The 43,731-nt window shown below is 39.9% G+C and carries 35 protein-coding genes, 2 tRNA genes, 1 other RNA gene and 1 pseudogene; 15 read left to right on the forward strand and 24 right to left on the reverse strand.

Annotated features, from left to right (window positions below; genetic code table 11):
- Positions 1-2: 2 nt before the first annotated feature.
- Positions 3-377: a transposase gene (locus H6A34_RS05345; protein WP_205103964.1), complete on the reverse strand. Its 375-nt coding sequence runs from the start codon at positions 375-377 to the stop codon at positions 3-5.
- A gap of 465 nt (positions 378-842) precedes the next feature.
- Here H6A34_RS05345 and H6A34_RS05350 point away from each other — a divergent pair, with 465 nt between their 5' ends.
- Together H6A34_RS05350 and H6A34_RS05355 are read left to right on the forward strand one after the other, a co-directional pair.
- The gene (locus H6A34_RS05350; protein ID WP_239480774.1) at positions 843-2,837 is read left to right on the forward strand and encodes a DUF5686 family protein; all 1,995 of its coding nucleotides are present in this window, start codon (positions 843-845) and stop codon (positions 2,835-2,837) included.
- A gap of 27 nt (positions 2,838-2,864) precedes the next feature.
- On the forward strand, positions 2,865-6,164 hold the full coding sequence (locus H6A34_RS05355) for a UvrD-helicase domain-containing protein (protein WP_205103968.1): 3,300 nt from the start codon (positions 2,865-2,867) through the stop codon (positions 6,162-6,164).
- Between the two features lie 149 nt (positions 6,165-6,313).
- On the opposite strand, the gene H6A34_RS05360 is transcribed toward H6A34_RS05355, so the two are convergent.
- From H6A34_RS05360 to H6A34_RS05390, 7 genes are all read right to left on the reverse strand, one after another.
- Complete coding sequence (locus tag H6A34_RS05360; protein ID WP_205103970.1) at positions 6,314-6,502, reverse strand: hypothetical protein; 189 nt, start codon at positions 6,500-6,502, stop codon at positions 6,314-6,316.
- A 33-nt stretch (positions 6,503-6,535) separates the two neighbouring features.
- Positions 6,536-7,543, reverse strand: a complete 1,008-nt coding sequence (locus H6A34_RS05365; RefSeq protein WP_205103972.1) for a DUF4296 domain-containing protein — start codon at positions 7,541-7,543, stop codon at positions 6,536-6,538.
- Positions 7,540-8,172 carry a lipoprotein signal peptidase gene (locus H6A34_RS05370; RefSeq protein WP_205103974.1) on the reverse strand — a complete coding sequence of 211 codons (633 nt, stop codon included), beginning with the start codon at positions 8,170-8,172 and terminating at the stop codon, positions 7,540-7,542. The genes H6A34_RS05365 and H6A34_RS05370 overlap by 4 nt, the downstream gene beginning before the upstream one ends.
- Positions 8,173-8,553: a TraR/DksA family transcriptional regulator gene (locus H6A34_RS05375; RefSeq protein ID WP_021947307.1), complete on the reverse strand. Its 381-nt coding sequence runs from the start codon at positions 8,551-8,553 to the stop codon at positions 8,173-8,175.
- Between the two features lie 29 nt (positions 8,554-8,582).
- Positions 8,583-12,014, reverse strand: coding sequence for an isoleucine--tRNA ligase (ileS, locus tag H6A34_RS05380; RefSeq protein WP_205103976.1), 3,432 nt, complete (start codon positions 12,012-12,014; stop codon positions 8,583-8,585).
- Between the two features lie 283 nt (positions 12,015-12,297).
- On the reverse strand, positions 12,298-13,920 hold the full coding sequence (locus tag H6A34_RS05385; RefSeq protein WP_021947309.1) for an OmpP1/FadL family transporter: 1,623 nt from the start codon (positions 13,918-13,920) through the stop codon (positions 12,298-12,300).
- Between the two features lie 39 nt (positions 13,921-13,959).
- The gene (locus H6A34_RS05390; protein WP_205103978.1) at positions 13,960-14,589 is read right to left on the reverse strand and encodes a hypothetical protein; all 630 of its coding nucleotides are present in this window, start codon (positions 14,587-14,589) and stop codon (positions 13,960-13,962) included.
- A gap of 386 nt (positions 14,590-14,975) precedes the next feature.
- Between H6A34_RS05390 and prmA the strand changes: the two genes are divergently transcribed.
- Positions 14,976-15,857, forward strand: coding sequence for a 50S ribosomal protein L11 methyltransferase (gene prmA / locus H6A34_RS05395; RefSeq protein ID WP_205103979.1), 882 nt, complete (start codon positions 14,976-14,978; stop codon positions 15,855-15,857).
- 1 nt (position 15,858) lies between these two features.
- Here prmA and H6A34_RS05400 read toward each other — a convergent pair whose 3' ends face one another.
- Both H6A34_RS05400 and H6A34_RS05405 read right to left on the reverse strand, forming a co-directional pair.
- Positions 15,859-16,755: a glycoside hydrolase family 25 protein gene (locus H6A34_RS05400; protein WP_239480775.1), complete on the reverse strand. Its 897-nt coding sequence runs from the start codon at positions 16,753-16,755 to the stop codon at positions 15,859-15,861.
- A gap of 42 nt (positions 16,756-16,797) precedes the next feature.
- Positions 16,798-18,438: a diphosphate--fructose-6-phosphate 1-phosphotransferase gene (locus H6A34_RS05405; RefSeq protein WP_205103980.1), complete on the reverse strand. Its 1,641-nt coding sequence runs from the start codon at positions 18,436-18,438 to the stop codon at positions 16,798-16,800.
- 240 nt (positions 18,439-18,678) lie between these two features.
- Between H6A34_RS05405 and H6A34_RS05410 the strand changes: the two genes are divergently transcribed.
- The 3 genes from H6A34_RS05410 to H6A34_RS05420 are packed head-to-tail and all read left to right on the forward strand — an operon-like array spanning position 18,679 to position 22,157.
- Positions 18,679-18,945: a hypothetical protein gene (locus tag H6A34_RS05410; protein WP_021947314.1), complete on the forward strand. Its 267-nt coding sequence runs from the start codon at positions 18,679-18,681 to the stop codon at positions 18,943-18,945.
- Between the two features lie 18 nt (positions 18,946-18,963).
- Positions 18,964-19,515, forward strand: coding sequence for a 1-acyl-sn-glycerol-3-phosphate acyltransferase (locus H6A34_RS05415; protein WP_205103981.1), 552 nt, complete (start codon positions 18,964-18,966; stop codon positions 19,513-19,515).
- Positions 19,516-19,517: 2 nt separating this feature from the next.
- Positions 19,518-22,157, forward strand: a complete 2,640-nt coding sequence (locus H6A34_RS05420) for a golvesin C-terminal-like domain-containing protein (protein ID WP_205103982.1) — start codon at positions 19,518-19,520, stop codon at positions 22,155-22,157.
- A 127-nt stretch (positions 22,158-22,284) separates the two neighbouring features.
- Here the strand turns inward: H6A34_RS05420 and H6A34_RS05425 are convergent, their stop codons facing one another.
- Genes H6A34_RS05425 through H6A34_RS05445 form a run of 5 tightly spaced genes read right to left on the reverse strand, consistent with a single transcriptional unit; the run spans position 22,285 to position 29,310 of the window.
- A complete protein-coding gene (locus tag H6A34_RS05425) occupies positions 22,285-23,598 on the reverse strand; it encodes an aminotransferase class I/II-fold pyridoxal phosphate-dependent enzyme (RefSeq protein ID WP_021947317.1) in 1,314 nt (437 codons plus the stop codon).
- A gap of 43 nt (positions 23,599-23,641) precedes the next feature.
- Entirely contained in the window at positions 23,642-24,211 is a 570-nt protein-coding gene (locus H6A34_RS05430; RefSeq protein ID WP_205103983.1) for an indolepyruvate oxidoreductase subunit beta, read from the reverse strand.
- Positions 24,208-25,821 carry a thiamine pyrophosphate-dependent enzyme gene (locus tag H6A34_RS05435; RefSeq protein WP_205103984.1) on the reverse strand — a complete coding sequence of 538 codons (1,614 nt, stop codon included), beginning with the start codon at positions 25,819-25,821 and terminating at the stop codon, positions 24,208-24,210. The genes H6A34_RS05430 and H6A34_RS05435 overlap by 4 nt, the downstream gene beginning before the upstream one ends.
- 33 nt (positions 25,822-25,854) lie before the next feature.
- A complete protein-coding gene (locus tag H6A34_RS05440) occupies positions 25,855-27,078 on the reverse strand; it encodes a DUF4861 domain-containing protein (RefSeq protein ID WP_021947320.1) in 1,224 nt (407 codons plus the stop codon).
- 27 nt (positions 27,079-27,105) lie between these two features.
- Positions 27,106-29,310 (reverse strand): S9 family peptidase, encoded by a 2,205-nt coding sequence (locus H6A34_RS05445; RefSeq protein ID WP_205103986.1) that lies wholly within the window; start codon positions 29,308-29,310, stop codon positions 27,106-27,108.
- A gap of 97 nt (positions 29,311-29,407) precedes the next feature.
- Between H6A34_RS05445 and mnmL the strand changes: the two genes are divergently transcribed.
- Positions 29,408-30,352: a tRNA modification radical SAM protein MnmL/YtqA gene (mnmL, locus tag H6A34_RS05450; protein ID WP_205103988.1), complete on the forward strand. Its 945-nt coding sequence runs from the start codon at positions 29,408-29,410 to the stop codon at positions 30,350-30,352.
- A 7-nt stretch (positions 30,353-30,359) separates the two neighbouring features.
- Here mnmL and H6A34_RS05455 read toward each other — a convergent pair whose 3' ends face one another.
- A complete protein-coding gene (locus H6A34_RS05455; RefSeq protein WP_205103989.1) occupies positions 30,360-30,692 on the reverse strand; it encodes a cupin domain-containing protein in 333 nt (110 codons plus the stop codon).
- Between the two features lie 66 nt (positions 30,693-30,758).
- Complete coding sequence (locus tag H6A34_RS05460; RefSeq protein WP_205103991.1) at positions 30,759-31,148, reverse strand: YkvA family protein; 390 nt, start codon at positions 31,146-31,148, stop codon at positions 30,759-30,761.
- Positions 31,149-31,349: 201 nt separating this feature from the next.
- Here H6A34_RS05460 and H6A34_RS05465 point away from each other — a divergent pair, with 201 nt between their 5' ends.
- Positions 31,350-31,751, forward strand: coding sequence for a hypothetical protein (locus tag H6A34_RS05465; protein ID WP_021947325.1), 402 nt, complete (start codon positions 31,350-31,352; stop codon positions 31,749-31,751).
- A gap of 57 nt (positions 31,752-31,808) precedes the next feature.
- Here the strand turns inward: H6A34_RS05465 and H6A34_RS05470 are convergent, their stop codons facing one another.
- From H6A34_RS05470 to yihA, 6 genes are all read right to left on the reverse strand, one after another.
- Positions 31,809-33,137 (reverse strand): YihY/virulence factor BrkB family protein, encoded by a 1,329-nt coding sequence (locus H6A34_RS05470; protein WP_205103993.1) that lies wholly within the window; start codon positions 33,135-33,137, stop codon positions 31,809-31,811.
- 43 nt (positions 33,138-33,180) lie between these two features.
- An RNA gene (gene rnpB / locus H6A34_RS05475) (RNase P RNA component class A) lies at positions 33,181-33,566 on the reverse strand.
- Between the two features lie 87 nt (positions 33,567-33,653).
- Positions 33,654-33,728, reverse strand: a tRNA-Arg gene (locus H6A34_RS05480).
- Positions 33,729-33,878: 150 nt separating this feature from the next.
- Positions 33,879-35,885 carry a transcription termination factor Rho gene (rho, locus tag H6A34_RS05485; protein ID WP_205103994.1) on the reverse strand — a complete coding sequence of 669 codons (2,007 nt, stop codon included), beginning with the start codon at positions 35,883-35,885 and terminating at the stop codon, positions 33,879-33,881.
- Between the two features lie 155 nt (positions 35,886-36,040).
- Positions 36,041-37,828, reverse strand: coding sequence for a ribosomal protection-like ABC-F family protein (gene abc-f / locus H6A34_RS05490; RefSeq protein ID WP_205103996.1), 1,788 nt, complete (start codon positions 37,826-37,828; stop codon positions 36,041-36,043).
- A 4-nt stretch (positions 37,829-37,832) separates the two neighbouring features.
- Positions 37,833-38,444 carry a ribosome biogenesis GTP-binding protein YihA/YsxC gene (gene yihA, locus H6A34_RS05495; protein ID WP_205103998.1) on the reverse strand — a complete coding sequence of 204 codons (612 nt, stop codon included), beginning with the start codon at positions 38,442-38,444 and terminating at the stop codon, positions 37,833-37,835.
- 617 nt (positions 38,445-39,061) lie between these two features.
- Between yihA and recR the strand changes: the two genes are divergently transcribed.
- The 6 genes from recR to H6A34_RS05525 all read left to right on the forward strand — a co-directional run bounded on the left by recR (position 39,062) and on the right by H6A34_RS05525 (position 42,706).
- The gene (gene recR, locus H6A34_RS05500) at positions 39,062-39,676 is read left to right on the forward strand and encodes a recombination mediator RecR (protein WP_205103999.1); all 615 of its coding nucleotides are present in this window, start codon (positions 39,062-39,064) and stop codon (positions 39,674-39,676) included.
- Between the two features lie 46 nt (positions 39,677-39,722).
- Positions 39,723-40,151 carry a hypothetical protein gene (locus tag H6A34_RS05505; RefSeq protein WP_205104000.1) on the forward strand — a complete coding sequence of 143 codons (429 nt, stop codon included), beginning with the start codon at positions 39,723-39,725 and terminating at the stop codon, positions 40,149-40,151.
- On the forward strand, positions 40,148-41,344 hold the full coding sequence (locus H6A34_RS05510) for a glycosyltransferase family 2 protein (RefSeq protein ID WP_205104001.1): 1,197 nt from the start codon (positions 40,148-40,150) through the stop codon (positions 41,342-41,344). Before H6A34_RS05505 ends, H6A34_RS05510 begins: the two co-directional genes overlap by 4 nt.
- Positions 41,344-41,859: a GNAT family N-acetyltransferase gene (locus H6A34_RS05515; protein WP_021947333.1), complete on the forward strand. Its 516-nt coding sequence runs from the start codon at positions 41,344-41,346 to the stop codon at positions 41,857-41,859. The genes H6A34_RS05510 and H6A34_RS05515 overlap by 1 nt, the downstream gene beginning before the upstream one ends.
- A gap of 73 nt (positions 41,860-41,932) precedes the next feature.
- Positions 41,933-42,007 (forward strand) — tRNA-Asp (locus tag H6A34_RS05520).
- 165 nt (positions 42,008-42,172) lie between these two features.
- Positions 42,173-42,706, forward strand: coding sequence for a hypothetical protein (locus H6A34_RS05525; protein ID WP_205104002.1), 534 nt, complete (start codon positions 42,173-42,175; stop codon positions 42,704-42,706).
- A 150-nt stretch (positions 42,707-42,856) separates the two neighbouring features.
- On the opposite strand, the gene H6A34_RS05530 is transcribed toward H6A34_RS05525, so the two are convergent.
- Positions 42,857-43,144, reverse strand: coding sequence for a hypothetical protein (locus tag H6A34_RS05530; protein ID WP_205104003.1), 288 nt, complete (start codon positions 43,142-43,144; stop codon positions 42,857-42,859).
- Positions 43,145-43,276: 132 nt separating this feature from the next.
- On the opposite strand from H6A34_RS05530, the pseudogene H6A34_RS05535 reads away from it, so the two are divergent.
- Positions 43,277-43,731 (forward strand): annotated as a pseudogene (locus H6A34_RS05535) (transposase); the annotation flags it as partial.

Here is a 43,731-nt window from a genome sequence, read left to right on the forward strand (position 1 = left end):
CGTCACTGCTTGGCCCCATGTTTTTTTCTTATGGATATTTCATACTCACGCTCGGCGATGTCTATCATCACGTCGCGCGCCTCCGTCTCCAAACGCGAGTACGCAAGCGCCTTCTCCAACTCGCGCACGCGCTTGCGCAGGGCCGCGTTCTCATCCCTGTATTCCTCCTTGCTGCGTCTTGCCATGTCGTCGTATTCTTCTTCCGACGGCAAAGATAAGGTTTTCTCCCCATACTTTGACAGCCATGACGACAATAACGTCGGATTACACAGGCCATACTTCCTCGCACACTTGCGCTTGCTCATGCCTGACGAGTAATAGTCACGAAGGACGCTCAATTTGAACTCCTCGCTGTACTTTGTTGGACTCTTTCGCATTGTTTTACACATTTTTTATTGTTCATAAATGTGTCAACTTTTGCCAGGACAAGACATTTATGAGCTTTATTTATGTGCGTTTTACCATTACTATTTAATAAAATACGGCCAAAATAAGGCCATACCATACACTATTGAACGAAAAATAATGTTCAAAGATTGAGTCTTAGGAGCCTATATTCATCTGTTTCATAAGTTTTATTATACATTTTTCATTTGACAAATTGCAATGTTTTATGCCTTTTTCATTACATTAATTATTTATTATTGCCCCTGACATTCATATTACATTTAAAAAACTTCGCCCTCCATCCTACTTATTCAAAGCTGCAAAACATATGTACCTGCGCTACCATATAGTTAACTTATCTTATACAAAATAATCAAGGCATTCAGTTGGGTTTGGAAAATTACTTGTATATTTGCATTGTGAATTGTCGCGTCAAAATAATATTTGCATGTGCAATGTTGATATGGCTGCATGCCTCCAGAACATTCGCCAAGATTGAATCAGACTCACTGATTCTGCAACGTGTCTTGACCTACAAAGAAAGTTTGCCTGCCAAGTTGGACGGAATCCATACAAATATATATATAAGGTACTATTTCAAAACCGAAAAACGTAATTTTACCCTCATGGCCATACCGTCAATGTATGCCATATCACGCGGTAACAGGGAGTACGCAGGTGAATCATACAGTACTATTTACATAAAAGACAATGTCGTAAAAGAATCGACCAGACAACTAAATACAGGAACAATCCCCAGATACAAAAATACGATGACAACAATGTTGAAGTATCTGTTGCCCGATATCTATAATGTAACAATATTAGACAACCAGATTTTATCCCCTTTCAACAAGCACAATTTAAATCTATACAGGTACGACATCACCCTCCTTACGAATAACCGTGCCGAGATTGTTTTCCGTCCCAAACGGTATAATACACAGCTAATAAGCGGATCAGCTATTGTTGACAGAGTATCAGGACGTGTAATAAAAATCGGTTTCAACGGCGAATATGACATGGTAAACTTCCATGTAAATGCAGAAATGGGCAAATACGGCCTTCGCTCATTATTGCCGAAAACCTGTGACATTGACGCAACATTCCATTTTATCGGCAATAAGATAAAGGCTTCGTACCATTCCGTTTATGACAATCCAATATTTTTACCTGATTCCATCGTCAATTCACACGACAGCAAACTGATGGCCGAAGTAAGGCCCACACCTTTGCCGGAGAGCATCAAGCAAGTTTACCAAAAGAATGATTCAATCAAGGCCAAGACTGATACTGTAAAAGTAAAAAAAGAGGAAAGTAAATGGAAAAAGATTTTGTGGAATTCATTTGGCGACTATGTAATTAACCGGACAAAAGGCAATTTTGGAACAAAGGATCAGGGTGCGTTCAGGATTTCACCAATACTTAATCCTCTCTACCTTAGTTATAGTGGCCGTCGTGGTGTAACTTATAAGCTAAAATTAAATGGCAGTTACAAATTTTCGTTGAATAGGGACATTTCGATAGAGTTTAAAGCTGGCTACTCATTCAAGCAAAATCAATTCTACTTCAACATCCCGATAAGATTTAATTTTAATAAAAGGCGTAATGGCTATATTGGACTGGACATTGGCAACGGTAACCGGATAACAAATTCAAGTATTGTTGATCAAATCAAGCACGAGTCTCTCGATTCGATAGATTGGGATAAATTGGAGCTTGACTATTTCAAGGATTTCTACGTGAAATTCATGGTAAATTATGATTTGTCCAACAAATGGAGTGTAAAACCTGGCATGATTTACCACCGGCGTTCTGCCGTAAATGAAGCGGGATTTGTTGCAGCAAACCGCCCGACAACTTATTATTCATTCGCTCCGTCATTGGAAATACAATTCCGCCCTAGTGGATGGAGCGGTCCGATTATCACTGCCGATTATGAGCGTGGCGTACGTATTGGTAGCGCAGACATGGATTACGAACGTTTTGAGTTTGACGTCTCATGGAAAAAGAATTTCTATTCACTGAGAAGTATGTCATTAAGGTTGGGCAGCGGATTCTACACCTCAAAAAGCAGAAATTCATACTTCCTTGACTATACAAATTTCAGGGACGAGAACATCCCCGGCGGTTGGAATGATGATTGGACAGGAGAATTCCAGCTGCTTAACAGCAACTGGTACAACGTGTCTGAATATTATGTCCGTACCAACGCAACATACGAATCCCCTCTCATGGTTTTTTCACGTATCCCATATATCGGGAGACTGATGGAAATGGAACGTATATACATAAATGTCTTGTTTGTTGACCATCTTCACCCTTATGTCGAGTACGGATATGGATTTACGAACAGATTTTTTTCCATGGGATTCTTTATGGCAACACGTAACAAGGATTTTGACGGAGTCGGTTTCCGTTTTGGGTTTGAACTGTTCAGGGACTGGTAAATTAATGAAAAACAATTATTTTATAGAATGAAACCATTAACAGTATATAAGGCAAGTGCCGGTAGCGGAAAAACATTCACGTTGGCAGTTGAGTATATAAAACTGCTGATTGACAATCCCCTTTGCTTCAAGAATATTCTTGCAGTAACGTTCACCAATAAAGCGACTGAAGAAATGAAGTTGCGAATCCTTAGTCAGCTATACGGCATATGGAAAATGTTGCCAGACTCACGTGTTTACATGAAAGCTGTATGTGAAGGCTTATCCATTGACGAAAGAAAGGCAAGTAAACAGGCTGGATTAGCTTTAAATTATTTGATACATAATTATCACTACTTTAGGGTAGAAACAATTGATTCGTTTTTTCAATCAATACTGCGTAATTTAGCAAGGGAACTTGACTTAACGGCAAATCTGAAAATCGGATTAAACGACATACAGGTTGAGGAAGAAGCAGTTGATCAACTGATAGAATCATTGGATTCAACAAGTATCATGCTGGAGTGGCTAATAAGCTATATCTTTTCAAACATCAGCGAAAATAAAAGCTGGAATGTTATTGGACAGGTCAAGAATTTCGGTAGAACAATTTTCCGCGACTTCTATAAAACAATAGGTGAAGAACTTAGTGCTACCATTTCACAAAATGACTTTTTCAAAAACTACACGGATTGTCTTAAAACCATACAAACCAATGCAAAAAAACGCATGGCCGAATACACCGTAACATTTGAACGTGAAACGTCCAATGCAGGCCTTACACCGCTTTCATATGCAAAGAAGGGCAATGGGATCAGCAGCTATTTTAATAAACTTAGAAGTAATGATTTCAGCGATTCTCGATGCATTAACACCGTTTTTAGAAATTGTTATGACAATGCCGAGAGCTGGACCAGCAAAACCAGCCCCGACAGAGACGTAATAGTATCTTTAGTGAACGATAAGCTTCTGAATTTATTACATGAAGCGGAGAACGAGCGGAAAAAGCAATGGAAATTGTATTCAACAGCCGGTTGCACGCTAAGACATTTGGATAAACTACGTTTATTGAACCGAATCGAGAATAAAGTAAGGCAGCTTAATGGCGAAGCAAACAGATTTCTATTAAGTGACACACAATTCTTGCTACATACTCTAATCAAAGATAATGACTCACCTTTCATTTTTGAAAAAGCAGGATGCAGCCTTGAACATATAATGATTGATGAATTTCAAGATACAAGCTCAATACAATGGCAGAATTTCAAGGTCTTGTTAAATGAGTGCATGAGTCATTATGGGGACGGAAAAAATGACAACCTTGAAGGAAAGAACCTTACACATAATCTTATTGTTGGTGACGTTAAGCAAAGCATCTACCGTTGGCGTTCGGGAGATTGGCGGTTATTGAACGGTATTGAGTCACAATTTGACAGGCCTGAAAGTAAAGTTGACATTAAGAATCTACAGGTCAATTATCGTTCTGAGCGTAATATTATTAAATTCAATAACATATTTTTCACATTGGCCGCTAAATACGAGTACAATAAAGAATGCGAAATAAATGACGAAAGTACATCAAATGAATTGTTAACCGCATATTCGGACGTGTGTCAACATGCAAATTCTGACAAAAAGGCTGAAGGCATGGTGAAAATCAAATTGTTGACAGACGACGAATATGAAGGTAATATGCTTGCCTTGATTGACGAGACAATTGAAAAATTGTTATCGGCAGGCATATCCGCAAATAATATTGCCATACTAATAAGATATAACCGGCATATTCCCATAATTGCCGATTACCTCATGGAAAAACATCCAGATTTGAAAATAGTAAGCGATGAAGCGTTCAGGCTTGATGCCTCATTAGCCGTGAACACAATTATTCAGGCGCTATCTTTAATTTTGCATCCTGATGATATATTGTCGAAAGCCAATCTTGCAGTAACATACCAAAAGAAAATATTGGGAACAGAAATCAGTATAAGTGATATTCTTTCAGAGATAAAAAGAGGTAACAAAGGCATTGATTATTTATTGCCGGCAACATTCACCGAGTGTATTGCGGAACTCGCAAAGATGCCACTTTTTGAAATAGTAGAATATATATATTCTTCGTTTCAGCTATCCAAACTTAATAACCAAAGTGCCTATATTTGCGCATTTTATGATCAAATATCAGAATTTATAACTGGAAATTCTGGTAATATAGCCAAATTCATGGAAGAATGGAACGACTCAATATGCAATAAAACGATACAAAGTGATGAGATTAACGGAATAAGGATTATTAGCATTCATAAAAGCAAAGGGCTTGAATTTGACAATGTAATAATACCATTTTGCGACTGGGCTCTTGAAAACCGTGACACAACGCTATGGTGTAAACCCGATGAGTATCCATTTAATTTACTGCCAATAGTCCCTGTTGACTATAGTAAAAAGTTATTGGAAACCATTTATTCAAAAGATTATAAAAACGAACACATACAGAACAAAGTCGATAATCTTAATTTGCTCTACGTGGCTTTCACAAGGGCAAGTAAGAATCTCTTTATATATGGCCGTAAGAACGGCACACGTGGTGGACTTGGTTGCCGCTCCGAAATTATTTCCGAATGCATTGATAGTTTAGCTGAAAGCTTGGAAGGTGCCGTAGTTGATGGAAAAGAAAATAAAGATTCATCATCATCTGAACCTGTCACATTTACTTATGGCACACTTTGCGCTTCAATGAAAACGGTTAAAGAAAGTGTTTCCGAAAACGTCTTTTTAACTCGAATACAACAACAAAGAATCGAAATAAAGACGTCAGATGTTCCTGTTAAATTCAGGCAAAGTAATAAAAGTCTCGATTTCATCGCAAATAATGAAGACAATAAAGACGATGACAATTATATCAAAACCGGAAATATACTGCATAAATTATTTTCAACAATCCGTACGACTGATGATATAGCAAACGCTTTAAAACAATTGGAATATGAAGGCATACTTTATGATGACCATATAACGGCAGAGAAAATGTCGGATTTGTTAAACAAAAGACTTTCCGATAAAAAAATTTCAGATTGGTTTGACCGTCGTTGGAATGTCTTTAATGAGTGCAGTATTCTTTCATATGACAATGCTACTGGCAAGGTTTGTGAACGACGTCCTGACAGAGTAATTACCGATGGGAATGAAACAAAAGTGATTGATTTTAAGTTCGGTAAACCACGAGATGAATATAAACAACAGGTTCAACAATATATACACTTACTTGAAAGCATGGGATATAATAATGTTAAAGGTTATCTGTGGTATGTTTATTCAAATGAAATAGATGAAGTCAATGCGTGTTAACCCTAATTCCACATATAAGTAAAATATGAAATATGGCCTTTTAAATTATAAAAGAGCACCTATCAGAACATAAAACATGGCCTTTTATAATCTAAAAGGCCATGTTTTATATATCGCATAATAATGAAATTTGGCGCGCAATGAAAATATCAGCGCTTAATAACCATTTTATTGTTTTTACGAATAATCTCTATCGTTCCTCCTACCCATTCTGTAAAAGGCTGTTCTTCTGTAAATGTTCGGAAATCAATAATTTCATCATCTTTAATGGTAACAATACATTGCAAATATTGCACACCATCCATTATAACCCTATTTACACCATATTGATGAATCATAAAAAACATTTGTTATAATCGAACACATACAAATTATCTTTTACGAATTTCCTCTCCAGCAGATACTGGTTGTATTTTTGACATTTTCAACGGCTTGCCGACATTAGTTGCAGGCATCAACCGATGTTTCACAGGCTGGACATCTTTTGGTTCAGACGGAGTAACTTTTTCTGCAGGAATGGATTTCACCTTATTGCTTGAAGTATCAATCCGTAGCTGGTTGGAAGTTGCTGGCGCTTGCACATTTGTTGCATTTCCTTTATTACGCAGCCTGACTAAACGGATGTTGTTGACAAACATTAATTTAAGATTATTTCCTCCCTCTGGTTCGCGCCTGAGAGTCCGATTGTCAAGATATATAAAACCTTTAATTGATTTTATTCCTAACATTGCACCATCAGACACCGTAACACTGTAGTTTGAATTCGAAGACATACGCACTGTACTGCTTGCCACACTGTCATTCTTAAATTGCACAGCCAACAACGCAATCGCATTCTTGCCTCCTTCTTTATATACAAAATCGCAATTAAAACTGAATATCAGTTTGTCACCTTTTTGGTAAGTGCTGTCTGCGGTAATGTCGAAAGTCATGACATTGTACGGTGCTTTCGGCAAAAACATTGCCGAAGGTACCCCGCGCCATAAATTTGATGTATCCCGAACTGACTTCATGTCCCCAAATTGTCGAATATCATTGGCTGATGCTCCTAATGCCATTGCATCATCCTCAAATCTTTTCGAAAGGTTTTCATATATTTTATGGAGTCGGTCAGCATGTCGCATATAATAAACCAACGAGCTGTCAAACTCTGCTTGTGTTATTCCGTATTTACGTAATACGGCCTGTCGATATAGAACAACGTCATATGACTCATTATCCGCGTTATCACCATTACCGGCCATGGCATCAGCCAAATGATAATCATATAATACATCTTCAAATTCATCAGGTTGAAGATACTCATCCGGCACTTGTGGCTTACATGAAAAGCACAAGGCCAACAGCATTATAAATGGGATAAAACGCGAAATTCTCATTTCCTTTTAAATGAAATTTGCGACAATTCCTTACGGCAAAATAACAGAATCAATATGACTCCAACACTTACACATGAATCGGCGAAATTGAATACAGGACTAAAAAAGACGAATTCATCGCCTCCGACAAATGGGATCCACTCCGGCCACGTTGTCACGATTAACGGGAAATAGAACATATCCACTACTTTTCCCATAAGGAACGGAGCATATCCATGACCAAATGGAACAAAATAGGATACATAATAAGGTGAAGATGCATTGAAAATCAAGCCATAAAACATACAGTCAATCAAGTTGCCTATTGCACCTGCAAAAACAAGTGCGAGACAAACAACCCACAAGGTCCTTGCGTTATGCTTGATCTGCCTGAACAAATACCATCCAACAACGCTTATTGCAAAGATACGAAAAAGGCTGAGAACCAGTTTGTTCACTATCGTCATGCCGAATGCCATCCCATTGTTCTCGATAAAACTGATATAAAACCAATCCGTTACCCGTATGCTTTCATGCAGGTACATCCCAGTTTTAACCTCAATCTTTATCACTTGGTCAATGACCAGCAACAGCAAGACAATCAAACCGATTGTCAACCCTTTTCTCCTGATAATATTCGAATTTCCCATTTAACGCTTTCTGGCATTCTTTGAGGCTACGCTCAACGTTGCATGCGGAACAGCACGCAGGCGCTCCTTGGGTATTAGTTCGCCCGTGATACGATCAATTCCATATGTCTTGTTTTCGATTCTTACAAGAGCAGCCTCAAGTCCTTGTATAAATTTTTGCAAACGACTTGCTTGCTGGATAAGCTCCTCTTTACTTTGAGTAGCACTACCCTCTTCCAGTATCTTGTATGTTGGCGACGTATCGTCAACGTCATTACCGTCGGCGTTCATCAACGTTCTCATCATTTGGTTATAATCACGCCGAGCCAACGCCAGCTTGTCATTTATTATTCCTCTGAACTCTTCAAGCTCCTCATCGCTGTAACGTGTTTTTTCTGCCATAATAGATATATTTAAAAGTTAATATGAAATTACACTTTTTCGACTTTAATGCGTGCTGTAATATCATCAAGGTCTATTTCACAGCCGTCGTTATCTGCGATAACAATATTGTCTGCCAAAACCTGCCCCTTGATATAATCAGCAAATGCATTTATAGCCGCATTTATATTCTCGCTCGGAGAAATCGTAACATTCACACGGTCGGTTATTTCCAAGCCACATTCTTTACGCAAGTTCTGTATCCTGTTTATCAGCTCACGTGCCATGCCTTCGTTCCGCAACTCATCGTTAAGTTCGACCTCCAAAGCAACCGTAAGATTTCCATCATTTGCAACCAGCCATCCAGGGATGTCCTCATTGATAATCTCAACATCGTCAACAAGAACCGTAACATCCTGTCCGTCTACGTTTAATCTCAACTCACCAGAACGTTCAAAAGCAACTATTTCTTCTTGACTAAGAACTGAGGTTTGTGCAGCTATACCCTTCATAAGCTTTCCGTATTTCTTTCCCATTGTACGGAAATTGCACTTAACTTTCTTAACAAGGACACCTGTACCTTCCACAAAGTTCAGTTCTTTGACATTGACTTCATTCAAAACCAAATCCTTTACAGCCTCGATATGCTGCTTCTGAACGTCGTCTATTGCCGGAATCATTATACACTGTAATGGCTGGCGAACCTTTATGTTGACTTTACGACGCAGCGCAAGCACCATAGACGTAATTTTTTGCGCCATCTTCATGCGGGCTTGCAAATCCTCATCCATCTGACTTTCATCAGCAACAGGGAACTTGGCAAGATGCACTGACAATGCGCCAGAACGTCCTGTGGCATGTATAAGGTCCATATATAGTTGATCAGCAAAGAACGGCGAGAACGGAGCCAAAAGCTTGGCAACCGTCTCAAGACAAGTATACAGAGTCTCGTAAGCGGATAATTTATCCTTACTCATTTCCTTGCCCCAAAAACGTTTACGGTTCAAACGTACGTACCAATTACTTAAATCATCGTTCACGAAGGTATCAATAAGACGTCCTGCCTTTGTAGGTTCATAATCTGCCAAAGCATTGTCTACACCTTTTATCAGAGAATTAAGTTCGGACAATATCCACCGGTCAATCTCTGGACGCTCTGAAACTGGCACCTCTTCCTGTGAATAGTCAAAACCGTCAACATTGGCATACAGGCTGAAGAAGGAATATGTATTATACAAAGTACCAAAGAACTTACGGCGCACTTCATCCACTCCATTGGGATCAAACTTAAGGTTGTCCCATGGCGATGAATTTGTCAACATATAAAAACGCACTGCATCAGCACCATATTTCTCTATTGTTTCAAACGGGTCGACAGCATTTCCCAAGCGCTTGCTCATCTTGTTTCCTTTTGCGTCAAGAACAAGGCCGCTTGAAATAACATTCTTAAACGCAACGCTGTCAAACACCATCGTTGCAATAGCGTGTAAAGTGAAAAACCAACCGCGCGTCTGGTCTACACCCTCATTTATGAAATCGGCAGGAAAAGCTATACGTTTGTCTATTGCATCTGCGTTCTCAAAAGGATAATGCACCTGAGCATAAGGCATACTACCGGAGTCAAACCATACGTCAATCAAGTCAGTCTCACGCTTCATTGGTTTTCCGGCCTTACTGCATAATATGATATTATCGACATAAGGACGATGCAAATCTATCTTGTCATAATTCTCTTGAGAGTAATCGCCAGGAGCGAAACCTTTGTCTTTCAATGGATTCGACTGCATGAAACCTGCCGATACACTCTTTTCGATTTCGTCATACAGCTCCTGCAATGAACCGATACATAGCTCGTCACCATCCTCGTCACGCCAAACAGGCAACGGAGTACCCCAAAAGCGGCTACGGCTTAGATTCCAGTCATTAAGATTCTCGAGCCAATTGCCAAATCGCCCGGTACCAGTACTTTCCGGCTTCCAGTTAATTGTTTTATTCAGTTCTACCATTCGTTCCTTACAAGCAGTAGAACGAATAAACCAACTGTCGAGCGGATAGTAAAGAATTGGTTTATCCGTACGCCAGCAATGAGGATAATTATGGACATGCTTCTCTATCTTGAATGCCTTGTTCTCTGCTTTCAAGTCCATGCAAATAGATATATCCAGAGTCTCGTCCTTATCGGTGAGCTTATCGTCATATGCATTCTTGACATATCTGCCGGCATATCTGTTCCATGCTTCTACATTGACATATTTCTTGACAAACTCGTCGTCAAGATCTTCAATGACATAATACTTACCCTCAAGGTCTACGACAGGACGCTGTTCACCTTTCTTGTTTATTAGTACGATAGGAGGCACACCGGCCTTCTTGGCAACGATGGCATCATCGGCACCAAAATTAGGAGCGATATGTACAATACCTGTACCGTCCTCGGTTGTAACATAGTCACCAAGGATTACACGGAATGCGCCATCACTCATCGGTTTAATCATAGGTAAAAGCTGCTCATATTTCATTCCGGCAAGGTCTGTACCCTTGTAATGAGCTACAACCTTATATGGTATTACCTTATCACCTTTCTTATAAGATGCCAAGTCTTTATCAGCACCGGCGGCGTTGAAATATGAAGGCATGAGCACTTCCGCAAGTACAACCGTAACAGGCGCTCCTGTATAAGGATTATATGTCTGCACGGCCACGTAGTCTATATTTGGCCCTACGCACAATGCAGAGTTGGCCGCGAGCGTCCATGGTGTTGTCGTCCAGGCAAGGAAATACGGTTTGCCCCACTCTGCCATTTCTGGCTTTGGGTCAGTCATCGCAAACTGCGCCGTCATCGTAGTATCTTTAACGTCACGATAACATCCGGGTTGGTTAAGCTCATGGCTGGACAATCCAGTGCCTGCCGCTGGAGAATATGGCTGTATGGTGTATCCTTTATAAAGCAAATCCTTGTCATAAAGTTGTTTCAAAAGCCACCACAAAGTCTCGATATACTTATTGTCATAAGTGATATAGGGATGATCAAGATCGACCCAATATCCCATCTTCTCAGTTAAGTCACGCCATTCGGCAGTGAACTTCATCACATTTTCACGACATTTCTTGTTATAATCCTCTACCGAAATATACTTTTCAGATTCAACGTTGTCAATATCAGCTTTCGTTATGCCAAGCTCTTTTTCCACGCCCAATTCTACAGGAAGTCCGTGCGTATCCCATCCCGCCTTACGGAACACCTGGTAACCTTTCATCGTTTTATAACGGTTGAAAGTATCTTTTATCGTGCGAGCCAAAACATGATGAATGCCAGGATGGCCGTTAGCAGAAGGAGGACCTTCGAAAAATACAAATTGCGGACATCCTTCACGCTCGGTTATTGATTTGTGAAACACGTCGTTCTTGTTCCATTCATTCAATACGGTCTTGTTTGTTGCGGTCAAATCAAGACCTTTATGTTCGGCAAATTTTCCAGCCATATCGTTTCGTTTTATTATTTACTCAACATTATTATTTGAGGCGCAAAGTTACGGAAAAAAATCGTCATTACAAAAAATTACGCAAAAGTTTAAATCTATTTTCATAGAAGTATGTATGCAAAGAAAAACACTTGCTGAAGTAATCAGTGCCAGCTGTTTTGCAAAAGGCGGCGTTCCGTCTTGTAAAACATGGTCTTTTATACGACAAAAGGTGGCATTTCACATCGTGAAATGCCACCTTTTGCAACAATGGTTATAATAACCTGAATATCAGTCTGGTATATCAGAAATGATAACCAAGCGTCAGCAATAGTTGATGGCGCTTGTTATCCACCTTTACGGCGTTACAGATATTATTTATATTTTCTGTTGTTTCATCAGGATAAAAAACTGTCACGTCATCCCCATAGAATGGCCTAAAATCACCGCTTTGAACAGAATACTGATAAGCCAGATCTATTGAAAACTTCGAAAGGTCGTAACCAAGACCAAAAGTTATACGGTTTGTTGCCTTCCAATTAGTATAGTCCGTTGATGATGCATAATATGAACCAGGAGAGTCAATAGTCCAATTCTTAAATCCTGACTTATTATACATAGGCGAGACGTAGTTATAGCCCGCTCGAACAGCAAGTTTACTATCTGGTTTAAACTCTGCTCCAACCTTGAAAGTACTTACACCTTTTAAAACATTCTCTGTATGAGCATTCATCGCCCTATCACTGGACGTGGTTTCATAATAGTCGCCATACCAGTCATATCCTCCACCAGTGTTTACCCGCGAGTCTAAGTTTCCGTAATCAGCATATTCGTATGTTGCGCCAACAGCAAGATAATTCCCGAAAGTTGTTCCCAGACTGATTCCGAACTTCCAAGGGGTGTATAACTTAAAGTCATAGCTTTCATTATTTTCCCCCGAATCATACATACCGACGTTAGTATTATTCAATAGTACTGTATAATTCGACGTGTTCAAGTCGTACCATGTTGGAGTAGATACAGACAGCCCTATGCGGAAAGGCGAATACTCCATCGGACGAAATATGATACCAGCCTTAACGTTGAATCCCGTTCCGTCTATACGACGCTCATCAGACAATCTTAAAAAACCATCTTCACCCACTTGAGCCGACGGAAGACGATTACCATTGGCATCGACTGGTATTTCAGTATATTCACTATAACCTCTGTAATTGACATCACTTATTCCAAATGTAATTCCAAAATAAACACGGTCATTAATGTTTCCGCTGATATTAAAATCATACTCACCTATATATCCTGAATTTGCGCGGTTAAATAAATAATTACTACTGTTATTATAACCGATACTACCATCTTCATTATTAAATAGAAAAACATTATAATACAAATAATCAACTTGATTATAAAGTTTGCTAACAGGATCATTAGGTACAATATTTGGCCATTTTTCATTATCGTATCCAAATAAGCCCTGGGCAATCTTAGAATACGTCAGCTTGTTTTGCGACGCGCCATGAAGTGCATTTGCGGCTGAAAGGATGTAATCAAAGTTGCGGCTCTTATGATAATTGAACGCCAAATTCAAGAAAGAATTTCTGCCCGTCCTGCGTGAATAGACAAATCCGGCTTGGTCAAAACTCATATTTGTCTTATTCCCGTCAGCAAAGCTCTTGCCACCTTGTTGTGAAACAAACCCGAAAGATACATTTGCCGTAGAATGTCGAAACAAGCCTATACCGGCCGGATTCGTTCCTATGGTTGATATGTCGGCTCCTAAAGCGTCCATTGCTCCTCCCATTCCGACATAACGAGCCGTCCCGTTAAGGTCTTCCGCTGCAATGTTTGCGTTCTCATACGTTTCTTGCGCAAAAAGACTTGCTGCCGTAAATGCTGAAAAGAATATTAATAATGAGCGTTTCATAATTCTGAATTTAATTTAAATACTTTAATCCTGATAAAATTACCTGCGACCTCTGAAACCGCCGCCACCACCGCCTCCACGGCTTCCGCCAAACGAGCCGCCACCACGGAACGAACCTCCGCTACGGTTTCCGCCGAACGAATTGTTATTATAAGAAGGCCTGCTTTGAGTATTCTGCCAATTATTGTTCTGTCGATTGCCTCTAAAACGATTATTGTAATTTGAATTGTTGTAGCGGTTATTATACCTGTTATTGTTAAAATTGCGATTGTTATTCCTGTCATTTACAGTTCCACGATAACCTTTAAAGTTATTGCCGGAACCTCCGCCATGTCCATAGATTCTCCCATGATTCATCGTTCCTGTAACTCCTACATATGGCCGGTAATAAGAACCATACCAATATCCAGGGTAATACCATCCCCAAGGTCTGTGCCAGCCATAATACCACGGGTCGTACCATGGGTCATACCACCATCCTGAATACCAATAAGGACTTCTGTACCAATAAGGGCCATACCATCCATACCACCACGGATCATACCAATAAAAATCATCATACCTGCACATTTGGCGGGTATAAACATAATCATCTTCAGGGGTATAAGAATATTCAAAATCGCCACTTTCAACAACAGAGTCTTTGATTGAACTCAATGTAGAATCCATACCAAACTCTATAACATCGCTATACAAAGTGTCCGAGTCTAAATTAAAATATGAACTTGCAAACTGCCCTCGTCTGTTATACTCATCAACATTCCTTGACGAACCATTATAGAACGTAACTTTTTCTTGCCTTATTTCTTTTTTATCACTTTTCTTTGGAGTAAAGTACATATCATCCTGCGCCTGTACACAGGAACAAATAAAACAAAATAAAGCTACAGCAAAAACAATCCTTTTAGCTTTCATATTTTTATCTCCTTAATTTCGTGAATTTAATTCAATACAAATGTATGGCGTTTTATAATGCAAAAATAAGGAAAAACCCTAAATCATGATAGGTTTTTCCCTATTTTTTATACATTTGCAGAAGAATTTAACAAGTATATATGAAGTATCTTAAAGCGGAATTCAGAATAGCCCACAAGGGCGGAAACGATATTGAAGACATGGCATTGCTACAAATTGCAAAAGATATTTTGTGTGAGTATGCGGGAGATGCCGGATTTGAATCGTTTGAAGAAGACGGAAATTTCCTAATCGGTTATGTCCAGGAAGGATTATTCAATAAATCAATATTGGACGAGAACATATCCAATTTGCCAATTTCTGGAATCTCCATATCATACACGATAAATCAAATTGATGACGTAAATTGGAACAAGACTTGGGAAGAAGAAGGTTTTGAGCCTATTGTAATTAAGGACAAATGTATCATTCATGACACATTGCATAACAAAGAACACGTCGGGAATAATTATATAGATATAACAATTGATGTTAAGCAGGCTTTTGGCACTGGCACTCATGAAACAACAGCCATGATAATCAGTGAACTGCTTGACATGAATCTGAACAATAAATCCGTTCTTGACTGCGGCTGCGGAACAGGCATATTATCTATTGTTGCCTCAAAATCAGGCGCTAATACTATTGTTGGATATGACATTGATGAATGGAGCGTGAAGAACACAATACACAACTGCATGCTCAACAACGCAAATAATGTAAAAGCAATATTAGGCGATGTCAACGCACTCAACTCAATTGACACAAAGTTTGATATTGTAGTTGCAAATATCAACCGCAACATTTTATTGGCAGACATGCCAATGTATGTGAATAAAATGAATCAAGGAGCTATATTGTTATTAAGCGGATTCTATGTTCAAGATGCTGATAAACTCATAACAAAAGCCGAATCTCTTGGACTTAAATTAGTCGGGAAATCAGAACTTAGCACATGGTGCATGTTGAAATTCACAAATTAAATCAATTACCAATTGTCAGCTTACGTAAGTCATAATAACTGCCATTATATATATTAAAGTCGACATATCCTTTAATACCAGGTAAACGCCCCGCATCTGTGTGTTGCCAGAATTTCCATTCACCGGCATATTCCACTTTATCAACATAATAGTGTGCGATCCAATAAGGATAATCGTCGAAAACCGGATCATTTAGATATTTCATCTTGAATTTATAATACGTGTATATAATCGGTTTCACGTGATATCTGTCTTCAACTATATGCAACCATGTAAGCACGTCACGTTGGAAATCTTCAACAGAGACCGTATCCGGTTTGTTTTCAATATCCAAAACTGGTGGAAGATCTCCTTTTAACAGAAAGACATTATTAAGAAAGAAATAAGCTTGTTCCCTTGCTGAAGACTTGTTACTCCAAAAATGATAAGCACCACGAATATAGCCATATTCGCGGGCATTGTTAAAGTTTTCCTTAAATTTTGAATCTACTATTGTTGTTCCTTCAGTCGCCTTGATTAGGATGAATCTTATCGGACATTTCTCAATCATTGCATTGCGCAATAATTCCCAGTCAATATTTCCTTGATGGTGGCTTATGTCTATTCCTCTTATTTCATATCCTTCGGGATATTTGGCATCACCATACAAAGCTCTCCAGCGGAAGCCAAACGGGCCTACGAATATATAATAAAAAATCCATACATAAAACACAACTACGCACAAACCACCTATCCACCAAGCCCAACGAGGATATCTGCCTATTAACTTATGTATGCCTCCTCTGTTGTTTCTTGCGTTTCCAGATGTTCGATTCCGCCCCTTCCGTGTTGCGGTTCTTTTTTTAGTCGATTTTGTCTTATGTATATTCCGCATACTTTTAAAATTAGGGGTGGTCATAGAAACCACCCCTAAAATACTTAATCTTATAATACAACAAGATTATTCTTGCTCCAAGGCTAAAGTTCTGGTCGGTCTGTCGCAAACCTCAGATGGTCCCCAATATTGTATTGGACCCGGGTATATGTAGCATGTCTCTTTTGCCCAGTGATCACGTTGCATCTCAAACTCCTTGAACGGTTTGCCGTCCAACTCGACCAAAGCCTTTCGGATAACAGGTTTCATTTCACCATTTCTACGTTCCATATTCATCATCATAGTGATAGGAACACCTCCTGCTTTCCATTCGCTTGTAGGCGCGGTAGTATTTTTTACGATTGCCATATATCCAGTCTTGCCATTTGCAATAAGATGGGCAGCACTTGTTCCTAATGCGTAACAATAATCGGCATCGAAATTAGAAGGAGCTGCACAACGTCCTTCATATCCGAAGAAATGATGCAAAGCAGAGAACTTGCCAGTATATTTACCTTCAGCCTTCCACTGAGCTAACTTGGCGGCACACATGTCGGACAAAAGCTTCTCAGTCTCAATCAAAGAAACCTGTACATTTCCATGCGGGTCCCTATCCAAAGACAATTGGCGTGCTACATTATCTGGCAATGTAGCAAAAGTCTGCTTATTCTCTTCACTCAAATGAGCCATGATATATTCACGCTGTGCAACAGGATCAAGTCCCTTATAATCATTTCCGTGGGCAGCAAGCAAATCATTAAGTTCCTCTATCAGTTTACCTATTGAAGGAATAAACTCAATAAGTCCTTCAGGTACGAGAATTACACCAAAATTATTTCCTTGCTTAGCTCTATAAGAAATAACTTCACATATATTCTCGACAATCTGGTTCAATGTCATGTTCTTTGCCTTGATTTCCTCGGAAACAAGACAAATATTCGGCTGGCACTGAAGTGCACACTCCAATGCGATGTGACTCGCCGAGCGTCCCATTAGTTTTATAAAATGCCAGTACTTACGAGCTGAATTACAATCCCTTTCAATATTGCCAATCAATTCAGAATAAGTTTTTGTGGCAGTATCAAATCCGAACGAAGTCTCAATTTGGCTGTTTTTCAAATCTCCATCTATAGTCTTAGGACACCCTATAACCTGAACTCCATAGTTCTTTGCAGCATAATACTCTGCCAAAACGCAAGCATTTGTATTAGAGTCGTCTCCACCGATTATAACAAGAGCTTTTATTCCGAGTTCACGAACAATCTCTATTCCTTTTTCAAACTGCTCGACCTTCTCCAATTTTGTACGTCCGGAACCAATCATATCAAAACCGCCTGTATTACGATAATCATCAATAAAATCAGCGGTTATTTCCATATATTTATGGTCAACAAGTCCACCAGGACCTAAGATGAAGCCGTATAATTTATTATCTGGATTCATCTTCTTTATTGTATCAAACAGACCTGTAATTACATTATGTCCACCAGGAGCTTGTCCGCCGCTAAGAATTACACCAACATTCATGGCTTGACCAGCTTCAACGTCACTTGGCTCAAACTCTACTATTGGCATTCCATAGGTATTGGGAAACAATTTCTTTATTTCCTCCTGATTGTCAACACTATTTGTCGGAGCGCCTTCTTTTACCTTAACATAACCTTTGAGAGCTTCCGGCAATTTCGGAAGATAAGCCTTTCTGGCTTGCTGCAATGCACTTTTCTCCATGACAATTAATTTAATTTTTGAGTTTTAATGTATAAAAATATCATTCATGTTTCTGATGTGCAAATTTACTAATTTTTGTCCATATAGGAAAAGAAATAAAATAAATTGAAAAAAATAATGTTTTTTTTCGATAACACGCCATTTTTAATTTTTTATTTCTTATATTTGCTTCGAGAAAATACGCATTGAATGCTTTTTTCTATACGTGAAAATATTTTAGGATAATAAAAGAAGGATATTATGGCAAATAAACGTGAGCTAAAAAAAATAATCAACTACATCTGTCAGGATCTGTTTTCAGAATGCGTTGCGGCATCATTATATAACAATAATAAAAAAGATGAAATCAACGCATTATTGACTTCCATAGTCATAATAAGGAATGACTATATTTGCAGGGTTTCACATATTGAACCAGGAATAAAACCCAAAGCTTATTTCAGAAACCTGAAAGACGAATTTACGACTCAAATAGAAGAAATAACCGATACCATCTCAAATCTTTAATTGTCATCACAACAAATCATGTGCCATAAGATTTGCGGATGGATTTTATACACACTGTTAGGTTGGAAAAAAGACGTAACAGTGCATCATTCAGACAAATATATAATCTGCCTTGCTCCTCACACAAGTAATCTGGATTTCATTATCGGCCAACTTTATATGAGGGCCGAGAGGATGAAAGTTAAATTTATGATGAAAAAAGAATGGTTCTTTTGGCCGCTTGGATTCTTTTTCAGAAAAATAGGAGGCGTACCAGTATGGAGGAACAAGCACTGTAAAATGACAGACCTAATAGCCGATATAGCCTATAATGCGGAAACATTCCATTTGTGCATTACACCAGAAGGTACACGTTCTGCTAATCCTGAATGGAAGCGTGGTTTTTATTACATCGCGCTTAAGGCGCAAATACCAATATTATTATACGGCCTGGATTATGGACGTAAACTAATCCAATGCAATAAATATATAATTCCCGATGGCGATATCGACAAAGACATGTCCGATATAAAGAGTTATTTTAAAAACTATAAAGGAAGACATCCCGAAAATTTTACTACCGGAGATTAATCATGCAAAAATACATATACATATTTTTAACCTGCATCGTACTTGCTGCCTGCGGGACCCACCGCAACATTGTTTCACAACCTCAAAATAATAAGCAAGGAAATAAGAAAAGCTCCAAACCAATTAAAGAAATCAGAACAAAGGTAGAGTATAAAGGATTACCGTGGGTAACAAACAAATCAAAACCTATTGAAATAACAAAAGGATTACAGAACAAACATGTATCAGTTTGGGCAAGTCACGGCAGATATTTCAATCAAAACAAAGACCGATGGGAATGGCAACGTCCTAATATGTTTTGCACGAATGAAGACCTCTTCACGCAAATCATAGTTGTACCATACTTAATTCCCATGCTCGAAAATGCCGGTGCAATTGTATTCACTCCACGTGAAAGAGACTGGCAGAAAAACGAGATAATTGTTGATAATGACAATGAAATATTGTTACCGTACTATACAGAGGTAAACATTAATAAAAAATGGCAAAACTCTGGTATAAAAGGCTTTGCAAATTTTGGCAAGATATACGGAGACAAGACCAATCCTTTCAAGGAAGGAACTACACGCATGGTTCAAGCATCAAAAGTTAAAGATTGCGAAATCTCATATCAGCCAGGCTTCACCAAAAGTGGCCGCTATGCCGTTTATGTAAGTTATCCCACTCTGCCGCAAAGTGTACCCGATGCAAAATACATAGTATACCATAAAGGAAGGCAAACAGTTTTCAATGTAAATCAAAGAATGGGCGGAGGAACATGGGTATACCTTGGAACATTTGATTTTGATTATGGTTGCAATTCTGACAATCGCGTTGTATTAACAAACGAAAGTTCTTACGAAGGTGTCGTCACTGCAGATGCAGTACGATTCGGTGGTGGTATGGGTGTGGTTGCCAGAGGAGGCAAAACAAGCGGATTACCCAAATGCCTGGAAGGGTCCAGATACTATGCTCAATGGGCTGGTGCACCGGAAAGCGTGTATTATGCTAAAAACGGGACTGATGATTACAAGGAAGACATTTATTCAAGACCATACATGACGAACTGGCTTGCAGGTGGATCATGTTTCGCCCCTAATGAAGCAGGCTTGAATGTACCCCTTGAACTGTCGTTGGCAGTACATAGTGACGCCGGTTTTTCAAAAGATTATTCATCTATTATCGGATCATTGTCTATATGCACGACGTCGGCCAATGGAGGATTACTTGCTTCCGGCATGTCGCGCTTCCATTCAAGAACATTTGCTGACTATCTGTTAAACGGGACCAACCGTGACATTATAAGAAAGTACGGAAAATGGAACAGAAGATATCTGTATGACCGGAATTATGCAGAGACAAGATGTCCAATCATCCCTTCTGCAATTATAGAGACAATGTCGCATCAGAATTTTCCCGACATGACAATGGGACAAGACCCGAACTTCCGGTTTACTTATGCCAGAAGCTTGTATAAATCAATTCTTAGGTTTAACGCCGGAATGCATGGTAAACCATATGTGGTATCACCACTTGCCCCTGAAAATTTTTGCGTTGATTTTGTCGCTAATGACACTGTTATGTTAAAATGGGACAGGCAGGATGATGTAAACGAGCCTACAGCCGTACCGACATCCTATGTCCTGTACACGGCAATCAACGGCTATGACTTTGATAACGGCATTAAAATAAAAGGAACAGCCTGCAAAATCAAACTAATGCCCAATACGTTATATAGCTTTAAGCTTACAGCGGCTAATGAAGGTGGGGAAAGTTTCCCGACGGAGGTAATATCGGCAGTCTATAATCCTCACGCAACCAAGACGATTCTTATCGTCAATGGATTTCAGCGATTGTCTGCTCCTGCAATAATAAACAATGAATACAGTCAAGGGTTTGACTTAAACGCTGACATCGGTGTTTGTCTTGACAAAACACTTGGATATTGCGGCTCGCAGATATGTTTTGATAAAACAAAAATCGGGACCGAAGGTCCTGGAGGATTAGGATACAGCGGGAACGAACTTGAAGGACACATTATACGCGGAAATGAGTTCAACTATATTCCCGTTCACGCACGTGCTATGATGAAAGCCAACAGGTACAATATCGTAAGTTGTTCAAAATACTCCCTCGGTAAAAACATTGTCAACCTGGATAAATATGACTGTATTGACATGATACTTGGCCTTGAAAAAGATGACGGCCGTTCATTAAAGTATTACAAGACATTTACTCCCGAACTTCAAGACTTGTTAGAAGAATATGTGCAACGCGGAGGCAACATGCTCGTAAGCGGAGCATATATCGGCAGTGACATGAGGAAGGATGACGAGGCCGATTTTTTGAAGAATGTCCTGCATGTTACATACAATGGCTCCGTGCGCCCCTCATTCAGCAATACAATAACGGGTATGGGTACGTCGTTCGACATATACACGACATTAAATGAAGACCATTATGCTTCAACAACAATAGACCTGATCAGTCCGATAGGCAAAGCATTCTGCGCCTTGACAAATAACGAAGGCCACTCTGTATGCGTGGCATACGACGGGAAAGATAGCAGAACATTCACCATGGGATTTCCATTTGAATGCATAACATCGGAGAAAAAACGTTCGGCTATCATGCGAGGGATACTGGACTTCTTACTTGAATAAGCAGCAAAGCAGACAGAAGAGCAAAAGGCCGTGTTTGAGAGTCCCAAACACGGCCTTTAACTTGCCAGAAGACGGCAGTTTACATTTTAAAACATGACCTTCTTAAAATCATGAATACAACAATTCATCACACTGGATTATTTTCATTGAACAAAGCCATTCGCCTGTCAAGTTCTTCTAACTGCCTGTCTTCAATAAACGAAGTGCATACACGAAGTCCTTGCTGACGACTGCCTGTAGTGGAAAGACAGATGGCACTAACGCCATAATACATTAATTCATGTGCCAATCTTCCTCCAGTCATGCCAGGATAACCTATTGTAAAATAGAATCCGTCCGCAATGTCCTCGTCCAAATCTTTGTCGTACACTATACGAAAACCATGTCTACAGAATATTTCTTTCAATTTATGCGCCCTTTGACCGTAAACGCCTATATCCTTACGAAAATCATACGTCCCGTCTGAGGCCGCTTTAAGCATTGCAGCCAATGCGTATTGCGCACTGTGGCTCGTTCCGGATGATAAAGCATAAAGCATACGCGTTGAATAAACAAGACCGAAAGGCAAACCTTCATACCTTTTTCCTAAATCATCATAATGTCTATGGAAAAGATTGTCCGAAATACAAACGACCCCAATACGTTCACCAGCGTAACTAAAAGCTTTGCTTCCACTGATGAACAACATATAGTTTTCTGTATAACGAGCTACGGTAACTTGGTATGGCGGAACAAAAGGTATACTGAGATTCCGGCGGAAATCCATAGCGAAATAAGCAAGGTCCTCCATGACCACTACATTATATTTTGTCGCCAGATGTCCTATTGTTTCAAGTTCTTGCTCATTGAAACATATCCATGAAGGATTGTTCGGATTACTGTACACAATGGCACAAATATTACCTTTAACAAGATAGCTTTCAAGCTTTTCCGCTAATTTATCTCCACGATAGTCATAAACGTCAAATGTTTCATACTGTATTCCAAGTACCTGTAACTGCATTTTCTGTACAGGAAATCCCGGATCTATAAATAGAACAGTGTTCTTTTCCTTACTGCATTGCGAACATGTTAGAAATGCAGCGAAAGTACCTTGCATGCTGCCACATACAGGGACACAACATTCTGGAGATATGTCAACATTGATAAAAGCCTTGACGAATCTTGATGCTTCAGCTTTTAATCCGGAATATCCCTGGATGTCAGGGTAAGAATGGGCTATACCATCCTTCAAAGATTTTATTTGCGCTTCAACTCCAATCTTGGATGCCGGCAATCCGGGAATACCCATTTCCAGTTTTACAAACTCAACCCCGGTTTCCTTTTCCGCAAAAGCAGCAACAGACTTGACCTCTCTTATCGTTGCTTTCTCAAAATCCTGTATACCAAACTGCCTTATGGCATTGTCTACAAGTTCTTTACTTATTGGTGTATCTCTCATGGCCTGAAACTTATAAATCTGTTAGTTCCATTAAAAACGAGCGTCATAAGGCGGCGCCAATGCCCAATGCCTTGATATTAGCTTCAACTACAGCGTCACCCTTACGCGAGAATACGGCACGAATTGCATCCTCAAGCTTTTCAATGTCTATACCTAAAGCCTTCTGAGCCGCCCCCAACAACACGACATTTGCTGAACGAGGCACATTGTTCTCCTTGGCAAGTTTATCAATGTCTATGAGAACAACATTGCTCATCGCAGAATATTCAGCTTTAATTTTATCTATATCAGGATAGTTCGGAATGTTTACATACGGCACACTTGACGTGATAATCCATCCTTTTTCCTTATTTAGATATGGAAGATACCTTAATGCTTCCATCGGTTCCATGGATATTATCACATCTGCCTGTCCCTTGGCGATAAGATCACTATGTATTGGTTCGGATGATATTCTCAAGTTGCTCTGTACATCTCCGCCTCTTTGAGACATTCCATGCACTTCAGCCTGCTTGATATATAAGCCTTCTTTAAGAGCTGCTTCACCTATAATTGCCGCAATAGAAAGAATACCTTGTCCTCCTACTCCACTAAGAATGATATCCGTTTTCATTTTTCTTGTCCTCCTTTTTGTTTCTTTTCCCTGATATGGCGTTGTAACGTTTGCATACACTCTCGGCATGGAATAATAACGCTTACTCCATGATATTCAATCTCATTTCGTAGCATTTGGGTTATTTCCGGCATATTCTTAGGTAATGGCACGACGGTTTTCAAATGCTCATCATCCAACCCGAGACCGCGGCAAATAGCTTCAAGTTTGTTTGTTCCTGCCGAATCTTGGCCACCGGTCATTGCCGTAGTAAGATTATCGCTTATTATAACAGTTATGTCTGAATTCTCATTTATTGCATCAAGCAAACCTGTCATACCGGAATGTGTAAACGTTGAATCTCCAATAACAGCAACGGCTGGCCACAACCCTGCGTCAGCTGCACCTTTTGCCATTGTAATGCTCGCTCCCATATCTACTGTTGAATGCAACGCTTTATATGGAGGAAGTGCACCTAAAGTGTAACATCCTATATCACCAAAGACCCTTGCATTAGGATAATCTGCAAGAACATCGTTCAAAGCTGCATAAACATCCCTGTGTCCACATCCCTGACATAATGCCGGTGGACGAGGAACTGTGTTTTGACTCTGCGCGTGCCCTTCATTTTCCGGCAATCCTAAAGCTTTCCTGACTATATCAGGTGTTAATTCACCGGTTCTTGGCAAGCTTCCGTCCAACTTTCCCTTAATAATTGAATCACCAGGCATAACGCCACGAAGCGAATCCTCAATAAAAGGTTGTCCCTCTTCAATTACCAAAATCTCGTCACACTCTTTCGTCATGTTGCGTAACAAATCTTTTGGTAAGGGATATTGACCTATTTTTAATACAGGATAAGGACATCCATCAGGATAACATTCATTTAGATAATTTATACCTATTCCCCCCGTGACAATACCTAAAGTCTTGTCTTTGTTATCGTAATAAATATTAAAATTACTTTTTACTGAGTCTTTTTCCAATTCTACTTGTTGTGCCGTAACAATATCATTACGTTTTCTTGCCATCGCCGGCAGTAAGACCCATTCACTTGATTTAGAATTATAATTTATATCATTCTGTTTCCTTGGTTGATCAGCAATTTCAACAACAGCCCTACTATGTGCCATTCTTGTTGTTACACGCATCAACACTGGGAGATGTACCCGCTCGCTATAATCAAACGCAAAACCAACCATATCATACGCTTCTTGCTGGCATGATGGTTCAAAACATGGTATCATTGCAAATTTTGCGTAAAACCTACTGTCTTGCTCATTTTGCGAAGAGTGCATTGACGGATCATCAGCGACAAGAACTATTATTCCGCCATTAGTTCCTGTCATGCCTGAATTGACAAACGGATCAGCACAAACATTCAGGCCGACATGCTTCATGCAAACCATAGCCCGTTTACCCATGAAGGACATGCCCAAAGCTTCTTCCATGGCAGTCTTTTCATTTACGGACCACTTACTGTGTATTCCTCTGTCACTTGCAATCCGTGAATTTTGGATATACTCCGTGATTTCAGTTGAAGGCGTGCCAGGATAAGCGTAAACACCGCTTAATCCCGCATCAATTGCAGCTTGGGCAATTGCTTCATCTCCTAATAAAAGTTTTTTCATAGTATTAAGTTTAAAATAACAATGGCTATATTTTTATTTTACGGTCACTTTCAATGGAGCGTGCAAGGCGTTAAGCGTTTCTTCTGAACGCAACTTCCACTCATTTAGTGTACGTACGTCATTCTTGCTCCATGCCGAACCGAAATAATACGTATATCTTTCACCAGGCTGGTAGGTTATAATACCTACTCCATGGCCTGCATTCCCATTAGTTGGCGTTTCATACATTATGTCCTTAGTGGCTTTTACGCCGTTGGGGAATAACACACCTACATAAATCTGGAAATTCTGTTTTGCAGGATTATCCGTAGGATCTGCATAAAGCACATAGTTCTCACCATATAAAACACTTTTTGTATCCTCGCTATGAAGAACTACTCCTGCAACCATATCACAAGGTTTTGTCAGACCTTCATACCATACTGTCATTTTATTAAAGTTGCTGCCCTTGTCCAGACTTATAATACGATGTTCAATAACATTCTTGTCTGTACCAACAGTAAGAGGATTATACTCCAATTGAACGGTAAAGCGCAACGGGCCGTTGTCGAGAATTCTATAAGTCTTATAACAATATGGTAAAACCATTTCTCCACCAAACATTAATGCTGGCGCTCCACATCCTAACGTAGGACCAACTTTATAGCAATCAAGACCATAACCATGATCATAATGGTATGTCGTCTCTTGCTCCATTTCTAATGCCTCAGCCGTTTTTCCTTCTTCTTTTAAAGCTTCTATTTTCCCATGGTTGGACAATTCTGTTTCATACCTCTTCTCAACTTCTAAATCCGGAGTATTCTTAACCCAGACATCTATACCGAAAGCCTTTTCCCCTGTACGCTGTAATGCAGGTCCATAAACGCGGTATGCAGTTCTGTCATTTTCCCATGCGATATCGTCTACTCTTTCAGGATATTGCTTTCCACATACGATTGTTTTCATCGGCTTCGGTGTTCCTGGAACAATTGTAAAATCTGCCGTACCTTCAGGACGCACACTGGCATCAATGAGCAGCTTACCATCATATGTAATTTGGTAAGTGACTTGCTGTCCTAATGCATTTTTCACAATAAACTTGTCTCCGTCATTTATTCCAAGTTTTGCATAAACGTCTTTTACGGGAATTTCAACAACTTCCTGCCGCTGCACACCTGAATTATTTGCTACAGTAATTGTCACATCCCCGGCAACCGCCGAAACAGGCATTAGCATAAAAGCAAACGCCAAAGCGCAAAATGATTTTGATTTTCTCATTTGTTTTGATTATTATAGTAGTCAGTATTATTTTAAATTATCAATAAAAAACTGTGTAATCTGCCTGAACAGATGGTTGCGTGTATTCCCGCCATAAATACTATGGTTCCTATTAGTATAAACGTTCATCTTGAAATCCTTGTCTGCTTGTACAAGTGCCTCGGAGTATTCAAACACATTCTGTGGATGCACATTGTCATCCGCCAATCCCTGACAAATCAACAATGCTCCATGTAATTTGTCTGCACGCTTTATGGGATTATCATCATAACCGGCCGGATTTTCCTTTGGAGTACGCATATATCTTTCTGTGTAGACAGTGTCATAATATCTCCAATCTGTTGGTGGTGCAACTGCAACTCCAGCCTTAAAGACACCACGCCCCTCGCTCATGCTCATCAGGGTATTGAAACCTCCATAGCTCCATCCCCAGATACCGATGTTGTTTTTATCTACATATGGCAATGTTCCTAAATACAAAGCGGCTTCGACCTGGTCTTTTGACTCAAGATTGCCAAGATTCATATACACACTTTTTTCAAACTCAGCACCACGGCCACCAGTTCCTCTACCATCAACACATACAAGAATAAATCCATTTGAGGCTAAATATTCATCAAACAACGCGCCCTGCCCCATAGAACCTACGTTCCATGAATTTATTACCTGCTGACTTCCCGGACCACTGTATTGCCACATTATCACTGGATACTTCTTACTTGCATCAAAATTGACTGGTTTTATCATCACACCATTCAATTCAATTCCTTCCGATGTCTTAAAACTGAAAAATTCTTTCTTCGGCAAGCCGCAATCTGCCAGCTTACTTTTTAAAGCTTTATTATCAATCAAAGCTACGGTTTGCTTACCATTATTTGTATATATTGAGTATTCATACGGAGTATTACTATCGCTCCATTGATTGATGAAGTATTTAAAATCCTTACTGAACACAGCTGTATTACATCCTTCTCGAGATGTCAGACATATGGTCTTCCCATTTTTCATAGTTACATAAACCTCGCGATTCATTGGATTCTTACCAGCTGCCTGATAATACACATTTCCGGATTCCTCATCGTAACCATAAACGTCTGTTACATCATAATTTGCTTTTGTCAACTGACCTTGCAGTTGGCCCGTAAGACTATACAGATACAATTGCATATGTCCACTTCTATCGCTTGGAACAAGAATATGGTTCCTGGTAACCATAATATTCTCCATAGCTTCTTCCTTTACGTACTTAGGAACATTCTCGTCAACAAGCAATTTACATACAGTACTACGCGGATTTGCCGAATATAAACGCAATTGATCTTGATGGCGATTCATTGTAAAGATTAATATCTTTTCCGAATCTGTCGTTGATTTAATACGTGGAATATAACCATCCGTGTCCATCGGCAATTGCATTTTTCTTGTCTGGCGTGACTGTATGTCAAAACTCATAACAGAAACTGATGAATTCTCAAAGCCGGCTTTAGGATATTTATAAGAATAAAATCCCGGGTAAGATTCAAATTCATTATTCTCAGGATCAAGTCCTTTATACATTTGCAATGAATAAGTTGGAACATTCGTCTCATCATACCTAATCCAACATAACATTGAACCATCAGCATTAAATGTCATAGCTGTATTGAATCCGAATTCTTCCTCGTTCACCCAATCCGGCACACCATTGATAATACCATTTGTCTTCCCGTCTTTTGTAACTTGACTTTCGGCATTACCATAAAGCAATTTTATTAAAAATATATTATTATCCCGTACAAATGCAACTTTAAGTCCATCAGGTGACCATACAGGAATTCGTTCTATACCTTTATCAGATAACCGTTCCATCCTTCGGTCTGCAATATTATAAATGTAATAAGTGGCAGTAAATGAACGGCGATATATATTTTTTGTGTTTGTCTGGATAAGCATTTTGGTTCCATCCGGACTCATAATATAGTTGTCAAATGCATCAATACTCTCACCTATGGTATTGCCAACATCAAACAACACACCTGTTTGCTTACCCGTCTTATAGGAATATTTTACTATTTGTCGACCATCCTTACTTATCATGGCATAACTCTCTCCATCAGATAACGGAGTTACAGCGCTCAAATATTCTGCGGAATAAGTACCGTTAGCAATATCTTTTAGTTGAAGCATGTTCCCAGACATAATGTCACCCACTGTCATTAATAAGACAGTGCATAAGACAAAAAACTTTTTCATTGTTCTTTTATGTTATTTTTGGGCAAAGATACAGATTTTTCACTACATTTGCATACTTGATTGATTTAAAAGATATTAATACAAAAGTTCAAAAAATATGAATTCTCAATTACCATATAACGACTTCGGCACATGGTTACGGACATTGTTTCCTTACAAAATACAGAAAATATCAGTCAATGCAGGATTTTCATGCCCAAACCGTGACGGGAGAATAAGTACTGGAGGATGTACTTTTTGTGACAATAATACTTTTAATCCATCATACTGCGACAAGAATAAGGCAATAAGAAAACAGCTTGAAACCGGTAAACTTTTTTTTGCAAGAAAGTATCCAGACATGCGCTATCTTGCATATTTCCAAGCTTATTCAAACACATACGCATCACTTGACACACTAAAACGTTTATATGAAGAAGCATTACAGACAGATGGTGTGGTTGGTCTCGTCATTGGAACGCGCCCAGACTGTGTTACCAGTGAAATACTTGACTATATCGGGAATTTATCACGACAAACATTTATTATTATTGAATATGGGATAGAGAGCAACAATAACGTCACATTGAATAAAATTAACAGAGGGCATTCTTTCGAATGTTCATGTCGCGCAATAAAAGAAACAAAAGAAAGGGGAATATTAACAGGCGGTCATGTCATTTTAGGATTACCTGGTGAAACAGATAATGACATGTTAAATCAAGCCGCTGATATCTCAACAACTCAACTTGACATTCTGAAAATACACCAGTTACAGATAATAAAAGGAACAGCTTTAGCTAATGAATACAATAAACATCCTTTCAGATTGTTTACACCTGAATCATATATTCCTCTGTTATCCAAATATATTCAGAGATTGCGCCCAAATCTGATACTTGACAGATTTACATCACAAGCACCCAAAGAAATGCTGATTGCGCCAAACTGGGGATTGAAAAATCATGAATTTACCAATATGCTCATAAACTACATGAATAAGAACGATATTCACCAAGGACAAGCATACGACACAATATGTACGAAACATGAATGCAAATAAAATATGCCTAACGGTGTTCTGGCACAATGGCTAAATATACAAGATCAGTATCTGTATTGTTTTCCATGTAATGCGCATGGCCTTCTGGACAATAATGGACTTCGCCAGGATTTGCAGTTTCTTTTTCACCGTCATAGTAAAACGTCGCCGTTCCACTGATTATGTATACAATCTCACAATTCCCCTCATGTGTATGCAAACCACTCGATGCACCCGGACGGAGACAGCTTTTCATTATTTTACATTTTCCATCAATATAATTGCGTGTACACAGTTCACCTTTACCGCCCTTAAAATTCATCACGCTTTCCTCTTTTATTTGGCTGAAATCTATTATCATAAATATAATCTCCCAATATTATAAATCACAAGTCTTCAAAAAAGATGTGTTATCCACTATAAATATCTATTCTTTATCAAACAAAGTGTCAATCTCCTTAATCTCGTCCTCATCAAACCATTTTGTAAGTTTAGCTCTTGACTTTTCCTTAATTTCATCTGATACATTTCCCCAGACCTTATTCAATACATAAACCAAAACTGCAAGGTCGTCACCCAAACCAGCAATAGGAATAGCATCTGGTATTACGTCAAGAGGACTTATCAGATACCCTAAAGCACCTATAATTATAGCTTTATCCTTTACTGACACCTTGTCACTTTGAAGAGTGTAATAGAGAATGAACGCTGCATATACAAGTTTTGCCCCTGCCCTTTTCGCTATTCTTGAAATTTTCTCAATAAAATCACCAGCCGTGAATTTATTGGAATATGACATAAAATCTGGTAAATTCATAATCGGATAGCTTTTAATTTATTATAATAGTGGTACAAAAGTAATAATTATTTTCATTACGTCCAAAAAATATTTTGCTTTTTGTTTAACTTAAACTATCTTTGCAAACAAGATTTGTAGCAGCAAAGTCGGGAAAATCAAGTAAAAAAATGTCCGATTATCTGTTGGCAATCTGCTTTACAACTTTATAATTTTAAGAATATGGAAACAAAAGCAACAATAGACTGGGAACATACACTAATAAATAAAATTGAAAACAACAATGGGAAGCATGGTTTCCCTTCCGTTGAAGATTTCGGAATAACAATAGAAGATGTAAAGGATTACGCTTACGACAAGCAACGCATATTTGACCGAGAGGAAGAAAGAAAGAAAAAACTTGTTGTTCCTGGAATAATATTAGTCATGCCGCCGATTGTTTTATCCGCATTCAGAAATGACACATTGACTCTGCTATTTGGTGTTGTCATAGGCTTACTGCTCGTTTTCATATACAATGCCATTATGAAAGCCATAGATAACATGGACATAAGAAAAATGCGCCGTGACGAAATTGAGGAATACATCACGGCTGTAATGGACTATAAAGAAGACTTAGCTTAAAAACAAAACTTAAGAATTTGCCTCCACTGGATTGACACTTGATAAATAAGCCATCAATCAATTGGTATACATGTCTTTTAATAGCACTTCACGTTGTGTGTCAAGATAATCTTGGCGCGCACGTATTACATTCCGCCAATTTTCCGAGTCAAGTTTGTGCATGTCCAGCTCGATCGCCCATTTTCCTTTTGATTCCAAGCGGTCTAGAAGTGTCCCTACACTAAGCCGTGTTGTCGACTCCGCAGGTTGAAATCTGCTTTCATCACCTTTTTCGTCACATGATATTTCTGTTATAATATTCACACAAATCAATTCATACAGTAAGTCATTGACTATTCTTACCGGGATACCCGTTTTTAACTTTAACTCTAAAGCAGTATAAGGCTTGCCTCCTTCTTCAAAACGTTTGCAAATAAGACTTGCAAGCATTACACTCAACATCATGCGGTATCTATGACTTATATCTTCAGTTTTAGCCCGAAACGCAAAATCTTCAAGATTCTGGTTTGTATAACATAACTCCGCACCAAACAAGCAAATTGTCCAGGAAATTTGTACCCAAAGCATAAATAACGGCAGTGCGGCAAAAGAACCGTATATTGCATTATAACTGCTGACCCATATTTGCGAATGTATATATACAAACTGTAATCCTTGCATTGCAACACCGGCAAGAATGCCTGGCACAACCACACAGCCAAGCTTTACCTTTGTATTAGGCATAAACAGATAAAGGGCTATAAATACGGCTGACATAAAGATGTATGGCATCAGGTCAATTAAGAAGCGCATTAAAGGCGCCAGCAATTCATAACCTTCAATATTATCCAATAACGTAGCAACAAATATTGATATTCCGGAAGTTACGACTATAATTATCGGTACGAGAAGGAACATCGCCATATAGTCTGTTATGGTCCTGAAAACACTGCGTGGCTTTTTTACTTGCCATATATAATTGAATGTTTGTTCTATGTTATTAATCAGCATTATTACTGTACACAACATAAATATAAGACCTATGCCCAGAAACACCCCACTCTTTGTATGCACCAAATATGAGTTGACAAAACCGATTATTACGTCCGCAACCTGTGGTTGACTGGCTAACGCATCACGAAACCATGATTCAATATATTTGTTGTAACCGAATCCTCTTGCAATGGCAAAAACCACTGCCATTATCGGAACTATTGCCAACAATGTAGAGTAAGTCAACGCCGAGGCCGAAGCTACCATCCGTTTTGTCGTAGCCCTTTCTATTGCAAGCAGTACTTTTTTTATAATGCTATATGTAAAATACAACCAAGGGGATACGTCATCATGTCTGACATGCCATATACCAACTTTAAGGAAATCTATTATATGCTGTATGCGTTTTTTCATGTATGTAAGTATTAGCCTGCATTATTAAGTTATGTAAGAAAATAAATACAGTGCCCCTGTAAGCCGGGTTCTGTTCCTCATAACATTCATCATGATATAAGGCGTCTGTCATTTATCTAATCCGCGGATCACTCCACGGCTTAAGCGTTCCACCCTCCACCGTTATGAATATCATATCGGGCGGACAACCCTCGGACGGTGGTTTACGCGAACTTGCAGCCCCCAGATGGCACGGCATGCCAATCACTTGACACCCGGTGGTCTCTTACACCACCTTCTCACCCTTACCTGTACACAAGCACAGGCGGTTATTTTCTTCTGCCGTCTCCTGTCGTCACCGACAGCTTCTACTTTCAGAAGTGAGGCGTCCTGCGCTGCCCGGACTTTCCTCCCGCACGATAGTGTGCCGGCGACAGACCGGAGCACTGTATTCGTTAATGCAAAGATAATACATATTTTTGACATTGCGAAAAATCCCCATAAATTCCTTCTATGGAAATTACGGGGATTAATCTGTGATTCCGTAGGGATTCGAACCCTAGACCCACGCCTTAGAAGGGCGTTGCTCTAATCCAACTGAGCTACGGAACCTCCAAATCGGGTGCAAATTTACTTAAAAATATCTTTTTCACAAAATTTTCCGAATAAAAAATAGGCTTCGTACCGTTCTATTATAACGATTCGAAGCCTAAATCATATTCTAAGCCATAAGTTTCAGTAATTGTACAATGCTTATTTTATTTACGAGTTCATTGTAGCAAGAAACTCCTCGTTGCTTCTTGTATGGCTTATTCGGTCATGTATTGTATTCATTGCTTCTATCGGGTTCATGTCAGCAATAAACTTACGCAGCACCCACATGCGGTCAAGCGTCAGTTTGTCTTGCAGTAAATCATCACGACGCGTACTTGAAGCCACAAGGTTGACAGCCGGGAATATCCTCTTGTTGCTAAGATTACGGTCAAGCTGCAACTCCATGTTTCCTGTTCCCTTGAATTCTTCGAATATCACTTCATCCATCTTGCTGCCAGTATCTATAAGTGCCGTTGCCACGATGGTAAGCGAACCTCCACCCTCTATGTTTCTTGCCGCACCGAAGAAACGTTTTGGCTTTTGCAATGCGTTAGCATCCACACCACCGGTTAAGACCTTGCCACTTGCTGGAGCTACAGTGTTATACGCCCTGGCAAGACGTGTTATAGAATCGAGGAATATCACAACATCATGTCCACATTCAACCATGCGTTTTGCCTTTTCAAGCACGATTCCGGCTATTTTAACATGGCGTTCAGCCGGTTCATCAAATGTTGAAGCTATAACCTCGGCATTTACTGTGCGTGCCATATCTGTCACTTCCTCTGGACGCTCGTCTATCAGGAGCATCATCAGGTATGCCTCAGGATGATTGGCGGCAATCGCATTTGCAATATCTTTCATAAGGATCGTCTTACCTGTTTTTGGCTGTGCGACAATTAATGCACGCTGGCCTTTACCTATTGGCGAGAACAGATCTACAATCCTTGTGCTGAGATTTGTCGTAGCCGGGTCGCCACACAATGTGAACTTCTCGTCAGGGAATAACGGGGTCAGATGGTCAAACGGTATACGGTCACGCACTTCCGCCGGATCACGTCCGTTAATCTTGTCAATACTTGTAAGCGGGAAATACTTTTCTCCGTCATGAGGCGGACGGACATGACACTCAAGCACATCACCTGTCTTAAGTCCGTAGCGCTTGATTTGCGCTATCGAGACGTAAATGTCGTCGGGTGATGAAAGATAATTATAATCACTTGAACGCAAGAATCCATAACCGTCGGGCATTATTTCGAGTACCCCGTTTGCGGTGATGATATCCTCAAAATCAAACGATGTTACCATTTCCTGCTCTGGATGTGGTGCATAGGCAACAGTATTCATGTCAACTGGCAAAGTAGGATTATCGAACATGTCAAAGTTCGGAACCGCGGTCTGATCTTCAATCGGCAGATCAACTACAGTTATAAAATCCGTTCCGTCGCCGGGATCGCCCTCCCAAACACCCGAAACCATTGCCTCGCGCTTTTCGTCCGCCATTTCGTTGTGTGCGTTGACCTTAGCCTGTAATTGGGCTATCAGGTCTGACTGATCCGCTCCTTCTGTAGCATCGTCATTATTTGTATATCCTTCTTCCGGCACAATTGGTTCTTCCTCATTATTTATCTCCGAACTATCGTCCCGCATGAACGGCGGCACCATGGCTTCAACATTTTCCTCTACATGCGTATCAGTAGTTTCCTCCAAGCCACCAATTTGTTCTGGTTCTGGCGTATCTACAACAACCGGCGTTACGTTTTCAGGTACTTCAGCGTCAATTTCCTGTTCCGGCAGTTCTTCAACCTGTGGTTCAGGTTCAGCTTTAGCTTTTGACCTTGAACGTGTAGCTTTGGGTTTTGCCGGAGCCACTATAGGAGTATCGTTAAATAGCGACGGAACTTCTGCCTGCACTTTGTTTTTCTTAAGGTCGAAATTCTCTCCCTCTTTTCCGTTTACAGTATAAACCCTATCTGTATCTTTCTTGACTATTCGCACTCTACGGCGTTTTGTTCCGAGGGGATTCTTGTTACCCTCAACTTCCGCTTGCTTGTCAAGAATTGAATAAATAATATCTTCCTGGCTGTCGCCTGACTTGATTTTAGCCCCTGTCTGTTCGGCTATTTCTTCAAGTTCGGCGATATTTTTAGATAATAAGTCGTCTTTGCTGTACATAAGTAAGATATGTGTGAAAAATTTAATGATTGAACACGTTTCGCGAGCGGAAACGCATGGTTGTATCTTTAATTGATATGCAAAAGTAATAATAAATATTGAAGAAAACGAACAAAATGGTATAACATCTTCCTATTTTAACTAATTTTCAACTTTCATTGTTCTATTTCTGACAGTTCAAGCCATCTCATTTCCTTTTCGTCGAGTTCTTCTTTCAGACCAGGTAGACGCTTGCTCTTTTCCGTAAGCTCATCTACAGATAAAGTCCCGCTGCACAGTTGTTCTTCAAGCAATTTTCGTTCAGCCTCAAGCTGGGCTATCTCCTGTTCGAGTTTTGCGTATTCCTGTCTTTCCTTGTACGTCATACGACGCTTGTCTGAATGACGTTTTTCTCTTACAGTGGCCGCCTTCTGCGCCGTATTATTATCCTTTTCCTCATCCTTGCTTTTAAGTGAGCGCCATTCACGGTATTGGGTATAGTTCCCGGGAAAATCCTGAACCTCACCGTTACCCTTGAACACAAGCAGGTGGTCTACCACCTTGTCCATGAAATAGCGGTCGTGGCTTACTATTATTACGCAGCCTGGAAAATCCGCCAGGTATTCCTCGAATATCTGTAAAGTCTGTATGTCCAGGTCGTTGGTCGGCTCGTCAAGTACGAGAAAGTTGGGATTTCTCATCAACACGGTGCAAAGGTACAGCTTACGTTTCTCTCCACCGCTCAGTTTGTACACGTAATTGTGCTGTTGTTCCGGCGTGAACAGGAAATATTGCAGGAATTGCGATGCCGACAGGTGCTTGCCACCTCCCATGTCGATATACTCGGCAATGTCGGTTATGACATCTATAACTTTTTTCTGTTCGTCAAACTTCAATCCCTCTTGCGAGAAGTAACCGAACTTAACTGTTGAACCTATGTCGAATCGTCCGCCGTCAGGTTTCTCCAGTCCGAGCAGCATTTTTATAAATGTCGACTTGCCCGTACCGTTGTTACCAACAATACCCATCTTCTCGTAACGGGCAAAGTTATAATAAAAGTCCTTCAATATTACCTTGTCGTGACCGAACTGCTTGGATATATACTGGCACTCGAAAATCTTGCTACCAATATACACGTTTCTCGACTTCAGCCTGACCTGCCGTTCCTCTATGCGCCGTCTGGCAATCTTTTCCAGTTCGTAGAAGGCATCCTCCCTATACCTTGCCTTATGCCCACGTGCCTGCGGCATACGGCGCATCCAGTCAAGTTCCTTACGGTACAGGTTATTGGCGCGTGCCGTTTCGGCGCGCAGGTTGTCAATACGTTCCTGCCGTTTTTCCAGATAGTAGCTGTAGTTGCCGCGGTAGGTGTATATTGTCTTGTTGTCAAGTTCAAGGATTACCGAACATACGCGGTCAAGGAAGAATCTGTCGTGCGTGACCATAAGCAGTGTCTTGTTGCCGCGCGAAAGGAATCCTTCGAGCCATTCTATCATTTCCAGGTCAAGATGGTTGGTCGGCTCGTCCAACACCAGCATGTCAGGTTCTGTTATCAGAACGTTGGCCAATGCCACGCGTCGCTGCTGTCCGCCGCTGAGCGTTCCCATTGTCTGTCCAAGGTCGCCGAGCTTCAGTTGCGTCAGAATCTGCTTGGCTTTAAGTATTTTTTCATCGTCACCGGCATGGTTGAAGCAGGCGTCGAGCACAGTGTCTTCCGGATTGAATTTCGGTGTCTGCTCAAGATACCCAACGCGCAGGTCACGGCGGAAAATTATATCTCCCGAGTCATACCCCTCCGCACCGGTTATGATTGACAGCAATGTCGATTTGCCCGTGCCGTTTTGCGCCACAAGACCAATTTTCTGCCCTTCGGCCACGCTGAATGATATATCCTCAAACAACACATGCGCGCCGAATGATTTTGTTAGGTGCTGTACGTCAAGATATGGAATTTGTCCAGCCATCAGCCTATTTGCCGCCCTCCTTCAGCGTCTTGTTTATCGAGTCGATATAGTCAAGCACTTCGTCACGTCCTGTTTTCTTGTCGCTGCTCGTAATGAAGTACGGTGGCAACTCTTCCCACGTGTCGGCCAGTGAAGCCATATATCCCTCTACCGCGGGACTAACCTTGGTTACGGCCAGTTTGTCGGCCTTGGTGAATACTATAGAGAAAGGCACGTTGCTCTGCCCCAGCCAGTCGATAAACTCGCGGTCTATGGCTTGGAATCCGTGGCGTATGTCAATCAGCACGAACACGTTTACAAGCTGCTCGCGTTGTAGGATGTACGACGTAATCATCTGCTCCAGTTTCTTCTGCACCACCTTTGAGCGCTTGGCGTATCCGTATCCGGGCAGGTCAACGAGGTACCACTCGTTGTTTATTATAAAGTGGTTAATGAGCAGCGTCTTTCCGGGCGTAGCTGATGTTTTGGCCAGGTTCTTGTGGTTGCACAACATGTTTATAAGGCTCGATTTTCCCACGTTGCTTCTTCCTATGAAAGCATACTCTGGTTTCACGTCCTTGGGGCACATTGTCCATGTAGGGCTGCTTATTACAAACTCGGATTTGTTGATGTCCATTTAGCGTAGTTTTCCTGTAAATAAAAATATGTATGCGTATGGCGCATAAACGTATTACCGGCATGGTTACGGCCATGCCCTCTGCCGTGCGCCACAATTTCCGCATGCAAAGATAGTGCAAGTCGAGTGAAATGCAAAATAAAAGAAAGCGAAACGAACTTTTATTTTCATTTCCGAGACGAAGCCTATCATATCCAGAGATAGTGCAAGTCGAGTGAAATGCAAAATAAAAGAAAGCGAAACGAACTTTTATTTTCATTTCCGAGACAAAGCAAGCAAGTATGCTCGCAATAAAAATACAGGTAAACTAACAAAAGCGACATCATCATGTTGTTTAATCATTATTTACCCACTATGCGAGCGCTAAAACCCGGTATTTGTACAAAAAGTGGTCTTTTACAATTCAAAAGGTCACCTTTTATATTGTAAAACACGGCATTTTATAGCGTAAAACATGGTCTTTTATAGAATCGTTCATAACTTCATGATTTTCGTTGAACCAGCTTATCGCTGTACATTTTTCATTGAATAAAAGGATGTTTGGCAAAATAAAAACATGAAGAATCTTGGTTTTTATGTCTTATTGAAGTAACTTTGCCACGAAAAAACATAAAGACATGAACCAACAATACCCCTCACAGCTGTTCGGCAAAGCCGTATCCGAGCTGACCGGTCTGCCTGGCGTCGGACAAAAGACGGCCTTACGGCTTGCGCTGTTCCTGCTGCGTCAGGACAAGGAGAAGGTTGAACGTTTTACTAACGCCATAAATACAATGCGGCATGACATTAAGTATTGCCGCGTATGCCACAACATCTGCGATACCGATATATGCCCGATTTGCGCAAATCCACATCGTGACGCAACAACTGTATGCGTGGTGGAAAACGTACAGGACGTAATGGCCGTAGAGAATACACAACAGTTTAACGGATTGTACCACGTGCTCGGAGGCGTAATATCGCCAATGGACGGCATCGGGCCGAACGACATCGAGATTGACTCGCTCGTAAAACGTGTAGAAGACGGTGGAATAAATGAGGTAATACTTGCTTTGAGCTCTACAATGGAAGGCGACACGACCAACTTCTACATATACAGAAAACTCGCTAAATACGATATACGTCTTAGCGTCATTGCACGCGGCATATCCGTTGGAGACGAACTTGAATATACTGACGAAGTGACCCTCGGACGCTCGATTATCAACCGCATGCCGTTTGAAGGGAAATAACCACTCATTTTATTATTCTTTTATTCTCAATCATAAAGTATAAACGATGAAGCAAACAAAATACATATTGACAGCGGAAATGTTAGGAAGCGTATTGATATCGCTTATTATAATAGTATTATATGAAAGCGGGGCATTACTGCCTGGCAGCTTCTCTGACAATGCCAATGCTGAATTCCTGGCCGTTACTTTCATGGAAATAATTACAATATGCATGATACCATTGTCACTCAAGTTGTTCAAGTTCAAGAAAATAAGCCTCTCACTGAAAAACGATACAAACAGAGGATTGACGAAATGGGGCACGATACGCATGGCTATGCTTTGTGTACCCATGATGGTAAACACACTTTGTTACTACCTCTTTGGATTTAACGTAGCTTTCGGTTATATGGGCATTATAGGGCTTATATGCCTTGCGTTCATCTTTCCAAGTACATCAAGATGCGTTAACGAAACCCAAACGGAAGAATGAAACTGTCTATAATAATCGTCAGCTATAATGTCAAGTTTTACTTAATGCAATGCCTTGACAGTATTAAACGTGCGATAGACGGTATCGACGCGGAAATATTCGTGGTTGATAATCATTCAAAAGATGATACGGTCGAGTATTTAACGGCTACGGACCATGACGTTAAACTTATAGCCAGCCACCACAATAACGGCTTTGCAAAAGCCAACAACATGGCGATAAGACAGACTTCAGGTGAATACGTCTTACTAATCAACCCAGACACATTTGTCGGAGAAAATACGATCAAAGAATGTCTGGACTTTATGGACTCACATCCCAATGCCGGAGGATTGGGACTACAAATGCTGAATTGCGACGGAAGCCGGGCCTTGGAGAGCAGGCGAGGCAAACCGACCCCCATGACATCATTCTACAAAATGAGTGGCCTATGCGCAAAATTCCCCACACACAAGAGATTTGGCAAGTATTATATGTGCGGAATGTCATGGAATACTCCTGGAAAAATAGAAATCATAAGCGGAGCTTTCATGATGATGAGGAAGACCGCCCTTGATAAAGTTGGGCTTCTTGATGAAGACTTCTTCATGTATGGCGAGGATATAGACCTTTCATACAGACTAATGACTGAAGGATACGATAACTGGTACATCCCTGCAAAAATCCTCCACTATAAAGGGGAAAGCACACAAAAATCATCATTCCGTTATGTACATGTATTTTACGAAGCCATGCTCATCTTCTTACGCAAGCATTATAGCCACACTGGCTTTTGGTTGTACATACCGATTAAAACGGCCATATATGTAAAAGCATCATTTGCGTTAGTGAAGATACTGACGGACAATGTAAACAAAATGCTCGGTTTCACTACAAGAAAAAACAGAAGAAACGTCAAATACGTCTTCATAGGTAAAGTCAATTCACTTGAGGCATGCCGTCAAATAGCAAACAGGAATGGGTTAATAGCCGAATATATTGAAAGCGACGAATATTCAAACAAATTAGGACATACAACGTTACACATAAACGCAGACAACGATAACAAGGTATATGCCGTTTACGACATTACGGCATACAAATACGAAACAATCTTGGAAATATTTTCCTTAAAACCTAATAAAGACATACTTATTGGCACATATTTACCGCAACACAATATGATAATAACGGATAAAGAAATAATAAGCTGATGACCGAACACCTGCCATTTGTTAGATTAAGAGCTATTGAACCGGAAGACCTCGACATTCTGTATGGTATTGAAAACGACACTCGTCTATGGAATGTGAGCGTAACAAGCGTGCCATATTCACGCTATACGCTTTATGACTACATAGCCAATTCAAAAAACGACATATATGCCGATAGGCAAGTAAGAATGATGATTGAAAACAAATGTGGTGAAGTAGTTGGAATTGTCGACCTTATAAATTTTGATCCCAAACATCTTAGAGCTGAGGTTGGAATTGTTATAGAACAAAAGTTTCGTAATAAAGGTTTTGCCCAAGCGACCATCAACCAAATCAAAGACTATTCTCTTAATATACTACATCTACACCAATTATATGCCTATGTAAACAAAGACAACAAACAATCATTAAATTTGTTTGAACGATGTGGTTTTATATCTACAACGGAGCTTCAAGACTGGCTATTTGATGGTAAAAATTACCATAACGCTCTATTATTTCAACTTTTTTTATAAAAAGTACGTTTAATATTTGGTCGTTACGAAAAATATTCATACCTTTGCATCCGCAATTAAGACAGATACCTAAGGTGCGTTAGTTCAGCCTGGTTAGAATGCCTGCCTGTCACGCAGGAGGTCACGGGTTCGAGTCCCGTACGCACCGCAATAAACATTGAAAATCAATGTTTTACAAAATAAACACCCGATTTTACACCCATGAATGTAAAGTCGGGTGTTTGTCATTAAAGGAAATTTTTTATTTTTGCCCCGCCATTGTCAAAAATGATAGCGGATGCATAGTTGAAAAGTAATTCTAACAAGTACACATATGGATAATAAAGATTTGTTAAATGCCGGAGCAGGATATGTTGCTGGTAGTTCTATAACAAGAGGTGTGGCAGATAGCCTCCGCAAACAACGTGAAGAAATGGAGAAAAGACTGGCGCACATAACCTCTGAAGAAGTTTTATCCGCTGAGGTGGCAAAATTTCTATTAAAAGAAGATAGAAAGGGGGCTTATGAATATCTTAACGACCATTTTAATGAAGAAATTATTGATGCTGCGCAAAGGCAGACCGATTTTATTTATTCTCTTGAAACGATGCTAAAAAGGAAAAAAGATAAATATAATCCTTTTTATGAGAAAATTGGTACGCCCATGCCGGAGAATTTGGCTTCAATTACAGCAGATAAGTTATGCCAAATATTAGGTGTGGAAAATTTACATATAATTGATAGCACTGATGGAAAAACATCACCTTCGCTTAAATCAAATTCTGGTTGTACGACAGAAATGATTATTAGTGCTATTGTGATATTTGCAATAATTGTAATTGCAATCATTGCAACTACTAATTCATAAGTTTTAGCTATTAAACAAATAAAAGAATTGAATGATTCCTATGAGGAGCCACAAGTCCATTCTTCGCAAATCATTCTCCCAATACATCAGTCCACCAAATAAACCGTTTTTTGCAAGGACTTATTTGATGGGCTGATTCTTTATGTGTTTTTATTGTGCGTATAAGAAATTATATGTAAGAGCTTGGGTTAGTCTATCAATATACGCTTTTTCTTCTTGAGTCAGCACTTCTTTTGCCGCTTTGAATTGTGGAGCTATATTTTCTACTCGTTTGTTTAACTCTCTTTTTGATATTTCCTTTTTAAAATTTAATTCAAGTGGTTCTATTGCTTTGAAACTTAATTCAACAGCGTTTTGGAGATTATTTGACAATGTATCACCTTTCGATGTCGTATTTATATCAGCTACAAAAAACTTAAAGTCCGGATAGCTATGCATTAAATCATCTGAGAATGAACTATAATAACGTGAGTTCGGTATAAGAAAACGATTGAAAAAGTTGTGGGAATGAGATATTTTTAGTACCTTTATAGTTGACAATCAATAAGTTACATAAAAACATCCATTCCCATGACTGATGCAAATATAATAGAAATTTTCTGTATTCTCGATGAGTTCTGCAAATATTTTGCTCCTGAACTGAAAAAACACACGCTGGACATCTCCGGCAAACGTCGCCGCAACCGCCCATGCCTCATGTCTGACAGCGAGGTGATGACCATCCTCGTACTGTTCCATATCTTGCGCCAGCGCGACCTCAAGTCGTTCTATCTCGGTTATGTATGCAACCACATGCGCAAGGAGTTTCCACACCGCCTGTCGTACAACCGCTTCGTAGAACGCCAGGCTAAGGTAGGACTCCGGCTTTTGCTGTTCCTGCAGACATGTGCGTTGGGTTAATGTACTGGAATATCCATAATCGACTCCACACCGTTGAAGTCATGCAATATAAAGCGTGCGCACAGCCACAGGACAATGAAGGGATGGGCCGCCAAGGGCAAGTGTACGATGGGATGGTTCTACGG

Origin of the sequence: Marseilla massiliensis, assembly GCF_016899855.1 — a bacterium.
Taxonomy (GTDB): domain Bacteria; phylum Bacteroidota; class Bacteroidia; order Bacteroidales; family Bacteroidaceae; genus Prevotella.

Coding starts and splice junctions, on each gene's coding strand:
- H6A34_RS05345 (WP_205103964.1), bottom strand. CDS start 377: ATGCGAAAGAGTCCAACAAAGTACAGCGAGGAGTTCAAATTGAGCGTC.
- H6A34_RS05350 (WP_239480774.1), top strand. CDS start 843: ATGTTGATATGGCTGCATGCCTCCAGAACATTCGCCAAGATTGAATCA.
- H6A34_RS05355 (WP_205103968.1), top strand. CDS start 2,865: ATGAAACCATTAACAGTATATAAGGCAAGTGCCGGTAGCGGAAAAACA.
- H6A34_RS05360 (WP_205103970.1), bottom strand. CDS start 6,502: ATGATTCATCAATATGGTGTAAATAGGGTTATAATGGATGGTGTGCAA.
- H6A34_RS05365 (WP_205103972.1), bottom strand. CDS start 7,543: ATGAGAATTTCGCGTTTTATCCCATTTATAATGCTGTTGGCCTTGTGC.
- H6A34_RS05370 (WP_205103974.1), bottom strand. CDS start 8,172: ATGGGAAATTCGAATATTATCAGGAGAAAAGGGTTGACAATCGGTTTG.
- H6A34_RS05375 (WP_021947307.1), bottom strand. CDS start 8,553: ATGGCAGAAAAAACACGTTACAGCGATGAGGAGCTTGAAGAGTTCAGA.
- ileS (WP_205103976.1), bottom strand. CDS start 12,014: ATGGCTGGAAAATTTGCCGAACATAAAGGTCTTGATTTGACCGCAACA.
- H6A34_RS05385 (WP_021947309.1), bottom strand. CDS start 13,920: ATGAAACGCTCATTATTAATATTCTTTTCAGCATTTACGGCAGCAAGT.
- H6A34_RS05390 (WP_205103978.1), bottom strand. CDS start 14,589: ATGGATTCTACATTGAGTTCAATCAAAGACTCTGTTGTTGAAAGTGGC.
- prmA (WP_205103979.1), top strand. CDS start 14,976: ATGAAGTATCTTAAAGCGGAATTCAGAATAGCCCACAAGGGCGGAAAC.
- H6A34_RS05400 (WP_239480775.1), bottom strand. CDS start 16,755: ATGACCACCCCTAATTTTAAAAGTATGCGGAATATACATAAGACAAAA.
- H6A34_RS05405 (WP_205103980.1), bottom strand. CDS start 18,438: ATGGAGAAAAGTGCATTGCAGCAAGCCAGAAAGGCTTATCTTCCGAAA.
- H6A34_RS05410 (WP_021947314.1), top strand. CDS start 18,679: ATGGCAAATAAACGTGAGCTAAAAAAAATAATCAACTACATCTGTCAG.
- H6A34_RS05415 (WP_205103981.1), top strand. CDS start 18,964: ATGTGCCATAAGATTTGCGGATGGATTTTATACACACTGTTAGGTTGG.
- H6A34_RS05420 (WP_205103982.1), top strand. CDS start 19,518: ATGCAAAAATACATATACATATTTTTAACCTGCATCGTACTTGCTGCC.
- H6A34_RS05425 (WP_021947317.1), bottom strand. CDS start 23,598: ATGAGAGATACACCAATAAGTAAAGAACTTGTAGACAATGCCATAAGG.
- H6A34_RS05430 (WP_205103983.1), bottom strand. CDS start 24,211: ATGAAAACGGATATCATTCTTAGTGGAGTAGGAGGACAAGGTATTCTT.
- H6A34_RS05435 (WP_205103984.1), bottom strand. CDS start 25,821: ATGAAAAAACTTTTATTAGGAGATGAAGCAATTGCCCAAGCTGCAATT.
- H6A34_RS05440 (WP_021947320.1), bottom strand. CDS start 27,078: ATGAGAAAATCAAAATCATTTTGCGCTTTGGCGTTTGCTTTTATGCTA.
- H6A34_RS05445 (WP_205103986.1), bottom strand. CDS start 29,310: ATGAAAAAGTTTTTTGTCTTATGCACTGTCTTATTAATGACAGTGGGT.
- mnmL (WP_205103988.1), top strand. CDS start 29,408: ATGAATTCTCAATTACCATATAACGACTTCGGCACATGGTTACGGACA.
- H6A34_RS05455 (WP_205103989.1), bottom strand. CDS start 30,692: ATGATAATAGATTTCAGCCAAATAAAAGAGGAAAGCGTGATGAATTTT.
- H6A34_RS05460 (WP_205103991.1), bottom strand. CDS start 31,148: ATGAATTTACCAGATTTTATGTCATATTCCAATAAATTCACGGCTGGT.
- H6A34_RS05465 (WP_021947325.1), top strand. CDS start 31,350: ATGGAAACAAAAGCAACAATAGACTGGGAACATACACTAATAAATAAA.
- H6A34_RS05470 (WP_205103993.1), bottom strand. CDS start 33,137: ATGAAAAAACGCATACAGCATATAATAGATTTCCTTAAAGTTGGTATA.
- rho (WP_205103994.1), bottom strand. CDS start 35,885: ATGTACAGCAAAGACGACTTATTATCTAAAAATATCGCCGAACTTGAA.
- abc-f (WP_205103996.1), bottom strand. CDS start 37,828: ATGGCTGGACAAATTCCATATCTTGACGTACAGCACCTAACAAAATCA.
- yihA (WP_205103998.1), bottom strand. CDS start 38,444: ATGGACATCAACAAATCCGAGTTTGTAATAAGCAGCCCTACATGGACA.
- recR (WP_205103999.1), top strand. CDS start 39,062: ATGAACCAACAATACCCCTCACAGCTGTTCGGCAAAGCCGTATCCGAG.
- H6A34_RS05505 (WP_205104000.1), top strand. CDS start 39,723: ATGAAGCAAACAAAATACATATTGACAGCGGAAATGTTAGGAAGCGTA.
- H6A34_RS05510 (WP_205104001.1), top strand. CDS start 40,148: ATGAAACTGTCTATAATAATCGTCAGCTATAATGTCAAGTTTTACTTA.
- H6A34_RS05515 (WP_021947333.1), top strand. CDS start 41,344: ATGACCGAACACCTGCCATTTGTTAGATTAAGAGCTATTGAACCGGAA.
- H6A34_RS05525 (WP_205104002.1), top strand. CDS start 42,173: ATGGATAATAAAGATTTGTTAAATGCCGGAGCAGGATATGTTGCTGGT.
- H6A34_RS05530 (WP_205104003.1), bottom strand. CDS start 43,144: ATGCATAGCTATCCGGACTTTAAGTTTTTTGTAGCTGATATAAATACG.